Annotated in this window: 56 protein-coding genes, 2 tRNA genes and 1 pseudogene (2 of these 59 only partly in view); 36 read left to right on the plus strand and 23 right to left on the minus strand. The window is 67.9% G+C overall.

Annotation, left to right across the window (positions count from 1 at the left end; all coding sequences use genetic code 11):
* Positions 1-254: the 5' end (the start) of an endonuclease domain-containing protein gene (locus tag EII34_RS06820; protein ID WP_124844256.1), read on the minus strand. 595 nt of this gene lie to the left of the window's left edge; the window shows 254 of its 849 coding nt (coding positions 1-254); the start codon lies at positions 252-254; the stop codon falls past the left edge of the window.
* Between the two features lie 1017 nt (positions 255-1271).
* Between EII34_RS06820 and EII34_RS06825 the strand changes: the two genes are divergently transcribed.
* The 12 genes from EII34_RS06825 (at position 1272) to EII34_RS06885 (ending at position 12088) form a co-directional block, all read left to right on the plus strand.
* Positions 1272-2843: a TROVE domain-containing protein gene (locus tag EII34_RS06825; RefSeq protein WP_124844257.1), complete on the plus strand. Its 1572-nt coding sequence runs from the start codon at positions 1272-1274 to the stop codon at positions 2841-2843.
* Complete coding sequence (locus EII34_RS06830; protein WP_221620221.1) at positions 2833-3123, plus strand: hypothetical protein; 291 nt, start codon at positions 2833-2835, stop codon at positions 3121-3123. Before EII34_RS06825 ends, EII34_RS06830 begins: the two co-directional genes overlap by 11 nt.
* A 69-nt stretch (positions 3124-3192) precedes the next feature.
* A complete protein-coding gene (gene eno, locus EII34_RS06835) occupies positions 3193-4470 on the plus strand; it encodes a phosphopyruvate hydratase (protein WP_124844258.1) in 1278 nt (425 codons plus the stop codon).
* A 30-nt stretch (positions 4471-4500) separates the two neighbouring features.
* A complete protein-coding gene (locus tag EII34_RS06840) occupies positions 4501-5118 on the plus strand; it encodes an FtsB family cell division protein (RefSeq protein ID WP_124844259.1) in 618 nt (205 codons plus the stop codon).
* Complete coding sequence (locus EII34_RS06845) at positions 5115-5609, plus strand: DUF501 domain-containing protein (RefSeq protein ID WP_124844260.1); 495 nt, start codon at positions 5115-5117, stop codon at positions 5607-5609. The genes EII34_RS06840 and EII34_RS06845 overlap by 4 nt, the downstream gene beginning before the upstream one ends.
* Positions 5606-6526: a Ppx/GppA phosphatase family protein gene (locus EII34_RS06850; RefSeq protein ID WP_124844261.1), complete on the plus strand. Its 921-nt coding sequence runs from the start codon at positions 5606-5608 to the stop codon at positions 6524-6526. The genes EII34_RS06845 and EII34_RS06850 overlap by 4 nt, the downstream gene beginning before the upstream one ends.
* Positions 6517-6590 (plus strand) — tRNA-Leu (locus EII34_RS06855). The genes EII34_RS06850 and EII34_RS06855 overlap by 10 nt, the downstream gene beginning before the upstream one ends.
* A gap of 232 nt (positions 6591-6822) precedes the next feature.
* Positions 6823-7164 (plus strand): lactococcin 972 family bacteriocin, encoded by a 342-nt coding sequence (locus tag EII34_RS06860; protein WP_221620222.1) that lies wholly within the window; start codon positions 6823-6825, stop codon positions 7162-7164.
* Between the two features lie 85 nt (positions 7165-7249).
* Positions 7250-9226, plus strand: a complete 1977-nt coding sequence (locus EII34_RS06865) for a hypothetical protein (protein ID WP_124844262.1) — start codon at positions 7250-7252, stop codon at positions 9224-9226.
* 16 nt (positions 9227-9242) lie between these two features.
* Complete coding sequence (locus tag EII34_RS06870) at positions 9243-9890, plus strand: ATP-binding cassette domain-containing protein (RefSeq protein ID WP_124844263.1); 648 nt, start codon at positions 9243-9245, stop codon at positions 9888-9890.
* 203 nt (positions 9891-10093) lie between these two features.
* On the plus strand, positions 10094-10561 hold the full coding sequence (locus tag EII34_RS16800) for an RNA polymerase sigma factor (RefSeq protein WP_221620223.1): 468 nt from the start codon (positions 10094-10096) through the stop codon (positions 10559-10561).
* Positions 10562-11203: 642 nt separating this feature from the next.
* On the plus strand, positions 11204-12088 hold the full coding sequence (locus EII34_RS06885; protein WP_124844266.1) for a Bax inhibitor-1/YccA family protein: 885 nt from the start codon (positions 11204-11206) through the stop codon (positions 12086-12088).
* On the opposite strand, the gene EII34_RS06890 is transcribed toward EII34_RS06885, so the two are convergent.
* Positions 12070-12762: an NUDIX hydrolase gene (locus EII34_RS06890; RefSeq protein WP_124844267.1), complete on the minus strand. Its 693-nt coding sequence runs from the start codon at positions 12760-12762 to the stop codon at positions 12070-12072. The genes EII34_RS06885 and EII34_RS06890 overlap by 19 nt on opposite strands.
* Before the next feature lie 58 nt (positions 12763-12820).
* On the opposite strand from EII34_RS06890, the gene ypfJ reads away from it, so the two are divergent.
* Both ypfJ and EII34_RS06900 read left to right on the plus strand, forming a co-directional pair.
* Positions 12821-13735, plus strand: a complete 915-nt coding sequence (gene ypfJ, locus EII34_RS06895) for a KPN_02809 family neutral zinc metallopeptidase (RefSeq protein ID WP_124844269.1) — start codon at positions 12821-12823, stop codon at positions 13733-13735.
* A gap of 8 nt (positions 13736-13743) precedes the next feature.
* The gene (locus tag EII34_RS06900; RefSeq protein WP_124844271.1) at positions 13744-14970 is read left to right on the plus strand and encodes an acetyl-CoA hydrolase/transferase family protein; all 1227 of its coding nucleotides are present in this window, start codon (positions 13744-13746) and stop codon (positions 14968-14970) included.
* On the opposite strand, the gene EII34_RS06905 is transcribed toward EII34_RS06900, so the two are convergent.
* A complete protein-coding gene (locus EII34_RS06905; RefSeq protein ID WP_124844273.1) occupies positions 14963-15946 on the minus strand; it encodes a hypothetical protein in 984 nt (327 codons plus the stop codon). The two genes, EII34_RS06900 and EII34_RS06905, sit on opposite strands and share 8 nt — an antisense overlap.
* A 257-nt stretch (positions 15947-16203) precedes the next feature.
* Between EII34_RS06905 and EII34_RS06910 the strand changes: the two genes are divergently transcribed.
* Positions 16204-16878, plus strand: coding sequence for a DNA alkylation repair protein (locus EII34_RS06910; protein ID WP_124844275.1), 675 nt, complete (start codon positions 16204-16206; stop codon positions 16876-16878).
* Between the two features lie 102 nt (positions 16879-16980).
* Here EII34_RS06910 and EII34_RS06915 read toward each other — a convergent pair whose 3' ends face one another.
* The 11 genes from EII34_RS06915 to trhA form a co-directional block, all read right to left on the minus strand.
* Positions 16981-17352, minus strand: a complete 372-nt coding sequence (locus tag EII34_RS06915; protein ID WP_395858078.1) for a hypothetical protein — start codon at positions 17350-17352, stop codon at positions 16981-16983.
* A 334-nt stretch (positions 17353-17686) separates the two neighbouring features.
* Positions 17687-18772 (minus strand): FtsX-like permease family protein, encoded by a 1086-nt coding sequence (locus tag EII34_RS06920; RefSeq protein ID WP_124844279.1) that lies wholly within the window; start codon positions 18770-18772, stop codon positions 17687-17689.
* Complete coding sequence (locus EII34_RS06925; protein WP_124844281.1) at positions 18769-19410, minus strand: ABC transporter ATP-binding protein; 642 nt, start codon at positions 19408-19410, stop codon at positions 18769-18771. Before EII34_RS06925 ends, EII34_RS06920 begins: the two co-directional genes overlap by 4 nt.
* Positions 19407-20468 (minus strand): peptidoglycan-binding domain-containing protein, encoded by a 1062-nt coding sequence (locus EII34_RS06930; protein WP_124844283.1) that lies wholly within the window; start codon positions 20466-20468, stop codon positions 19407-19409. The genes EII34_RS06925 and EII34_RS06930 overlap by 4 nt, the downstream gene beginning before the upstream one ends.
* Positions 20469-21020: a hypothetical protein gene (locus tag EII34_RS06935; RefSeq protein ID WP_124844285.1), complete on the minus strand. Its 552-nt coding sequence runs from the start codon at positions 21018-21020 to the stop codon at positions 20469-20471.
* A gap of 139 nt (positions 21021-21159) precedes the next feature.
* Positions 21160-21855 carry a hypothetical protein gene (locus EII34_RS06940; protein WP_124844287.1) on the minus strand — a complete coding sequence of 232 codons (696 nt, stop codon included), beginning with the start codon at positions 21853-21855 and terminating at the stop codon, positions 21160-21162.
* Entirely contained in the window at positions 21852-22166 is a 315-nt protein-coding gene (locus EII34_RS06945) for a hypothetical protein (RefSeq protein ID WP_124844289.1), read from the minus strand. The genes EII34_RS06940 and EII34_RS06945 overlap by 4 nt, the downstream gene beginning before the upstream one ends.
* An 86-nt stretch (positions 22167-22252) precedes the next feature.
* Entirely contained in the window at positions 22253-22810 is a 558-nt protein-coding gene (locus tag EII34_RS06950) for an NUDIX hydrolase (RefSeq protein WP_124844291.1), read from the minus strand.
* Positions 22803-23456, minus strand: coding sequence for a peptide-methionine (S)-S-oxide reductase MsrA (gene msrA, locus EII34_RS06955; RefSeq protein WP_124844293.1), 654 nt, complete (start codon positions 23454-23456; stop codon positions 22803-22805). Before msrA ends, EII34_RS06950 begins: the two co-directional genes overlap by 8 nt.
* Positions 23457-23709: 253 nt before the next feature.
* Positions 23710-24381, minus strand: coding sequence for a uracil-DNA glycosylase (locus EII34_RS06960; protein ID WP_124844295.1), 672 nt, complete (start codon positions 24379-24381; stop codon positions 23710-23712).
* 18 nt (positions 24382-24399) lie between these two features.
* Entirely contained in the window at positions 24400-25071 is a 672-nt protein-coding gene (gene trhA / locus EII34_RS06965; protein WP_124844297.1) for a PAQR family membrane homeostasis protein TrhA, read from the minus strand.
* 109 nt (positions 25072-25180) lie between these two features.
* On the opposite strand from trhA, the gene EII34_RS06970 reads away from it, so the two are divergent.
* Positions 25181-25606: an SRPBCC family protein gene (locus EII34_RS06970; protein ID WP_185711215.1), complete on the plus strand. Its 426-nt coding sequence runs from the start codon at positions 25181-25183 to the stop codon at positions 25604-25606.
* On the plus strand, positions 25603-26040 hold the full coding sequence (locus tag EII34_RS06975; RefSeq protein ID WP_124844301.1) for a MarR family winged helix-turn-helix transcriptional regulator: 438 nt from the start codon (positions 25603-25605) through the stop codon (positions 26038-26040). The genes EII34_RS06970 and EII34_RS06975 overlap by 4 nt, the downstream gene beginning before the upstream one ends.
* A 28-nt stretch (positions 26041-26068) precedes the next feature.
* Here EII34_RS06975 and EII34_RS06980 read toward each other — a convergent pair whose 3' ends face one another.
* Genes EII34_RS06980 through EII34_RS06995 form a run of 4 tightly spaced genes read right to left on the minus strand, consistent with a single transcriptional unit; the run spans position 26069 to position 31590 of the window.
* The gene (locus EII34_RS06980; protein WP_124844303.1) at positions 26069-27880 is read right to left on the minus strand and encodes a vWA domain-containing protein; all 1812 of its coding nucleotides are present in this window, start codon (positions 27878-27880) and stop codon (positions 26069-26071) included.
* Complete coding sequence (locus EII34_RS06985) at positions 27877-28944, minus strand: AAA family ATPase (RefSeq protein ID WP_124844305.1); 1068 nt, start codon at positions 28942-28944, stop codon at positions 27877-27879. The genes EII34_RS06980 and EII34_RS06985 overlap by 4 nt, the downstream gene beginning before the upstream one ends.
* 2 nt (positions 28945-28946) lie before the next feature.
* A complete protein-coding gene (gene trpB, locus EII34_RS06990) occupies positions 28947-30143 on the minus strand; it encodes a tryptophan synthase subunit beta (RefSeq protein WP_124844307.1) in 1197 nt (398 codons plus the stop codon).
* A 10-nt stretch (positions 30144-30153) separates the two neighbouring features.
* A complete protein-coding gene (locus tag EII34_RS06995) occupies positions 30154-31590 on the minus strand; it encodes a uracil-xanthine permease family protein (RefSeq protein ID WP_124844309.1) in 1437 nt (478 codons plus the stop codon).
* A gap of 187 nt (positions 31591-31777) precedes the next feature.
* Here EII34_RS06995 and EII34_RS07000 point away from each other — a divergent pair, with 187 nt between their 5' ends.
* The gene (locus EII34_RS07000; RefSeq protein ID WP_124844311.1) at positions 31778-32866 is read left to right on the plus strand and encodes an FAD-dependent oxidoreductase; all 1089 of its coding nucleotides are present in this window, start codon (positions 31778-31780) and stop codon (positions 32864-32866) included.
* A 38-nt stretch (positions 32867-32904) separates the two neighbouring features.
* On the opposite strand, the gene EII34_RS07005 is transcribed toward EII34_RS07000, so the two are convergent.
* The gene (locus EII34_RS07005) at positions 32905-34581 is read right to left on the minus strand and encodes a dolichyl-phosphate-mannose--protein mannosyltransferase (RefSeq protein ID WP_395858079.1); all 1677 of its coding nucleotides are present in this window, start codon (positions 34579-34581) and stop codon (positions 32905-32907) included.
* A gap of 196 nt (positions 34582-34777) precedes the next feature.
* Here EII34_RS07005 and rsmI point away from each other — a divergent pair, with 196 nt between their 5' ends.
* Genes rsmI through EII34_RS07030 form a run of 5 tightly spaced genes read left to right on the plus strand, consistent with a single transcriptional unit; the run spans position 34778 to position 38796 of the window.
* Positions 34778-35635 (plus strand): 16S rRNA (cytidine(1402)-2'-O)-methyltransferase, encoded by an 858-nt coding sequence (rsmI, locus tag EII34_RS07010; protein ID WP_124844315.1) that lies wholly within the window; start codon positions 34778-34780, stop codon positions 35633-35635.
* The gene (locus EII34_RS07015) at positions 35632-36495 is read left to right on the plus strand and encodes a TatD family hydrolase (protein ID WP_124844317.1); all 864 of its coding nucleotides are present in this window, start codon (positions 35632-35634) and stop codon (positions 36493-36495) included. Before rsmI ends, EII34_RS07015 begins: the two co-directional genes overlap by 4 nt.
* On the plus strand, positions 36488-37342 hold the full coding sequence (gene rsmA / locus EII34_RS07020; RefSeq protein ID WP_124844319.1) for a 16S rRNA (adenine(1518)-N(6)/adenine(1519)-N(6))-dimethyltransferase RsmA: 855 nt from the start codon (positions 36488-36490) through the stop codon (positions 37340-37342). Before EII34_RS07015 ends, rsmA begins: the two co-directional genes overlap by 8 nt.
* 49 nt (positions 37343-37391) lie before the next feature.
* Entirely contained in the window at positions 37392-38288 is an 897-nt protein-coding gene (locus EII34_RS07025; protein WP_124844321.1) for a 4-(cytidine 5'-diphospho)-2-C-methyl-D-erythritol kinase, read from the plus strand.
* A gap of 22 nt (positions 38289-38310) precedes the next feature.
* Positions 38311-38796: a MarR family winged helix-turn-helix transcriptional regulator gene (locus EII34_RS07030; protein WP_124844323.1), complete on the plus strand. Its 486-nt coding sequence runs from the start codon at positions 38311-38313 to the stop codon at positions 38794-38796.
* 80 nt (positions 38797-38876) lie between these two features.
* Here the strand turns inward: EII34_RS07030 and EII34_RS07035 are convergent, their stop codons facing one another.
* Positions 38877-39494, minus strand: coding sequence for a TetR/AcrR family transcriptional regulator (locus tag EII34_RS07035; RefSeq protein WP_221620226.1), 618 nt, complete (start codon positions 39492-39494; stop codon positions 38877-38879).
* A 97-nt stretch (positions 39495-39591) separates the two neighbouring features.
* Positions 39592-40161 carry a DNA-3-methyladenine glycosylase I gene (locus EII34_RS07040; RefSeq protein ID WP_124844327.1) on the minus strand — a complete coding sequence of 190 codons (570 nt, stop codon included), beginning with the start codon at positions 40159-40161 and terminating at the stop codon, positions 39592-39594.
* Between the two features lie 159 nt (positions 40162-40320).
* Between EII34_RS07040 and EII34_RS15910 the strand changes: the two genes are divergently transcribed.
* The 5 genes from EII34_RS15910 to EII34_RS07060 all read left to right on the plus strand — a co-directional run bounded on the left by EII34_RS15910 (position 40321) and on the right by EII34_RS07060 (position 46849).
* A tRNA-Gln gene (locus EII34_RS15910) sits at positions 40321-40402 on the plus strand.
* 91 nt (positions 40403-40493) lie between these two features.
* On the plus strand, positions 40494-41978 hold the full coding sequence (gene glmU / locus EII34_RS07045) for a bifunctional UDP-N-acetylglucosamine diphosphorylase/glucosamine-1-phosphate N-acetyltransferase GlmU (RefSeq protein ID WP_260425071.1): 1485 nt from the start codon (positions 40494-40496) through the stop codon (positions 41976-41978).
* Positions 41979-42020: 42 nt separating this feature from the next.
* Positions 42021-42962: a ribose-phosphate diphosphokinase gene (locus EII34_RS07050; RefSeq protein WP_395858080.1), complete on the plus strand. Its 942-nt coding sequence runs from the start codon at positions 42021-42023 to the stop codon at positions 42960-42962.
* A gap of 1 nt (position 42963) precedes the next feature.
* Positions 42964-43914 (plus strand): L-lactate dehydrogenase, encoded by a 951-nt coding sequence (locus tag EII34_RS07055; RefSeq protein ID WP_124844333.1) that lies wholly within the window; start codon positions 42964-42966, stop codon positions 43912-43914.
* A gap of 253 nt (positions 43915-44167) precedes the next feature.
* Entirely contained in the window at positions 44168-46849 is a 2682-nt protein-coding gene (locus tag EII34_RS07060; RefSeq protein ID WP_124844335.1) for an SdrD B-like domain-containing protein, read from the plus strand.
* 48 nt (positions 46850-46897) lie between these two features.
* Here the strand turns inward: EII34_RS07060 and EII34_RS07065 are convergent, their stop codons facing one another.
* Entirely contained in the window at positions 46898-47560 is a 663-nt protein-coding gene (locus EII34_RS07065; RefSeq protein ID WP_124844337.1) for a Crp/Fnr family transcriptional regulator, read from the minus strand.
* A 221-nt stretch (positions 47561-47781) separates the two neighbouring features.
* Between EII34_RS07065 and EII34_RS07070 the strand changes: the two are divergent.
* The 8 genes and pseudogenes from EII34_RS07070 to EII34_RS07105 all read left to right on the plus strand — a co-directional run.
* Positions 47782-48501, plus strand: a pseudogene (locus tag EII34_RS07070) (ABC transporter ATP-binding protein); the annotation flags it as partial.
* Entirely contained in the window at positions 48498-50939 is a 2442-nt protein-coding gene (locus EII34_RS07075; protein WP_124844341.1) for an ABC transporter permease, read from the plus strand. The pseudogene EII34_RS07070 and the gene EII34_RS07075, both read left to right, overlap by 4 nt.
* Positions 50940-51235: 296 nt before the next feature.
* Positions 51236-51619 carry a GntR family transcriptional regulator gene (locus EII34_RS07080; RefSeq protein WP_124844343.1) on the plus strand — a complete coding sequence of 128 codons (384 nt, stop codon included), beginning with the start codon at positions 51236-51238 and terminating at the stop codon, positions 51617-51619.
* Entirely contained in the window at positions 51616-52449 is an 834-nt protein-coding gene (locus EII34_RS07085) for an ABC transporter ATP-binding protein (RefSeq protein WP_124844345.1), read from the plus strand. Before EII34_RS07080 ends, EII34_RS07085 begins: the two co-directional genes overlap by 4 nt.
* On the plus strand, positions 52442-53053 hold the full coding sequence (locus EII34_RS07090; protein WP_124844347.1) for a hypothetical protein: 612 nt from the start codon (positions 52442-52444) through the stop codon (positions 53051-53053). Before EII34_RS07085 ends, EII34_RS07090 begins: the two co-directional genes overlap by 8 nt.
* A gap of 210 nt (positions 53054-53263) precedes the next feature.
* The gene (locus EII34_RS07095) at positions 53264-53905 is read left to right on the plus strand and encodes an ABC-2 transporter permease (RefSeq protein ID WP_124844349.1); all 642 of its coding nucleotides are present in this window, start codon (positions 53264-53266) and stop codon (positions 53903-53905) included.
* Between the two features lie 9 nt (positions 53906-53914).
* Positions 53915-54565, plus strand: coding sequence for a hypothetical protein (locus EII34_RS07100; RefSeq protein ID WP_124844351.1), 651 nt, complete (start codon positions 53915-53917; stop codon positions 54563-54565).
* Between the two features lie 11 nt (positions 54566-54576).
* The gene (locus EII34_RS07105; protein ID WP_124844352.1) at positions 54577-55206 is read left to right on the plus strand and encodes a histidine phosphatase family protein; all 630 of its coding nucleotides are present in this window, start codon (positions 54577-54579) and stop codon (positions 55204-55206) included.
* A 63-nt stretch (positions 55207-55269) separates the two neighbouring features.
* Here the strand turns inward: EII34_RS07105 and EII34_RS07110 are convergent, their stop codons facing one another.
* Positions 55270-55798, minus strand: the 3' portion of a protein-coding gene (locus EII34_RS07110; RefSeq protein WP_124844354.1) for a DNA-3-methyladenine glycosylase. The gene runs 98 nt beyond the window's last position; the window shows 529 of its 627 coding nt (coding positions 99-627); its start codon lies off the right edge, out of view; it ends in the stop codon at positions 55270-55272.

The raw sequence follows: 55798 nt of genomic DNA on the forward strand, positions 1-55798 counted from the left end.
AGGTGAAGGTCGGTGTCGTTCCAGGTGTCCAGGCCGTGCAGTCGAAGAACCGAGGCGCAGGCCAACGCAGCCCCTGCCGTGACGGCCGAGACCACATCCGCCTCCGCCTCGGGAAGCGCGTAGTGGCACCGGTCCAGTCGTTTCAGGTTTCCGACGGCCACCGCGTCGTCGAACTCGCGGCGCGACATGCCCGACCTCAGTGCATCCTGGCGCGTGATGATGCCGAAACTCGAGGTGCTCTGATAGATGCTCACACACACATCAGGGGCACGCCCATCCCGGATTGGTCACGGAGGTCGCACATTGCCCCGCTCTGTGGACAACTCCGCCGTCGCGCCGCCTTTGCTGCTGAGCATGAACTGGCAGGTTGCTTGCGCGAGATGCTGATGTCAACGCTGCCAACAAAGCAAAACGGCGATTCGTGCTCGTTGGGGAGGCGGTGGGGACGGGGGAGGACGGGGGAGGACGGAGTGAGGCTGGGGGCGACGGGGGTCGAGGCGGGAGCTCGTTCCCGCGGCCGAGGGTGAGCAGTTGGTGGGGACGACGGGGTGCGCGGCTGACGGCCTCGACGGGGAGGGGCGGTTGACATGCGTCTGACAGGTGTGTACTGTTCTACACAGCTGGTCCGAACGGGCCGGAGAAGATCGGTTATCACTGATAATGGACGGGTCGCGGGTTCGAGTCCCGCCCCCCTCGGGGGTAGCTCAGCTGGTTAGAGCAGTCGGCGAAAGCCAGCCGGTCTTCACGCCATGTCCGTTCGGCCCCACAACTTCATGTTCGTTTCGCTGGGTGGGCCGAGGAGGGTCGGTTATCTCAGGGACAGGGAGGTTGCGGGTTCGAGTCCCGCCACCATCGGTGTAGCTCAACCAGGCAGAGCGCCCTGCTCCGGTCCTCGCCACCACGTCCGCCCGGCCTCATCACAACTCAACACCTGCTGCCCGGGCCGACGGTGTTCGGTTATCGGCGAATCCATATGTGGAGATGGGGTTCAAGTCCCCAACGGATCGCCACCCGGTGATCCGACAGAACGCCCCCGGGTGTTCTGACACCGGATGCCACCCCACGCCCGGGCAGCCCCCGTGCTCGGCCCGGGCGGGCCGACGAGGGTCGGTTATCCCTCTCACGGAAGAGACGCGGGTTCGAATCCCGCCCCTTCGGGGTAGTTCAGCGGTCCAGAACACTCGGGCGCAAGCCCCATCCGGCCCTCACCCCACGCCCGCCCGGCCCCAGCACCCCATGACTGCCATGGCAACCAGAAAGGAGGCGACGTCATGGATCCCCTTCGCAGCATCAGCACCCGCACCACGCCGCAGAACGAACCGGCGGACTCGCGTCAGGTCCCCAACAGCGCGGGCGGCCACACCTTCCAGCTCGACGATCGAGCACGCCTGCGTCGCTTCCTGACCCTGGGCGTCGACGGCGGCACCTACTACGCCGCCCCGCGGGAACTCGCGCTGGACAACGCCCGGGTGCTCGCCCGGATGGCCGCAGCCGACCCGGCTGGCCTCGTCGAGACCATCGTCGAGGTCTCCGAGGGTGGCATCGCGCCCAAGCAGGGTCCCGCGCTGTTCGCCCTGGCCTACGCCACCTCCGTCGCCGACGCGGCCCCGCTCGCACTGGCGGCCCTGCCCCGGGTCGCCCGGACCGGCACCCACCTGTTCACCTTCGCCCGCTACGTCGAGCAGTTCCGCGGCTGGGGCCGAGGACTCAGGCGGGCCGTCGGGAACTGGTACCTGGACAAGGAGGCCGACGCCCTGGCCTACCAGGCGGTCAAGTACCGCCAGCGTGAGGGCTGGAGCCACCGCGACCTGTTGCGGCTGTCCCACCCGGCGACGGTGGTGCCGGAGCTGCGGTCCACCTTCGAGTGGATCGTGCGCTCCAGCATCGGCGACGACACCCCGGAGCTGATCCGCGGCTTCGTCGAGGCCCAGGCGGCCACCGACGTCGCCACGTGGACCGAGCTGATCCTTAAGTATCACCTGACCTGGGAGATGCTGCCCGACCAGGCGCTCAAGGAGACCGCCGTCTGGGACGCGCTCCTGGACGTCGGCATCCCGCAGACCGCGCTGCTCAGGCAGCTGCCGCGCCTCACCCGGCTCGGGATGCTGCCGGGGCTCGGCGGCCGCACCGACGAGGTGTGCGCGCAGCTCACCGACCCGCAGCGGCTCCGTCGTGCCCGGGTCCACCCCGTCGCGGTCCTCGCGGCCGCCCGCACCTACACCGCTGGACGGTCGTTCCGTGGGGATGCGACGTGGGAGCCCACCGCCAAGGTGAGCGACGCGCTCGACGCCGCCTTCTACGCCGCCTTCGGGCAGGTCATCCCGGCGGGGAGGCGGACCCTGATCGGGCTGGACGTCTCCGGGTCGATGACCTGGAGCGGGCTCGCTGGCACGCCGCTCTCCCCGCGGGAGGCGTCGGCGGCGCTCAGCCTCGTGCAGCTCGCCACCGAGCCCGCCGTGCAGGTCATGGCGTTCCAGGACCTGTTCGTCCCCCTGGACATCTCGCCGAGGCAGCGCCTCGACGACGTGCTGCGTCGGGTGGAGGGTCTGCCGTTCGGTTCCACGGACTGCGCGCAGCCGATGCTGTACGCGGCCAAGCGGAACCTGATGGTCGACACCTTCATCGTCTACACCGACAACGAGACCTGGAGTGGGAAGATCCACCCGCACCAGGCGCTGCGCCAGTACCGCGAACGGACGGGGATCGATGCGAAGCTCATCGTGGTGGGCATGACCGCGACGAAGTTCAGCATCGCCGACCCGGAGGATCCCGGCATGCTCGACGTGGCGGGCTTCGACCTGAGCGTCCCGAACCTCATCTCGGAGTTCTCGCGTGGGCTCTGACCCGCTGAGTGGCGTCGTCCCGGCACCGACAGGTGCCAGGGGCGGCGCCACTCGCCGTGTCGGCGGGGTGTCGGACGTGACCGCGGCCCGGGCCAGGGAACTGCACGAGCAGGCGGCGCAGGCGGAGCGCCGGGCGGCGGAGCTCCGGGCGCAGCGCGACGACCTGATCCGCAGGCTGCGTGCCGAGGACGAGCAGCGGTGGTCGTACGGGGCGTTGGCGAAGGCGGTGGGGTGCAGTCGGGAATTGGTGGCGCAGGTGGTGAAGAAGGTCCGTCGCTGACCGGGAGCCCGTCGTTGATAGGCTGGCACCAGCAGACATCTTCGTCTCACTCTCACAGAAGGGCTCCCCATGGCAGCTATTGAGTTCATCGACTCCCGCGAGGTCCTCGACTCCCGCGGCAACCCCACCGTCGAGGTCGAGGTCGCCCTCGACTCCGGTGCCTTCGGTCGCGCCATCGTCCCCTCCGGTGCCTCCACCGGTGCCTTCGAAGCCGTCGAGCTGCGCGACGGCGGTGAGCGCTTCGGCGGCAAGGGCGTCCAGACCGCCGTCAAGAACGTCCTCGACGTCATCGGCGAGGAGCTGCTCGGCTTCGAGGCCAACGAGCAGCGTGCCATCGACCTGGCCATGATCGAGCTGGACGGCACCCCCAACAAGGCCAAGCTCGGTGCGAACGCCATCCTCGGTGTCTCGCTCGCCGTCGCCCACGCCGCCGCTCAGGAGGCGGAGCTGCCGCTCTACCAGTACGTCGGCGGCCCCAACGCCCACGTCCTGCCGGTCCCGATGATGAACATCCTCAACGGTGGTTCGCACGCGGACTCCAACGTCGACATCCAGGAGTTCATGATCGCTCCCATCGGTGCGGAGACCTTCGCCGAGGCCGTCGAGATGGGGGCAGGTGTCTACCACGCCCTCAAGAAGGTCCTCAAGGATCGTGGGCTGAGCACCGGACTCGGCGACGAGGGCGGGTTCGCGCCCAACCTTGAGTCCAACCGCGCGGCCCTCGACCTCATCGTCGAGGCCATCCAGAAGGCCGGCTACGAGCCCGGCAAGCAGGTGGCCCTGGCCCTCGACGTCGCCGCCAGCGAGTTCTACGGCGACGGCGGGTACAAGTTCGAGGGTGCCGTGAAGTCGGCCGCCGAGATGATCGACTACTACGCCGAGCTGGTGGAGGCCTACCCGCTGGTGTCCATCGAGGACCCGCTGAACGAGGAGGACTGGGACGGCTGGAAGGCCATGACCGAGCGCCTCGGCGACAAGGTCCAGCTCGTCGGCGACGACCTGTTCGTCACCAACGTGGAGCGCCTGCAGCGTGGTATCGACACCGACACCGCGAATGCGCTGTTGGTGAAGGTGAACCAGATCGGTTCGCTGTCGGAGACCATCGACGCGGTGGAGCTGGCGCACCGCAACGGCTACCGCACCATGATGTCGCACCGTTCCGGTGAGACCGAGGACGTCACCATCGCGGACCTCGCCGTGGCGCTCGGCTGCGGCCAGATCAAGTCCGGTGCCCCGGCCCGCACCGACCGCGTCGCCAAGTACAACCAGCTGCTGCGCATCGAGCAGAACCTGGACGACGCGGCCGTCTACGCCGGTCGTTCCGCGTTCCCGCGTTTCAAGGGCTGATCCCGGGCACGGATCGGTCACACTGGTTGCATGCCTGGAGCACCTCGCAGCAAACCGGCGAGCAGCGGTCCGGGTCGTGGTTCGCCACGGTCCCGGACCGCTGCTCGTCCTGGTGAACGTGCCGGGACGGGGAGGAGCAGGCCCCGCCCCGTCGACGTGGAGGAGACCAAGGACCTGGTCGACTCGTCACCGCGACTCCCGAACTCGGAGCGTGCCCTGTCGATGACGTGGCGGCTGCTGCTGCTCGCCGTCGTCATCGCCGCGTTGGGGGTCACCCTGGCGCAGAGCCTGAGGGTGTACTTCGCCCAGGCCCACGAGATCGCGGCGACGCGTGCCGCGATCGAGGCCCGGAAGGACCGGATCAGTGATCTCGAGGATCAGCTGGAGCGGTGGCGGGACCCGGTGTTCATCAAGGCCGAGGCCCGGGAACGGCTCGGCTGGGTGGTTCCCGGTGAGACGGGGTACCGGGTGATCGGTGCCGACGGCAAACCCATCGGTGGTGATTCGACGGTGCTGGCCCCGACCCGGCCGGAGGGCCTCTGGTGGGAGGGCATGTGGGGGTCGGTCCGGTACGCCGACAACCCCGTCGAGGGTCAGGAGGGCACCGTGCCGTCGATCCCGATGCCCAGCGAGTCGGAGACACCATGACGACGGTTTCTCCCGCTGACCTGGCCGAGCTGGAGGCACAGCTCGGCCGTGCTCCCCGCGGCGTCGTCGAGATCGCGTGGCGGTGTGCCTGCGGCAGACCGGGGGTGGTCAAGACCGCCCCGCGCCTGGAGAACGGCACCCCGTTCCCGACGGTGTACTACCTGACCGCGCCCCGGCTGGTGGCGGCCTGCTCCACCCTGGAGGCCGACGGCGTGATGGCCGAGATGACGCAGCGCCTGTCGGAGGATCAGGACCTGGCGGACCGGTACCGGGCGGCCCACGAGGCGTACCTGGCGGACCGGGCGGCGCTCGGTGAGGTGCCGGAGATCGAGGGCATCTCGGCCGGTGGGATGCCGACCCGTGTGAAGTGCCTGCACGTGCTGGTGGGGCACGCCCTGGCGGCGGGGCCGGGGGTCAATCCACTCGGGGACGAGGCCCTGGCCCTGATCCGGGAGCGGTTCGGTGAGGTGTGCTGCGGGGTGGCGGGGTGACCACCGTCGCCGCCGTCGACTGCGGCACCAACTCGATCCGGCTGCTGGTGCTGCGGCGCGACGGTGACCAGCTCGTCGAGCTGGAGCGTCAGGTGCGGTTGGCGCGGCTGGGGCAGGGGGTGGACGCCATGGGGGAGTTCCACCCGGATGCCCTGGCCAGGACCTTCGCGGTGTGTGAGGAGTACGCGGGCATCGTCGCTGACCTCGGGGTGGAGCGGCTGCGGTTCGTCGCCACCTCGGCGGCCAGGGACGTGTCCAACCGGCAGGTGTTCTTCGACGGCGTGGAGCAGCGGCTGGGGGTGGTGCCGGATGTGATCTCCGGGGACGAGGAGGCCCGGCTCTCCAGCGCCGGGGTGCTCTCCGGGCTGACGGCACCTGCCCCGGTTCTGGTGTTCGACATCGGTGGTGGCTCGACGGAGCTGGTGCTGCTGGACGGGGGCGATGAGGTCACCCGGGCGGTGTCGCTGGACGTGGGGGCGGTGCGGCTGCGGGAGCGACTGCTGCCCTCGGACCCGCCGACGGCGGCGGAACTGGTGGCGGCGCGTCGGTTCGTCGGGGAGCTGCTGGACGGCTCGGGGGTGGATTTCGGGCAGGTGCGCACCGCCGTCGGGGTGGCGGGCACGGTCACGAGTGCGACGGCGCGGGTGCTGGGGTTGAGCGAGTACTCCCGTCATGCGGTGCACCGGAGTGTGCTGAGCAGGGCTCAGGTCCAGGAGGTGGCCCGGCACTGGACGAGTGTTCCGGTCGCGGAGATCGAGCAGGAGGCGTGCATGCATCCGCTGAGGGCGGGTGTGATCGGGGCGGGGGCCGTGATCCTCGACGAGATCAGCGCGCGGATCCCGGGTGGGGAGGTGATGGTCAGCGAGACCGACATCCTGGACGGCATCGCCTTGGAACTGTTGCATCAGCCCTCGTAGCCCAACTGGCAGAGGCAGGCGGCTTAAACCCGCCCAAGTACGGGTTCGAATCCCGTCGGGGGCACTGTGCAGTCGCTGCTCGCGGACTGTGGAGGTGGCGACCAGCGGTGTGACAAAATTGTTGCGGACTTGTGTCACACTTTGGGGCAAGCCGGAAACATGAAGGGTGAGCGGGCCTGCTCACCCGGTGGACACAGCGGCCACCGGGGACAACCTGAAACCCCAGACCACAGGGGAGGTGATGGCGCTGACCAGACACCTGTCGCTGTGGTCGACAGGACGGAGAGGAGTCTGTCATGAAGTGGAGCTTGGGGAAGCGAGTCGCGGCCATGGTGGTCGCCGTGGGGCTGCTCGCAGGAGCGCAGGTCGGTGCTGCAGGCGCGTGGGAGTCGGCGGGGATGCGAACGCAGTACCCGAGCGCAGGGGGTACCTGGGAGTACGGCTACTACAACCTCTACCTGCGTTCGTACTACACGGTCAACAAGTGCCACGGCAGCACCGTGTCCAAGAAGATCCACGGAGCCTACGAGAAGGTTGCACGGAGCATCGACACACGAGGAGGTAAGAAGTCGATCGCGGAGATCTGGACGCTGAACTCACCAGGGCTCGATGGCCAGTACCACTACAGGGTCTGCTGAGCGTTCTTCGTGGGCGTGGTGCACCGGAATCCGGTGCACCACGCCCGCCAGGAAGAAGGTGAGCTGAAGGACTTCGGGAGGTTTCGTGCAGAAGAAGGTCGTTGCCGCGACGATGATCGTGCTGTTCGGCCTGTTGGGCTTCATGGCAGCGATGGTTGCTGACTTCCATGACCGGAGCTGGCCGCAGAGCCTGGGGGTGGGGGCCCAGATCACGGTTGACTTCAGCCAGACCGGAATCGCAGCTGATGCAGGTCGGGAGCTGCTCCGAAGCACCGGGGAGGAGTACGACCTCGGGTTGTACAAGGTGGCCCCCGACCTCGAGGACACCGGACGTGAGGTGTTCGTGGCCGTCAACGGGCAACCGTTGCGCAGCGTGGAATGGTTCGGGGACCAGCGGGGCTCCGAGGTGGTGGCCCTGGAGCGGCTTGCGAACTCCAAGCCTGACGGGGCCTACCTCGTGGTGGACCCAACCCGGTTGGGTGAGGCAGCTGCCGCGCTGAGGGCCGAGGGAATTGGTGTCACCGTGACCGAGGCCTCCGTGCTTGAGACGGTGCGGTCGCTGGTCTCGGTCTCACAGAACGGTTTCATGGCCCCTGTCGCGGCAGCTGCCCTGCTCGTGGCGGCGCTCACGGTGTTCTGGCTTGCCACCAAGGCCAGGTCCCGTGCGTTGCGGGTGCTGGCCGGGGGTTCGCCGTGGCGCATCCAGGCCCAGGACATCGGAGGGTATCTGCTGTTTCTGGTGGGCAGCGCTGTGCTGGTGGGGTTGCTGTGCTGCGGGTTCGTCGGGCTCACACGTGGCTGGGTCCACGTTCCGCTCTTCGCCCAGGCGTTGGTCTCCTTCGAGATCATCGCCTTCGTGCTGTGCGGGGTCGTGATCCTTCTGCTGTCGGTGGTGGCCTGGCCCAGTGCCGCACTGTTCGCCACCCGGAAGCCCGCGGTGAGGATGTTGCAGGGACCAGCGCGCATCGTCCAGGCGCTGACTCTGTTCGCCCTGGTTGCTTCTGCAGGACCGGCATGGATGGCTGCCCAGGAGGCGGAGCAGAGTGCCCGACAGCTTTCGACGTGGTATGAGTTCTCGGATCAGGTCATGTTGGGCTTCGAGATGACTTCAGAACAGCTCGATGTTGTGGCGAATCGGGTCCAGCAGGCAGTGTCCAGTGCTGAATCCGAAGGACAGGCAGTCATGTCCTACACCATCAAGGAAACGGACTGGTCCGCTGATTTCGGACCTTACTCGGCGATCTCCATCGTCAACTCCGGTTGGATCAATCTTGTCTCGACATCGGTTGGGGATGATGTGCTCGTTCCGGTTTCCCGGGAGCAGGAGATGCCGATGCTTCAACAGGAACTGGGTGATTCTTGGGTTATCTGGAACAGAAACGCAAACTCTGAAGGAGAGGTTCTGGCGGACCTCAAATTTCATGTTCCAGCCTCAGGAGTGGCATACCCGGTGGCCGATGGCGGCAGGCCGGGGCAGCTGAGTTTCTTCAATGATGTCCTGGTGATCGAGGCCCCGTCGGTTGATGTCGTGTTCGATCCGCCAAATCTCGTCAGCCTCGCCTCCACCGGAAATGTCATGCTGACAGGGGTGGCTGAGACGAACGGGTTGCTGAAGGAGGCTGGGCTGGATGAGGCCGGGCTGGCCGAGTTGGGGGTCGAGGGAGCGATCCTTCCACTGTATGCGGCGGAGCAGGGCATTCTGCGCGCACAGTTCGCAGCCCACCTGGCGCGTATCCTGACCGTTGCGGTGGTGGCCATGACAGCTGCCTTCATCGTCGCGGCCGGGGTGAACGCAGTGATCGCGGCTCTGCTCAACACCCGCCGTGACTTCCCGATGAGACTGAGCGGTGCGACATGGGAGCAGACGACCCGGCCACGTGCCCGCCGCGAGCTGATTCTTGGCGGCGTGGTGGTGGCCGTGGCCCTGCTCCTCCAGCTGGGGACCCCCGCGGCACTGCTCGCGACAGCGGTCGCAGGGATTGCAGGGCTGGCCGTGCTGAACCTCGCCCATGCCGCCGCCGCCGCGACGATCTTCACCCGCATCACGCACCGAAAGCTCTAGGAAGGAGCGGAGACCCATGCTCATCGAAGCCCATGACGTCGGAGTCAAGATCGGCCAGAAGCAGATCATTGCGGGAGAGTCCGTGCGATGTGTGCCCGGGGAGATGACCGCCCTGATCGGGCCGTCGGGGTCCGGCAAGACCACCCTGCTGCACACCCTCGGGCTGCTGCTGCCGCCCAGCAAGGGCAAGGTCACCGCTGATGGGGCGGTGATCTCAGGGGGAAGTGCGCGGGCCTGCCGTGCTTTCTGGCGAGACCACGCAGCCTTCGTTCTGCAGGACTACGGGATCATCGATGATGAGCCGGTGGCCTTCAACGTCACCCTGCGTCGGGGAGGTGAATCCGCTGAGCTGAAGGCCGTGCTGGAACACGTCGGCCTGGCGGGGCGAGAGGATGAGCTGGCCAGCCACCTCTCCGGCGGGGAGAAACAACGCCTCGCCCTGGCCCGAGCCATCCACCGTGACGCCCAGGTGCTCTTCGTGGACGAGCCGACGGCCTCGCTGGATGCGGCGAACCGTCGCCTGGTGGTGGAGCTGTTCGCCGATTTCGCAGCCAAGGGGGCCACGGTCGTCATCGCCACCCACGACGACGAGATGATCGCGGCCTGCCACCAGCATCATCAGATGAATAGGTCGCTGACTGGAAGAGGGCGAAGGGTTTCCTGAAAAGTCCAGCTCCTCCCAAGGTCTCTGGTGGTGCCTGGCCAAGGGCGTGGATGGCTCCCACGTGGCGCTTCGGGGCAAGTGCGGTCAACCAATGGCCAGATTTCTGGGTGAAGGATTGCCTGGTTGATGCTGCTACGGCATTCTTGGGATGGGTGCCGCGGGGAGATGTTTGCCGCTGTTTGTCGGCACTGGAGGGGGGGACGATGTCGTTCGAGGAAATCTACACACAGCACTATGCTTCGCTGCTGGCAACTGTTGAGCGGAGGGTCAACTCACAAGAGGACGCTGAGGAGATCGTGGCCGAGGTTTTCAGGGTTGCGTGGGGGTACCATTGCTCTGGAGGAGCTCTCGAGGTGCCTTGGCTCTTTGAGACTGCAAGAAATCTGATAGGAAACGAGTACCGAGCTCGGCGCAGGAGGGCTGCATTGCAGGCTAGGATTGCCTTGGACTGTTTAGTCCAACGGCAAGGCTGCGATGTGGTGAGCGGAGTTCGAGAAGCAGTTGATTGCTTGTGTGAGTCGTATCGAGAGGTTCTTGTGCTTGCCTATTGGCAGGGGATGAAGGCCACGGAGATTGCCTCGCTGTTGAATGTCTCTGCAGAGGCTGTGCGCGCTCGACTGGCTCGGGCAAGGAAGAGCCTGCGCATGATCTTGGAGGAGCGGCAGCTGTGACCATGCTGGGGTCTCGTGGGGAAACCTGCTCGGGCATGCGGTTTCCCCAGAAGGCGCTCGTGGTGGTCCTCGTCGAGGAAGGGGCCGTTGCCCATCCGTTTCCGGTCGATGACGTGGCCCTTGAGGTCGAGGTCCCGCAGCACCCGGGTGGCCCACTTGTGGAACTGGGTGGGGTGCTCCGAGTTGGTCCGGGCGGTGCCGAACAGCTTGGCCATCAGCCGTCGGGTCAGCCACGCCGTCTCGTCCTCGTGGCGCACCTCGATGCTTGCTCCGCCGTCCTGGCCGGTGAAGATCAAGAACTCCGCTGTGGAGCTGCGGATCAGCTGGCCCGAGGGCCGGGAGGGACCGTCGTCGTGCATGGGTCCATGCTACGGAGCAGACGACAGGCGCGGGCAAAAATCGTTGTTTTCCTCGATTTATGGGTGCGCTCGTGTCCTCCGTTTGATGTACTTTCCGGGGGTCAGTTGCACGTTTCGTCGATGACATGCCCGACAACTCGCTGAAATGACATAACGTGCGGGCTGGGTGGGGTTGACGGTCAGGTGGCGGCCGGACGGGGGCTGCTCCAGGTTCGCACTGGGAACTGTCGGTGAGGCCGTCTAGACTGGAGGGCAACAGTTAACGAATGTGAAGGGCACCAACATGGCCAACCCCGTGTTCTCCCGTAGTGAGACGTTCAACCGACCGCCTCAGCCGACCGGCTACGGCTACCCGCAGCAGGGCTACGGGCAGCCCCAGCCGGGCTATGGCTACCCCCAGCCCGGACAGGCCCCCTACGCACCGTACGGGCAGAACCCGTACGGGCAGCCGGGTGCACCGCTCGGCCACCAGCAGCCGCAGCCGCAGCACATCAGTGGTGTCATGACCATGGACGACGTCCTGGCCAAGACCGCCATCTCGCTGCTCATCGTCTTCGCCGTGGCCGCGGGTGCCTACCTCCTGGTCCCGGTGGAACTGGTGATCCCCGTCACCATCGGCGGAGCCGTCGCCTCGCTGGTGGCCTCCCTCGTCGTCGGTATGCGTGCCAGGATCAGCCCGGTGGCCCTGGCCATCTACGCCGTCCTGGAGGGCGTGTTCATCGGTGGTCTGTCGAAGTTCTTCGACATGATGTGGCCCGGCATCGTCATGTCCGCCGTGCTCGCCACCTTCGTCACCGCCGGTGCCACGCTGGCTGCGTACAAGTTCTTCAACATCCGCGTCACCGGCAAGTTCCGCAAGATGGTGACCATCGCCACCATGGCCTTCGCCGGCGTGATGCTGGTCAACTTCGCGTTGGCCATGCTCGGGTTCGACACCGGGCTGCGTGACGTCGGTTCCAGCGCGGGCCTGCTCTCCATCGGCGTCTCGATCCTCGCCGTCTGCCTCGCGGTGTTCAACCTGGTGCTGGACTTCGACTTCGTCGAGCGCGGCATCGCCGCCCAGGCCCCGGCCTCGGAGTCGTGGCGGGCCGCCTTCGGCATCACCGTCACCATGGTGTGGCTCTACATCGAGATGCTGCGGATCCTGTCCTACTTCCAGCAGGACTGAGCCAGGATGCGTTCGAGGTGCTGACTGAGCGCCTCGAACGCAGGTGACGTCCAGCGGCGCTGCCGCCACATCTTCACCGGCACCCAGCCAGCCCGCTCCGTCGACCCTCCCAGGTCGTGGAGCACGGGGTGGCTGGGTGTCTCGCATGTTGCGGCATGGATGAGCCGCAGCGCGTGGAAGTCCTCCAGCACACCGTTGACCGCCCGCCCGATCCAGTGATCGGACTGCACTGCCACCAGCTGTCCCAGCCGGATGTGCTGCCCCGTCTCCTCGAACACCTCACGTCGCACCCCGTCGGCCGGGTCCTCGCCGGGATCGAGGCCGCCACCCGGGAGAGCCCATGTCCCCGGGGCCTTGGTCAGGGAGGAGTTCACCGTCCCCAGCACCCCCCAGGGGGAGACGACGATGGCATACGCACCCACCCGTTGATGCACCACGGGCGTCTCCGTGCTGCCCGGCTCCTCGTGGTGGATGAACCGGGCCGTCGGGGCGGGGTCCTGTGGGCGGCAGCGACGCACCTCGACATCCACCTCGACCTCGCCGTCGCGGAGCCGCGTGTGCAGGGGCCGCAGCAGCACCCAGCCCTGCCGGAACAGGGTGTGGTCCGGGTGCTTCCCGTGTTCCACGACAAAACTCGTCACCAGGGAACCACGGCTGAAACCACACAAGCGCACCTGATGATCCTATGCCTGCAGGATAGAGTGGGACGACGACTTCTTCAGGAGGGCAAACGTGGACTATCGCGACAGCGCTGACCTGTCCGGCACCCGTACCCGCCGCGCCCAGGGAGGTTCCCGGTCCGGTGGTGGTCTCGGGGGAGGCCTGGGCGGTGGGCTGGGTGGCCGTGGCCGCGGGATGGCCGTGGGCGGTGGCCTCGGTGGCATCGTGGTCCTGCTGCTGGCCCTCGTCCTCGGCCCCTCACTCGGGCTCAACGTCGGTGACCTCATGGGCGGCCAGAATCCCGGCTCCGACTCCCGCCCCGGTGCCTACGAGACCCAGTGCGACGGGGTGTCGGTGCAGCAGAACCGCGACTGCCGGTGGGTCAACTACGAGGTGGCGGTGCAGAACTACTGGGCCAAGGCCAAGCCCGGCTACAAGTCGGCCGACATGCTGCTGTTCACCGGTACCACCCATACCGCGTGCGGTGTCGGCCAGAGCCAGATGGGGCCGTTCTACTGCCCCGGCGACTCCACCGTCTACATCGACGACTCCTTCGTCGGTCAGCTGCTGAAACAGCTCGGGGCCAGCGGTGGCGATGCCGCGGAGCTCTACATCATCGCCCACGAGTACGGCCACCACGTCCAGAACCTCGACGGCACGTTGCGTTCGGTCAAGCGCGACGCCGGTGACGGCTCCCAGCAGGTGCGCCTCGAGCTGCAGGCGGACTGCTACGCAGGGGTGTTCTTCCACAACACCCTCAAGGACCCGAACTCCCCGATCGCCTCGGTCTCCCGCGACGACCTGCTGCGCATCAGCGACGCGGCACGCGCCGTCGGTGACGACCACATCCAGAGCCAGCAGGGTGGTTTCGTCAATCCCGAGTCCTGGACCCACGGCAGCTCCGAGCAGCGGCAGCGCTGGGTCGGGATCGGGTTCGACAGTGGCGACCCCGCTGCCTGCAACACCTTCGACACGGCTGAGATCTGAGGACCTGGATGCGCATCATCACCCCTGAGCAGCTGGAGACAGCGCTGCCCAGCCTGCCCTCGAATCCCCGCATCGTCACCCAGGGCAGCTTCGGGACCCCTCGTGCCCTGCTTGCTCTGCTGGATGCGGCCATCGCGGAGTACCGGCTGTTCATCGTCAACGGTCTCGGCGCGCTGCCCGATCGCGACGGGGTGCGGATCGAGACCACCTTCGTCGGGTCCGGGCTGCGTGGCAACCCGCGCGTCGACTACTACCCGGCCAGGCTCTCGGTGACCCCGAAACTGTTCACCTCCACCCTGCCGCCCGACGTCGTGGCCGTCCAGACCTCCCGCGTCATCGATGGAAAGGTCAGCCTCGGCATCGAGGTGCAGGTGCTGCCCGGGGCCATCGAGGCACTCAAGGCCAGAGGAGGGCTGCTCGTCGCCCAGATCAACGAGGAGATGCCGTTCATCCAGGGCGACGGTGTGCTGGACGTCTCCGACATCGACCTCGCGGTGGAGATCACCGAACCGGTCCCCGTGGCCGGTGACATCCCCATCGACGACGAGTCCGCGGCACTCGGGGAACGTCTGGCGGCGATGATTCCCGAGGGGGCCACCCTCCAGATGGGGATCGGCGCCCTGCCCGGTGCGGTGTTGAAGGCCCTCGGCGGGGCGAGACGGTTGCGGGTGTGGACCGAACTGATGGCCGACGGCTTCCACCACCTGGCCCTGGCCGGGGTGCTGGACCCGGACCATCCCATCACCGCCACCTTCGCCTACGGCTCGGCCGAGATGTACGCCTGGGCCGACAACAACCCGCAGTTGCGGCTGCTGCGCTGCGAGACCACCAACAGTCCCGGCATGATCGCCCAGCAGCCGGCGGTGACCAGCATCAACACCGCGCTGCAGGTGGACCTGTTCGGGGCGGTCAACGCCACCCGGGTGCAGGACCGGATCATCTCCGGCACCGGCGGGCAGGCGGACTTCGTCGTGGGTGCCCTGCACTCCCCGGGCGGGCAGTCCATCATCGCGTTGAAGTCGTGGCACCCGAAGGCCGACCGGTCCACCGTCGTGGCGAAACTGAGTGAGGCGACGACGTCGCTGCAGCCCTCGTGGGTGGTGACGGAGCAGGGGGCGGCACGGATCTTCGGTGCCAGTCAACGTGATCAGGCGCTCGGGCTGATCGGTGCCGCGCACCCGAGGGCCCGGGAGCAGCTCACGGCGGAGGCCGAGCGGATGGGGCTGCTCAGTTGAGTTCGGCCTCGGTGTACTCCTGGCCGGCCAGGTCGGTCCAGGTGACGCGGCCGTCGCAGTCGTAGCGCACCGTCGGGGCGACCTTGACGAAACGCGAGTCGATCTCGACCCGGCACGGCTTGGTCTCGTCGGGTGCGTACTTCTCGATGGCCCTGGCCAGCACCAGGGCATCGATCGCCACGGGGTCGAAGGCGGGTCGGTTCGTGGTCTCGTTGCGTCGGGTGACGTAGACGGGAAGTGCGCCCATCCGGGAGCGTCGTTCCGTGACGCCGGAGGTGGGTGGAAGATCCACCCAGTAGCCCGCCTCGGGGGAGAACCCGACCTGGGTGGCGGCCCTGGCACCTGCCACCACCTCCTTCAGGCCCTGGGTGATGTCCGCGACGGAGTGGAACCCGAGTGTCCGGACCGCCTCACCCTTGCGGGTGAAGAACACGGTCTTGGTCTCCGGGCTGGTGGTGACGGTCATGTAGACCTCGCCGGGGCGGTACTCCACGACCTGGAGCACCTTCTCGCCCTTCGCGCCCAGCTCCTCCGCGGCCGCGAAGGTCGTCGCGATGTTGCCGAGGGGGAAGTCGGTGGGTTGGAAGGTGGTCTGTTCCAGGTATTTCACGTCGGAGTCGACCTGGGAGATGGTGCCCTCCCGCCAGCGCAGGGTGACGGGGTGTTCGTCGCGATCCAGCAGGGTGATGGTGAGTTCGGTCTCGGAGACGTCCAGCTTGAGGGCGGGAAGGTTGCCGTAGAGCCCGGTGATGCGTTTCAGGACCACCTCGGCACCGCCGTGGGTGAGGTCCTTGGTCAGGGACAGTTTCACCGGCAGTGAGGGGCTGGGCGACGGGGAGGCCGCAGGTGTGGAGGGTGTGGATGACGTGGGGGGAGCGGGTGTGGGAGAGTTGGAGTGCGTTGGTTCCGGGGCCTGCTGGGTGCACCCTGCGAGCAGCGCGAGCACCACGACGGTGGCGGTGCGGGACATCTTCACCCCCACATTCTAGGAGACCGCAGGGTCCTGACCTCCGGACGGCGAGGCGGTGTCGTCGTCCTTCCGGGCAGAGTAAGCCGAAGTCAGAGTGAGTTTGGAGGGTGACAAAAGGGGCCTTCCCGGTTCGGGGGCGTCCCGTGGAACGGGCGGATCGGTGTCGTTGTCGGCCGAACCGAGGATGGGTTTCCGGGTCCTGAATGAGCATCAACAGTGACCCCGACCTGAGTTCTCAAAGCCGGGTTGATTAGGATGGACGCGTGCTCCGACCTGTTCTTCCCGATGTGCTCGCCGAGTTGGAATCCCTTGCGGATCCCAAGGCATTGGCCGTCAATCGCCGTCATGGTGATGCCCATTCCGTGAACCTGACAAAGGTGCGTGGAATTGCGAAACAGCTCGGGGCTCAGCCGGAGTTGGCGCGGGCCCTGTGGGCCACGCGGCAGCCGAACGCCAGGCTGGTGGCTCTGCTCGTCGCCCGGCCGAAGCAGTTCACCGTCGCGGAGCTGGACCGATGGCTCCGGGAGGCCGCCACGAACAAGGAGACCGACTGGTTCGTCAGCTACTTGGCGGCGAAGTCGCGGCACGCCGAGGAGTTGCGCACGCGCTGGCTGGCAGACCCGGAGCCCCGCATCGCGGCGGCGGGGTGGGCGTTGACGACGGACCGGGTGGTGAAGAACCCGGAGGGTCTGGACCTGGCTGCGCTGCTGGATGTGATCGAGGCCGAGATGAAGGATGCCCCTGAGCGGTTGCAGTGGGCGATGAACACCTGTCTGGGCAACATCGGTATCGAGCACGAGTCCTACCGCGAGCGGGTGCTGGAGATCGGGGAGCGCCTCGAGGTGCTGAAGAACCATCCGACGTCGGGTGGCTGCATCTCCCCCTACGTCCCGGTCTGGGTGCCGGAGGTCGTCCAACGGCGCACCGGGAGGGCATGAAAAGACCCGACCCACGAGGAGCCGGGTGAGTTTTCATGAAGTCTATCGGGCTGTGTGGGGGGAGTCAACCTCACCTCCACGGAAGACGGTTGGGGTGTCTCCTCACCAGCCACGCGGCTTCCGCTGGTTTCCGCACGGATCAGGAAGTTGGCACGCTTGGTAGATCTGCTTCTGGATTTTCCACCACCAGTGCCTTCCCGCTCCGTCGGTGGGAGACCCCTGTAGGGCGCCAGCGGTGACCTTGTTCCGGGGGCTCACTGTGGCAACGGGGACCCGTTTGCGTGCTTGGCTGACAGGCCAGGCCAGGTCAGAGTCGTTGGAGATCACCATCGCTGCGTCAATGTTCTGCTCAAGGACGTCCAGTAGCAGGTGGGAGGCGACGTTCACGTTGCTTCCCTTCTCCTCCACATGCAGGTATTTGACGATGAAGCGTGCGTCTTCAACGAGGTTGTCGTGCGCGTCACGGACCTTCACGGGCCAGTCAGCGAGGACTGGTTGGGGTGGTCCAGCATGGTCAGAGGTTGCCAGTAAGGCAGTTTTTGTCCGAGTGACGTAACGCCCGTACTCGATCCAGTCCACCAAGCGGTGGTGTTCCAGAGCTTTGAGGTGGACGTCTTGGTCCCTGTGGGCCATGGGGTCGAGCATCAACGTGGACGCCGACTCTCATCCCGCACGTCCATGTCATCCACGGTGGGAAACGAGGCGTGGTGGAGGTAGCTCCTGCCCGCCAGCGTCACGCTTTGAACTGGGGCCGCTGTAGGCCAGTGAGGCGAATGAGTGCAGGGAACCTGTGGGTTTTCAGCGCCACTCACGCGGTGCGCATCACCGCCACCGGGTCCCGGTTCGCTGCGAGCACCGCGGGTGGGATCGCCGCCAGCAGGGTGGTCAGGCAGGCCAGCACCGCGACGGCGAGGGCGAAGTCCAGGCCCGGGACCTGACCCCACAGCGCCCCCAACCCCACCCCGAGGGTCATCCCGCCGAGCGCCCCGATCCCTGCCGGGACGGCGGTGCGCAGCGCAACCAGGGCGACGAGATCAGCGCGGGTGATGCCGAGGGTGCGCCGTCGGCCGAGGTCACGGCGTCGGATCAGGACATCGGCCAGCACCACGACAGCGACGAAGAACCCCCCGGCCCCGAGGATCAACAACAGTAGCGAGCGCCCGAACCCGGTGATCTGCCGCTCCACGAGCTGCCCGGCCGCGGCCGCAGCCAGCGGGGAGTCCACACTGAGCTTGTTCGCCCCCGCGGCCACGATGCCAAGAGCCGCATTCTGGGTGGCGGCGGTGACCTCGATGCCTGCTGAGAGGGTCTTCACCTGACGCAGCGGCTGGTCGTCGGTCACCGTGGTCACGGCCATGCTCGCCAACTCCTGAAAAGGCGCCTGAGGAGTGAACGACCCGACGATGGCCCATTGGCGGCCGTTCGGGCCGTTCAGGAAGCCGACGGGCTCGGCCAGGCCGAGCCTGCGCTGCACCTCGATGGATACCACGGCCTCCCCGGGGGTGCGGGGCAGGCGGCCACGGGTGAGGGTGACGGCACGTTCGATGTCGCCGACGAGCCCGACCAGCGCCACCTTGGGTTCCCCCACCGCGCCGTTGACCACATCGACGGGGGTGTTGCTGCCGACCACCGCCTCGACGGTGGACAGGTTACGCAGCACGGCCACGGCGGCGGGGCTCAACGTCTTGGAGCCGTTGACATCGGTCACGGTCAGGGTGCGGGCGTTCGGGCCTGCCAGGTCGCGGGCCAGATCGGCCTCAAGTGCCGCCTGGCGTCCGACGGTGACGAGGGCGACGCACGCCGTCGCCGCAACGACGAGGGCCACGAGGGCGCTGGGGACGGGGGAGCAGCGGGCGGCGGTGAAGGCCTCGCGGAGCAGATCGACGGGTCTCACAGGCTCAGCACCTCGTCGGCTCGCGCCACGACGCTGGGGTCGTGGGTGGCGACCACCACGGTACGGCCCTCCCCGGCGGCCTCGGCGAGGGCGTCGAGGACCAGCGTGGAGTTGTCCGGGTCGAGGTTTCCGGTGGGTTCGTCGGCCAGCACGATGTCGGGGGAGTTGACCAGGGCGCGGCAGATCGCCACGCGCTGTGCCTGGCCACCGGAGATCTGGCCGGGGCGGTGGTCGGCGCGCTCTGCCAGGCCGAACCGGGTGAGCAGGTCACGGGCGCGGGTGCGCAACTCATCGCGGTCGGCCCCGGCGTAGAGGCCGGGCTCGGTCACCGAGTCGAGGATGATGCGTGATGGGTCCAGCTCGGAGTCCTGGAAGACGAAGCCGATGCGGGTGGCCCGCAGCCGTGCCCGCTGGTGGTCGGGCAGGGTGGAGGCCACGTCGTCGCCGATGGTGACGGTGCCCGCGGAAGGGGTGAGCATGAGCCCGAGCACGTACAGCAGTGTGGACTTGCCGCGCCCTGATGCCCCGGTCAGCGCGGTGACCGCACCCGGGGTGAACCGGTGGCTCAGGCCGTCGAAGAGTTCGGTCTGTCCCTTGGCGTAGGCGAAGCGCAGATCATCGACGTTGAGGGTGGTCATGAGGGCGAGGCCTCCGGGGTCGGGTTGGACGACCCGAGGACCCGCACCTGCTCGCCCGGGTTCACCCCGTCGACGACGGTGAGCCCCTCGGCGACGGTGCGGATGGTGACGGTGCGTTGTTCGTCGCCGCTGCTCGTCACGACGGTGACGGTGGTGGTGGCATCCGGCTGGGTGGTGAGAGCGGCGACGGGGACGACCGGCCCGGTCTCCGGCGGGATGATCTGGACGTCGGTGAGGAGGTTGGCCTTGCCGGGTAGCGCGGCGCACTGGTCACCGCACAGCAGGGTGCCGTCCTGGGCGGTGATGGGGACGCTCACGCCCTGGTCGTTCGGGATGTGCTCGCCGGTGATTCCTTCCCAGGCGTGGTCACCGTGGCGGACCTTCACGGTGGTCTGGGGTGGTACGAGTTCGGCCTGCTGTGGGGTGAGCACCATCGCGAAGGTGGGGTCGCCGCTCATGGCGCGCACGACGACCTCACCTCCTGCCACGGGGGCGCCGGGCCACAGGATGGAGGTGTCGAGGCTGACCTGGGTGGGCAGGGTCGGTACGGCCACCAGCTCCCCCAGGTTCATGGTGCCGGTCTCGGGTTGACCGGCGGCCTTCTGCCAGGCCCGCATCGCGGCCGTGGTGGAGGAGCGCCACTGCCCGTCGGGGGCCTCGGTGGTGTGCCCGGCTACGACGAGGGCCGCCTGCACCTGAGCCACGTCAGGGCCGCTGTCGCCCTCACCCAAGGGCCGGTGGAAGGGGGTGGTGCCTGCGATGACCCGCACCGCCACCCCGTTGACGGCGTAGAGGACGTCGCCGTTGGTCACCTCGCCTCCGGGGCCAACGGAGGTGACGGTGCCGTCGAGTCGGTTGACTGCGGCCGGGGCGCTGGCGCGTTCAACGGTGGTGCTGAGGGTCAGCACCCGGCCGAGTTCCTTCTCCACCACCTCGACGGTCACCGACGAGTCGTCGGCCTGGCCGGTGGCCTGGGGCGGGGCCAGAGTGACCCGCCCGGCCCAGAAACCGGCTGCCGCTGCCAGCGCGACAGCTCCGGCAAAGATGGCCTTCTTCATTCATCCTCCATACAGGGCTTTGTCCGGTGGGAGTTCAGGGCAGGCCTCGGCAACATCTTTGGGAGGCACCGTGGTCTCGGAATAGGGCCACCAAGGGGCACTGTCCGTGCCGCTGAAGGTTGCGATGTAGACGTCGCGGGTGGGTTTGTCCTTCTCGTTGACGGGCTGGTCGTGGGCTTTCATGCAGGGGATGTAGTACTGGGTGAAGTAGTCGTAGAGTAGACCCGCTTGTTCATCAGTGTATTCGCCGTGGAAACGGGGGTCCAAGGTGTACTGTGCTTCACACACGTACCAAGCGATGTCAAGAGATTGTTCTTGCTCCTTGGGAGGGCTCCCGCTCGAGAAGGCTACTCCGAGTGTGTCTGGTTCGGCTGGAAAGCCACGCTCAGTGAGGCATTGCGCCATCGTTTCGGAGTATTCCTTGGTGCCGTTCACCCAGCGGATCAGTTGCACATCGCCTGGCGGGCCGTCGCTGGGCTCCAAGCGTTTCAGGTACTCGGTTCGGGCGGCCCAGCGTTCTTCCTCGGTGTAGGTCTTGGGGGTGATCTTCACGGTTGGTTCCCACAGGTTGGGGTCCCAGGTCTGGGGTGCGGTGGCGCTGGGGGCGCTGGCTTCTGGTGGGGGTGTGCAGCTGGTCAGGGCGAGGGTGCATGCGCCTGCGAGGAGGGCGGCGAGGTGGATCCTGGTCATGTCAGCCGCCGTAGAGTGCTTTGTCCGGCGGGAGTTCAGGACAGGCCTTTTTCACGTGTTGGGGTACCACTGCGACTGGGTAGGGCCACCAGGGGTCTGCGTCCTCGTCATTGTATGTGGCGATGTAGACGTCGCGGGTGGGTTTGTTCTTCTCGTTGACGGGCTGGTCGTGGGCTTTCATGCAGGGGATGTAGTGCTGAGTGAAGTAGTCGTAGACCACTCCTAGTTGTTCTTCATTCCAGTCGTCGTGGTAGCGGGGGTCCAAGCTGTATTCTGCTTGACAGACGTACCAAGCGATTTCGAGGGCATCATCTTGTTCTTCAGGTGATCCGCCATTCGGGAAGATGACACCTCTGGAGTCCACCTCGGCCTCGGCGGGGAAGCCTCGCTCGGTGAGGCACTGGGCAACCGTGGTCCAGTGCTCGGCAGGGCCTTCGGTCCATCGGATCAGTTCCACCCCGGGCACGGGGCTGTTCTTCGGCTCATCGTGTTTCAGCAACTCTGCGCGGAGGGCCCAGCGTTCTTCCTCGGTGTAGGTCTTGAGGGTGACCTTGACTGGCGGTTCCCATGCGTTGGGGTCCCAGGCCTGGGGTGTGGTGGCGGTGCTGCTGGGGGCAGCGGCCTGTGGGGGTGCGCAGCTGATTAGGCCGAGGCTGCACACCCCCAGCGGGAGGGTCAAGAAGGTGGATGCTCTCATTCGTAGACGATGCAGGTGCCACGAGTCTTGTGCGCCTCAAGGGTCTGCGCGCTGACCGACCAGTTGGTACTGCGGTAGTTCGACTTGACTGTCTTGGAGCGGGCGTAACCTCGGTAGAACTGGTGCCCACCGAGTTTTATGATCATGAGATCGTAGCGGCCGTATTTTGCTCCATGGACGCCAGCGGTGGTGTTGTTGTAGCAGTTGATTCGGCCTGATGTGTATGCAGCTTCAGCCGGTGTCACCGTCAGTGAGCCGAACAGCATGGCGGCTGCCGCGAGGGCGATGAGTCGCTTCTTCGTCTTCATCACCAATCACTCCTTTGGTAGTTGGGTGGCAGCAGCGTAGCAGCCCGTGACTCCCCGGGGAAGAGGTTTCGGCGAAGAAGTGCCGAAGTCTACCCGAAAGTTACGTTTTCCCGCGTTGACAAGGGTTTTTGCCCTCTGGTCTCCGGTTGGGAAGATGCCTGTCTGGTGGTGATGAGGCGGGGCTGGGCCGGTGGATCGAGCAGCTCGGTGGCGTAGAAGGCCGGGTAGGCGGGGCGGTCCTGGCCGTAGCGGCTGAGCGGTACCCAGACCGGCTGCTCCCGTCGCCCGTCCGTCGTCACTCCGCCCGGCCGGATCGGCTGTGCGGGGTCGAAGGTCATGAGGAAGTGGAAGGAGACCTCATGGCAGGCCCGGCCCACCAGCAGCGGGGAATGCTCGTCGGTGAAGAAGTTCTGGTGGATGAACAACAGCCGGTCGATACCGTAGTCAACTCCCAGCTCCTCGCGCACCTCACGGATCACGGCCTCCTCGATGGTCTCCCCGTGCTGCACCCCGCCGCCGATCGTGTACAGGTACGGATCGGTCTGGTTGCTCATCATGAGCACCGAGCCCTCGTGGAGGATGACGGCGACGGCGCGCAGCCGGAACCAGCGCGCGCCGTCGTCGAAACCGCAGTCGACCTCAGCCACACCGCACGCCCGTGGCGTGGTTCGGGCAGTACCCGCCCGGGTTCTTGTGGAGGTACTGCTGATGCTCCTCCTCCGCCGGGTAGAAGACCGCGCCCGGGGTGATCTCGGTGGTGATCCGGCCGTAGCCCGACTCCGTCATCCGGGCCTGGAAGGCGTCACGCGACGAGGTGGCGGCGGCCAGCTGGGCTTCGTCGGTGGGGAAGATGGCGGAGCGGTACTGGGTGCCGACGTCGTTGCCCTGCCGGAATCCCTGGGTGGGGTCGTGGTTCTCCCAGAACAACCTCAGCAGGTCGTCGTAGCTGATCCGCGCCGGGTCGAAGACCACCTGCACGGTCTCGGTGTGACCGGTCTGGCCCGTGCAGGTCTCCCGGTACGTCGGGTTGGGGGTGATGCCACCCATGAACCCGACGGCGGTGTTGACCACACCGTCGGTCTCCCAGAACAGCCGCTCCTCGCCCCAGTAGCAGCCCATCGCGAAGTGGGCCACCTCGCAGCCCTCGGGCACCTCGTCGAGCGGCAGACCGAGCACGGCGTGCCGGGGGATCGGGTCCAGGATCGGCTGATCGCGCCCGGGCAGGGCCTGCTCCGGGGTCACCAGCTGCGGGTTGAGCCTGCGTCGAAGAAAACCAGCCACGTCAATGTCCATGGGGACAAGAGTATGGGGCCGTACCAACAGGTGCATCCGCTGCGGGTCCTCGTCGCGACCCCCTGATGCCCCGAGCCAGGCCGATTCACCCCATCTTCACCCCATCACTCCCGGGGATTTGCCTGCCTTGGGTCAGAAATGCCTGTCTTGTTCGGAATTGCCTGCCCAACAAGACAGGCATTTCCGAACAAGACAGGCGAGCTGAAGTCAGGACAGGCGAACCGGACTCAAGGCAGGCGAAACCGGCGGGCGGTCACAGCGTCCAGTCGATGGGAGTGGCGCCCTGCGCCTCGAGGGCCGCATTGGCCCGGCTGAACGGCTTGGAGCCGAAGAAACCGTTGCGGGCCGACAGCGGCGACGGGTGGGCGCTCGCGATGACCGGGACGTCGCCGAGCAGCGGGGTCGTCGACTGGGCGTCGCGCCCCCACAGGATCGCGACCAGCGGGCCGCCGCGGGAGGCCAGCGCCGAGATGGCCGCCGTCGTGACCTCCTCCCAGCCCTTGCCCCGGTGCGATCCGGGACTGCCCGGCGCCACCGTCAGCACCCGGTTCAGCAGCAGCACGCCCTGGTCGAACCAGGCGCTCAGGTCGCCGTGCTGGGCGGGCGGGATGCCGAGGTCGTCGTTCAACTCCTTGTAGATGTTGATGAGGCTCTTCGGCAGCGGCCGCACGTCCCGGGCGACGGAGAAGGACAGCCCGACGGCGTGGCCGGGCGTGGGGTAGGGGTCCTGGCCCACGATCAGCACCCGGACATCCGCGAGGGGGCGGGTGAAGGCGCGCAACACGTTTGCGCCGTCGGGAAGATAGCTGCGCCCGGCGGTGATCTCGTCGCGCAGGAAGTCGCCCATGGCGTGGATGCGGGGTTCGACGTCGGCCAGTGCCTCGGCCCAGTCGGGGGCGATGAGGTCCTTCAACGGTTGTGCCATGGCAGCCACTCTATGGCATCAGAACACGGCCAGTCCGATGGCGACGGCGTGACAGACGGCGGCCGCGATGGTGCAGGCGTGGAACAACTCGTGGAAGCCGAAGACACGCGGCGACAACCGGGGCCACCGGGTGCCGTAGGAGATGGCCCCGATGGAGTAGATGACTCCACCCGCGGCCATCAGGATCACGACGGCGGGGCCGCCGCTGGCCCAGAACTCGCCGATCCAACCGAGAGCCACCCACCCCATCGCCACGTACAACAGCGTGTAGAGCCAGCGCGGTGCGCCGATCCAGCAGGTGCGGAACACCACACCGAGGATCGCGATGCCCCAGATCAGGCAGAGCAGCACCCAGCGGGAGGAGCCCTCCAGCAGGGTGAGGGTGAGTGGGGTGTAGGTGCCCGCGATGAAGACGAAGATGTTGGAGTGGTCGATCCGGCGGAACAGCTCCAGGGTGGCGTCGCGCCAGGTGCCGCGGTGGTAGGCGGCGCTCACGCCGAACAACTGCACCCCGCTGAGGGTCCACACGGCGACGCCGATCCGCCCCGCCAGGGTCGGCGCGAAGACGGTGAGCACCAGGCCCGCGATGAGCAGGGCAGGGGTGAAACCGAGGTGGAGCCAGCCCCTCAGCAGGGGCTTGACGCCCCGGGAGTCGAGCCGGGGCGGGGAGGCGGGGGAGTGCTGCATCATCAACCTACGTTTCAGTAACCTACGCTTCCGTAGGTTACCCCCTTGGCGTGATCGATCCAACCGGAGCCGCGCCTTGCGCACCACAATAGTATGTGCGCATACTATCGGCATGACGATGCTCAGCTCCTTCCGGGTCACCAGCCCGCTACCGCCGCGGACCATCTTCGACTGCTGGGCACGCCCACAGTCCTGGCCCGTGTGGGATCCCGAGGTGAGCGAGGTCGACTTCCGGGGCCCAGCCGCCGTGGGGGCCGTCGGGAAGCTCAAGCCCCGCAGCGGACCAAGTGCGACGTTCACCATCACGGTCCTGGAGCAGGACCGGTGTCTCGTCAACGAAACCTCATTGCCCGGGGCGCGTCTGGTGTTCCTGCACCAGGTGGAGCCCGGCGACGACGGCAGCCGCGTCGTCGTCGAGGTGTCGGTGGTGGGGGCACTCGGTTGGCTCTGGGGCAGGCTCCTGCGCCGCAGCTTCGCGAACTCCGCACAGGCCAGCGGGGAAGGGCTGCTGCGCCACCTCGAGGGCGAGCCCGCATGACCTCCCGATTCGACGACCCAGGCCGAAGCCCGGGGTTCCTGCTGTGGCGGGTCACGCTCCAGTGGCAGCGAGCCGTTCGGGCGGCGCTGGAGCCCGTGGGCCTGACCCACACCCAGTTCGTCGTGCTCGCCGCCGTGTGGTGGCTGGAGCAGGAGACCGCCGAACCGCCGTCGCAACGTCGGGTGGCCGAACTGGTCGGCATCGACCCGATGACCACGTCCCAGGTGCTCCGGGCGCTGGAGGGCAAGGGGCATCTGAGCCGCGTCGACGGACGGGCCGACGCGCGCCAGAAGCTCATCGCGCTGAGCCGCGAAGGGGTGCGTGTCGCGGAGCAGGCCGTGGCCCTCGTGGAAGAGGCGGACGGCGTGTTCTTCGCAGCCGCCGACGAGCGAGTCCTGGTGGAGCAACTGCGCTCCGTGACGGCGTCCCGGTGAGTTGGTGGCTCCTCCCGAGGTCCGCGAATCAGCTCATCTCGAAGAAGTCGCCTCTGGGGCGAAACGGCAGGTGACAGCCCTTCGGGACCAGGAAGGCGTGGTCGCGGGGGACGGTGAAGGTGTCGCAGTCGCCGTCGGTGATGATGAGGATGGGGCCGTTCTTCGGGAAGTCCGGGTCCTCGACGAGCTTCCGCACCCCCGGGGCCAGCACCGTGCCGCCCCGGCCCTTGATCTGCACCCGGCCCGCGATGTCCCCGGGGGCCAGCCAGCCGAGGTCGTAGGCGGCCGCGTCGCAGCAGATCACCCGGACGTAGGGCACCTCCTTCGCCTCCGCGTAGCTCGCGATGGATCCCAGGGCCTTGGCCAGGGTGTTGCGTTCCATCGAGCCGGAGGTGTCCAGCACCACCCCGAAGGTCCGGCCGTCGACGAGGTCCGGCTCCCGGTGCGGGCGCGGGATGTCGGGGCTGCTCGACTGGCGGCGGCTCAGCCGTTTCCACGTCCGATGTGTCTCGACGGCAGGGAAGTGGCGGTCGAACCACTGCGCCAGCTGCACCTCCCACGGGATCGGCGGCTGCAGCAGCGCCTTGATCTCCTCCACGAGCCCCAGCGGCAGGAAGCCACGCTCCTGCTGCTGGTGCAGCATCAGACCCTTGCCCAGCTGGTCGCGGCAGAACGCGTCGAGGTCGGTGAACCACGGGGTCCCCTCCATCAGCGGCCGCTCCAGCATGTCCCCCTGCTTCCCGGCCAGCGTCATGAGTTTGCGCTTCAGCCGGATGTCGGTGACGATCCGGTCGTAGACCTCCTCCGCCGAGAGCCCCCGCAGCTCCTCGTCGAACAACAACCCGTGGTCGGGGGCCTCACCGACCTCCATCTGGATCAGCCAGTCGTTGATGACGTAGTCGCAGGCCGCGTTCCACAACAACGGGTCCCGGCCCGCCCGCCTGGAATGGTGCCGCAGCGCCACGTGCAGCACCTCGTGGGCGATGACGAACTTCGTCTCCTCCACCCCCAGCCCCGCCGCCGGGTTGAGGTAGATGGTGCCGAGTTCCTCGTCGACGGCGGCGATCATCACCTTCTCCCGCTGGCACACCTCCACGTTCTCGACGAAGGTGAAGGAGGCCACCATGCTCGCCAGCAGCGGGAACGACGAGGTGAACCAGTCGCGCGCCCGCAGTGTGGTCGCCGACAGCTTGTCCTTGCGCTGCCTGAGCCCACCCTCACCGAAGTTCTCACGGAGCCCGGCGGCCATCTCGACGGCCTGGGTCACCGATTCGCTGATGGCCCGGGCGAAGATCTCCGGCCACGACAGCCACGTCGGCTCCCGCCACCAGCTGCTCCACCCCTCAGGAGAATCCATGCTGGAGACATCCGGCCCGGCCAGGGACAGCGTTGCTGCCCACCCCGGAATGCCCTGCGTGGTGAACTCCCGGTACCAGCGCTCCTCGTCCCACTGCGGCAGGTCCGCTGGCAGCTGCATCCCCTCGGGGGCGCGGCCGAACTTCAGCCCCGCGACGAACCGGGTGGTCACGACGTCGCAGGCGGCCGACCACGCCACCCAGTCTCCGTGATCGGGTCGCCACAACTCCATCGCGTGGTAGAGGCCGGCGCGACCGAGCAGGAAGGCCCACTCCTCCGGGGACGCCAGTCGCTTCGGATGCACGTGGAGGCTGTGGTTACGTCCGACGAGGATGTAACCACGCTCCGGGTGATGTCCCTGCTCGCGACGGTGCAGCGAGAACTGCTCCACCAGGTGATCGAACACCGGGTGCTGACGGACCATTCGAACCCCGTCCTCCCAGGCCTGCTGGGCGGGGGTGATCCGCGACTTGGCGCGGCTCACTGCTTCGGGTCGGGACGTTTCTCGATGAGCCGCGGCAGGTCCCGCACCACCTCGACCATGTACCACGACGGCAGCACCTCGCCGCCCTCCTCGGCCACGACGATCTGCGCCAGCTCCAGGCTGATCTGCGCCAGTTGCTTCAACAGCCCCTTCGACGTGTGGACCAGGGCCTGCACGTCGCCGCTCGCCTCGTTCTTGGCGGCAGGCAGCGTCTTCAGCAGCCGGGCCCGGAACGCCTGCGCCAGGAAGTACAGGATGTCGCGGTCCTTCGGGTCCGACGGCCACGACGCGTCGCCCTTGAGGATGGCGTCCAGCAGGTGCCGGTCGTCGGCGAGCTTCGCGAAGGCCCGGAACTGGGCGGCGTGCTGCGGGGTGAGGCAGCCCGAGGAGATCGCCTCCACCATGTGCGCCGGTGCGTCGTCGCTGAAACCGTTGAGGGCGTCGCTCAGCATGTGCCACGACCGCGGGGTGGAGAACGGCTCCTCATGGCGTGGCGGCTGGCTCCACAGGTGATCAGGACGCTGGGTGAGGTACTCGATCACCATCGGGTGGATGCCCGCCCCGACCGCCCACTCCAGCCACTGGCTGGCCGAGACCCGCATGTGGACGTGCACCATGCGGTTCATCAGCGCCGACGACATCGGTTTGACGATCGCCGAGTCCTGGGCGCGATTGCCCGCCCCGATGACGACGGACCCCTCCGGCAGCTCGTACTCGCCGATCCGGCGGTCGTGGATGAGGCTGTAGAACGCCTTCTGCACGTCCTGCGAGCACGCGTTGAGCTCGTCGAGGAACAGGCAGTACGGCTCGTCGCGGGCGATGAGCGCCGGCGGGCGGAACCGGGTGACGCCGTCGGTGATCTGGGGCACCCCGATGAGGTCCTCCGGCGCCAGCTGACTGCCGAGCAGGGAGACGCACGCCAACCCCACCGACTCGGCGAACCTCTCCACCAGCGCCGACTTCCCGATCCCGGGCGGCCCCCAGATGAACACGGGACGCACGGTGGCGACGTTGAGCAGGAACTCGCTCAGCTCGTTCGGGGTCAGGGTCGCTGCGGCCTGCACGCTCAGCGTCCCAGCTTCTCGGCCACGTAGTCAATGTCCTTGTCGCCGCGCCCTGACAGGTTGACCACGATGATCTCGTCGGCGCCCATCGTCGGCGCGATCCGGGCGGCGTGGGCCAGCGCGTGCGACGACTCCAGCGCCGGGATGATCCCCTCGGTGCGGCAGAGCAGCTGGAACGCCTCCAGGGTCTCGGCATCACTGACCGAGACGTACTCGGCCCGCCCGACCTCCTTGAGGAAGGCGTGCTGCGGGCCGACCGCCGGGTAGTCCAGGCCCGAGGCGATGGAGTGCACCGGCCAGGTCTCCCCGTCGTCGTCCTGCAGCACCAGGGTCCGCATGCCGTGGAGGGTGCCCGGGGTGCCCATCGTCATGGTGGCCGCGTGCTCGCCGACGACGTCGAGGTCTTTGCCGGCGGGCTCCACCCCGAAGATCCGGACCGAGTCGTCCTCCAGGAACGCGGTGAACAACCCGAGCGCATTCGACCCACCACCGACCGAGGCGACCAGCACATCCGGCAGACGCCCCTCCTTCGCCAGGAGCTGCGCCCGGGCCTCCCGCCCGATGATGGCCTGGAAGTCACGGATCATCGACGGGTACGGATCAGGCCCGACCACCGAGCCGATGGCGAAGAAGGTGTCGTGGTGGTCGGAGGCGAACACGGAGAAGGCCGAGTCGACGGCGTCCTTGAGACAGCGCCCTCCGGACTCCACCGGGATCACCTTTGCGCCCAGCAACTCCATCCTGACCACGTTCGGCCGCTGCTTCGCGATGTCGATCGATCCCATGTGGATCTCGCACTCCAGACCGAGCAGCGCGGCCGCCGTCGCGAGTGCCACCCCGTGCTGTCCCGCCCCGGTCTCGGCGATGAGCCTCCTCTTGCCCATCCGCCTGGCCAGCAGCCCCTCGCCCAGACAGTGGTTGATCTTGTGTGCACCCGTGTGGTTGAGGTCCTCGCGCTTGAGGTAGATCCTCGCCCCACCGAGATGCCGGGTCAGGTTCTCGGCCAGGAACAGCGGCGACGGTCGACCCACGTAGTCGGCGAGCAGGGCCTCGTACTCGGCCTGGAAGTCCGGGTCCCGGCGGGCCTCGGCCCAGGCCGCCGCGACCTCCGCGATGGGTGCCTCCAGCTGCGGGGGGAGGAAACGACCACCGTGGTTCCCGAAGAACCCGGCCTCGTCGGCATTGGTCAGCGAAGTCATGGGCCGAATGCTAGCGCTTGTCGTCCTCGGTCCCCGCGTCGTATATACCAGGGGCGTCATAGATCAGCGATGCGCCGTCGGCGGCCCTGCGCAGTTCCTTCGGGGCGATCACCCGGGCGATGTGGTAGACCGCGATGACGACGATGGTGCCGAGCGCGATCCCGCCGAGGGAGAAGTTCCCGATGGGCAGCTGCACGTCCCCGATGCCGATGATGATGCCGGCAGCGGCGGGGATGAGGTTGATGGGGTTGCCGAAGTCGATCCGGTTCTCCTTCCAGATCTTCGCGCCCAGCAGACCGATCATGCCGTAGAGCACCACGCAGATGCCGCCCAGCACAGCACCGGGGGTGGCGGAGATGACGGCCCCGAACTTCGGGGAGAACCCGAAACCGATGGCGACCAGCGCGGCGACGACGTAGGCGGCGGTGGAGTAGACCCGGGTGGCGGCCATCACACCGATGTTCTCGGCGTAGGTGGTGGTGGGCCCGGCACCCACGAGGGTGGCGAGCATGGAGCCGCCGCCGTCGGCTGCGATGGCGCGTCCCATCATCGGGTCCAGGTTCTCGCCGGTCATCTCGGCGACGGCCTTGACGTGGCCGGCGTTCTCCGCGATGAGGGCGATCACCACGGGCAGTGCGATGACGATGGCGGACAGGCTGAACTGCGGCAGGTGGAAGCCGACGACGTTGCTGGTGCTGCCCTGCACCCACGTGCTGAGGTCGGTCACCGGGGGAAGGCCGAACCAGTCGGCGGCCTGCACCGCGCTCCAGTCCACACGGGATGCGGTCACACTCTGACCCTGGTCGTCGAGGGTGGTCACGGGGCCGAGGAGGGCGTCGAAGAGGCCGGCCAGCGCGTAGCCGATCACCAGGGACAGGAAGATCGCGATGCGTCCGAGGAAGCCGCGCAGCCCGACACTGAGCGCGATCACGATGAGCATCACGATGAACGCCAGCCACGGGTCCTTCGGCCAGTACACCTTCGCCACGACGGGGGCCAGGTTGAAACCGATGAGCATCACCACGGCACCGGTGACCACCGGGGGCAGGGCGCGGTGGATCACCTGGGACCCGGCGACGTGGATGATGAGCCCCACCATGAACAGGGTGAGCCCGACGACGAACAGCGCCCCCGACAGGGTCGCGGGGTTGCCGCCCGCGTTGTACACCGCCGTCGCGACCCCCACGAACGAGGCCGACGAGCCGAGGTAGCTCGGTACCTTGTGCTTCACGACGAACAGGAAGATCAGGGTCGCGATCCCGGACATCATCACAGCGAGCTGCGGGTTGAGCCCCATGAGCAGGGGGAACACGAACGTGGCCCCGAACATCGCGACGACGTGCTGGGCGCCCAACCCGATGGTGCGGCCCCAACCGAGCCGTTCCGTCGGAGCGACGACCGCTCCGGGCTCAAGTACTCCGTCGTTGTGCAGTTTCCACCCGAGCATTGCCGTCCTTTCCTCTGGCGGGTCCGCCGGAATGTTACGCCTTCCGGGCGCTGGAGTGAGCACGAACTGGCGGGTTGCTTGACTGTGAAACGTTTCATATGGGGGTTCGTGGAAGCAGAACGGCGATTCGTGCCTGTGTGAGCGCGCGGGGTGCCGACCCGGCAGAGCGATCATCTAGGGTTGACCCATGGTGCGAGACGTCGTGGTGCTGGGGGCGACCATCGCGGGGCTGACCGCGGCCCGGAGACTCGCCGCCGAAGGGTTCGCCGTGATGGTGCTGGACCCGAACCCGGAAGCGACCTCCGCCGCCATCGGGCACGGGGTGGGGGCGGTCGCCCATGCCAGCACCTGCGCCAACATGGCGGGGGCCTACGGGGAGGAAGCGGCCGCGGAACACGTGCGACGCAACCTGGCGGGGCTGGAGGAGATCCGCAAGGTCCTGGCGACGGCGGGGATCACACCGGGTGAGACGAGACTGAACGATCATTCGCTGGGTGTGGCCCTGGTGCGTGAGCTGGACCGGGTGCGACGGATCATGGCCGGTGCCGGGGCCGAGGTGGAGATCATCGACGGGCCGAGCGGGCCGGGGCTGGGCTCCAGCGTGCTGTTGCTCGATCCCCACGAGTACGCGACGGCACTCCACGCGCAGGCCCACCAGGCAGGGGCCCGCATCACCCACGACGTGACGGTCACCCACATCCGTCGCCTCGACGGGGTCACCGAGATCACGATCCGTCGCAACCTGGCCTGGGTGCGCGACGTGGAGGTGGTCTCGGCCCACGCCGTCGTCGACACCCTCGGCGTCAGTCCCTGGGGGGCCTTGGCCGGGGCAGGTCGCGCCCAGTACGTGCCGACACTGCGCCTCGAGGCACCCTCTGAGGAGGTCCGGCTGCACGCCGGTCCGCCGGTGTGGATGCGACGTCCCGTGGCGGAGGGCACCCTGCTGCTCGGCCCGAAGTGTGCTCCTGCCCAGCTCGTCCCGGCCGCTGCGGCGCTCGCCACCTGGGCCGCCACAGAGTTCGGGGTCGAGGGGGACCGTGAGGGACAACTGGTCATCGACCCGAGTGACCACGGCCGCCCGATCGTGGGCGCCTCGGCCATCCCGGGCGGCTTCTACACGCGGGGCAACGGGCGTGGCGAGTTGATGAACGGCACCGCGTCGGGCTGCTATCTCGCGGCGTTGCTGCTCGGGGTCGACGTGGCGCGCAACGTCGGCCTGCCCTGGGCCTCGAAACTCAGGGCCGTCGCCACGAGAACTCTGTTCCGCAGGACCTAGTCCGCCTCCGACGGGATCCGGGGCCACCCGCCGGTGGGTCAGATCCAGGTGCCGAACCACATCCGCATCAGCCACTGGCCCCGGGTGAGCAGGGTGTCGGTGAGGATCGGGTGGATGAAGGCGAAGTTGAGGACCACCAGGGCGATCGCCACACCGATGAACATGGCGTTGCGTTGCCGGTTGGGGCCGTTGGCCGGGCCGAGCAGTCTGCCCATCGCCATCGCCAGTCCCGTGACGTAGAACGGCAGCAGCACGATGGCGTAGAAGAAGAACAGGGGGCGTCCCGCGTACTGGAACCACGGCAGCCACACCGCCAGCACCCCCAGGACGGGGACGGCGAAGCGCCAGTCGCGGCGCCCCAGCCACCACCACAGGCTGGCGACCAACGCGGCGCAGGCCATCCACCACAGCAGCGGTGTCCCGATACCGGAGATCACCCTGAGACAGGTGTCGCCCACGGCCTCGCAGCCCTGTTCGCCGCGTTTGATGTCGTTGACCGCATCGATGCCGATGGGACGCACCGTCAGCAACCAGCCGAGCGGATGGGCCTCGTAGGTGTGGGTGGCGTTGACCATCATCCCCTCACCGACGTGGAACTCGTAGGCCGAGACGTGGTACTTCCACAGCGACCCCAGCGGGGCGCCGAGGAGTTTCACGACCGGGTCGTCGGGATTCTGCTCCCCCCAGTTGCGGAAGTACCCTCCCGAGGTGAACAGCCAGCCACTCCAGCTGGCGATGTAGACGGGGATCGCCAGCACCACCGTCGAGACGAAGGCCATCGGGGCGTCGATCACCAGTGACCGCAGCATCCCCACGACGTGGGCGTAGAGCACCAGAGCGGTGACGGCGGCCACCAGCAGACCCGCCAACACGTACCCCAACCTGCCGCCCAGCACCGCCGTCGCCGCACCACTGAGGATGACGGCCACCGTCCAGCTGCGCCAGGTCAGCACGTGTAGCGTCCCGCCCCCGGCCAGGGACCGGGCCCCCAGGTCCCAGGCGACGGTGACGATGCCGAAGACCGCCATCAGGTACACCGAGTTCCACTTCACCGCACACGCGGCCCCGAACATCACCCCGGCGACGATCCGCCACGGCCGAAACAGCAGCAACGGCCCGAAGGAACCGCCGAGATCGGTCAGGTCGTGGGCGCGCAGGTGTGCGGCGAGTCTGGCCCGGAACCAGTCACGGTCCACCACCAGGGCCAGCACGGCTGCGAGACAGAACACGGCCTGGAAGATGTCGAGCAACGCGATCCGGCTCATGGTGAAGGCCAGGCCGTCGAAGGTCAGCAGCACGCCCGCGATGCCACCCACCAGGGTGGAGCGGGAGACCCGGCGGGCGAGCAGCACGGTGAGGAACACCAGCAACGCCCCGAAGACGCACGCCATGAAACGCCACCCGAAGGAGTTCATGCCGAACCAGTGCTCACCCAGCGCGATGAGCCACTTGCCCAGAGGCGGATGGACCACGTAGTCGGGATCCGACAGCAAACCGCTCAGATCACCCTGGGCGATCTTGTCATTGGTCTGGAACTGCTCGTTGTTGGCCCATTTGCGCTCGTACCCGGACTGGAGCATCCCCCAGGCGTCCTTGGCGTAGTAGGTCTCGTCGAAGACGATCTTGGACGGGAACCCGAGCCCTGCGATCCGTAACCCGAAGGCCACCAGGGCGATCACCGAGGCGACGAGCCAACCCTGCCGAGAATCACGCAGCCTGCCGTCCTCAAGGGCGTCGATGGTGGTCAGCACCCGGACAGTCTATGTGCACTCGGCCCACCCATCCCGTCCACCGGACACGATCGGCTGGCTGTCGGTCGCACCGAGGGTGCCCGACTCGGTGACTCGAGCCGGGGGCCTGCGGGCTCTCGCCCCGGACCCGTCGCGGAAGGCGACCGTCTAGGCTGGTGGCATGGAGGACTCAGCCGACGGGACGCTGGTGCTGGCGGGGACGCCGATCGGCTCGCACACCCACGCCAGTCAGGCGCTGCGGGATGCCCTCGCCCTGGCCGATGTCGTCGCCGCGGAGGACACCAGGCGGTTCGCGACGCTGCTGCACCGGATCGGGGTCACCACACGGGCCAAGGTGGTGTCCTACTTCGAGGGCAACGAGGCGACCCGTACCCCGGAACTCGTCGGGGCCATCGCCTCCGGGCAGCGCGTGGTGCTGGTCACCGACGCGGGAATGCCATCGGTCAGCGATCCCGGACATCGACTGGTGGCGGCCTGCATCGAACGAGACCTGCGGGTGACGGCCGTGCCGGGGCCGTCGGCGGTGCTGACCGCCGTCGCCGTCTCCGGACTGCCCTCCGAACGGTTCTGCTTCGAGGGGTTCCTGCCCCGGAAGCAGGGCGAGCGGTTGACCCGGATGCAGGACCTGGCCGCTGAGTCCCGCACGATGGTGTTCTTCGAGGCCCCGCACCGACTCCACGACTGGTTGCAGGACGCCGCCCGGACCTGGGGGCCACGACGACGCGCCGTGGTGTGTCGGGAACTGACCAAACCCCACGAGGAGATCCGTCGCGCGGGCCTGGCGGAGTTGGCCGCATGGGCCGCTGACGGGGTCCGCGGTGAGGTGACGCTCGTCGTCGCGGGAGCCGCCCCCCGGGAGGTCGGGGTGGATGACGCACTCACGATGGTCGCCGAGAGGGTGACCGCGGGTGAGAAACTGTCCGGGGCGGTTCGGACCGTCGCCGACCTGCTCGGGGTACCACGCAAGAAGCTGTACGAGGCCGCCCTGGCCGCCAGAGACACGATGGGGGAGACATGACCCTGCCAGACACCCTGCCGAATGCGCCTGAGATGCTTCCTGCGCATGTCATCGACAACCACACCCACCTGCTCAGCACCTACGAGCACTCCGGTCTCGAGGCCGGTCCCGGCCTCGCTGCGGCGGCCGCCGTCGGTGTCGCCGGAGTGGTGGACGTCGGTTACGACCTCACCTCCTCGACGGCAGCCGCAGAACTCGCCGCCACCCACCCGATGGTGCGGGCCGCCGTCGCCATCCACCCCAACGACGCCGCCCGGATCGTGCAGCGCGGCGACTTCGAGCAGCTCGACCGGGAGATCGGACGGATCGCTGCCCTGCTGGGGCGCCCCGGAGTGGTCGCCGTGGGGGAGACCGGGCTCGACCACTACCGGACCAAGGACCCGGAGGGACTGGCGGGGCAGGTGCACTCCTTCCGCGAGCACATCGCCCTGGCCCGGGAGCACGACCTGACCCTGGTGATCCACGACCGTGACGCCCACGACGACATCCTGAAGGTCCTCGACGCCGAGGAACGGCCCGAGCGGGTGGTGATGCACTGCTTCTCCGGGGACCGGATCTTCGCCGCGGAATGCCTGGAGCGTGGGTTCTGGCTGTCCTTCCCGGGGGTGGTCACCTTCGGCTCGGCGGAGTCGTTGCGGGAGGCGGCCCGGACGGTGCCGCTGGAGCGGATCCTGGTGGAGACCGACGCCCCTTACCTGACCCCGAAGCCCGAGCGCGGCCGTCCCAACGCCCCCTACCTGCTGCCGCACACCGTCCGGTTCCTGGCGGAGCTGCTCGAGGTGGAGCTGGCCGAGTTCTGCCGGCAGGTGAGCGCCAACACGGAGGCCGCCTATGCCACCAGGTGGAGCACTGATGCCTGAGACCGGGCTGCTCGATCCCCACTCCATCCGGGACATCGCTGCGGAACTGGACCTTCGTCCCACGAAACAGCGGGGGCAGAACTTCGTCATCGACGCCAACACGGTGCGGCGGATCGTCGGACTGTCCGGGGTGGGAGCCGATGACGTGGTGCTGGAGATCGGTCCCGGGCTCGGGTCGCTGACCCTGGGGCTGCTGGAGGTGGCGCGGGCGGTCACCGTCGTGGAGATCGACGAGCGCCTGGCGTCACGGCTGACCCGCACGGTTGCGCAGCGGCTCGGTGAGGAGGCGGCGTCGCGGCTGGAGATCGTCACCGCTGACGCCCTGGAGGTGAGCGAGCTTCCCGGGCCGGCGCCGACCGCCGTGGTCGCCAACCTGCCGTACAACGTGTCGGTCCCGGTGCTGCTGCACCTGCTGGAGACCTTCCCCACCTGGCAGCGAGGACTGGTGATGGTGCAGCTGGAGGTCGCGGATCGGCTGGTCGCGGCACCGGGCTCGAGGACCTACGGGGTCCCGAGCGTGAAGCTCGCCTGGTGGGCCGGTGCGGAGCGGGTGGGAACCGTGCCGCCGAAGGTGTTCTGGCCGGTGCCGAACGTCGACTCCGGGTTGGTGCGGCTGCAACGCCGTGACCCGCCGTCCACGCAGGCGTCGAGGGAACAGGTCTTCGACGTGATCGATCGGGCCTTCGCCTCCCGCCGCAAGATGCTCCGGGCCTGCCTCGCGGGCAGCTTCGGTTCCGGTGCCGCGGCCTCGGCGGCCATCGCTGCGGCAGGCATCTCGCCCGAGGTGCGGGGCGAGGTGCTGGACATCGCGCAGTTCGCAGCGATCGCGGCTGAGCTCCCGGGCTGAGCACCTGCCCAGCGGGTCGACGGGATGAGGTGGGTGCTAGGTTGAGGACGTGGCTGAAGTCGTGGTCAAGGTCCCGTCCAAGGTGAACCTGGCGCTCCTGGTCGGGGAGACCGATCCCGAGGGGTATCACCGGCTCGGGACCGTCTTCCAGGCGGTGTCGCTCCACGACGAGGTGCGGGCACGTTCCGCCGAGCCGGGGTGTTTCCGGCTCACGTTCCGCGGTGAAGGGGCGAGCTTCCTGCCCGTCGACGGGACCAATCTGGTCACCCGGGCCGCCAGGCTGCTCGCTGAGACGCACCGGGTGCGTGACGCCGGGGTGGACTTCCTCGTGCACAAGCACATCCCGGTCGCAGGCGGCATGGCCGGTGGGTCGGCCGATGCCGCAGCGGCGCTGGTCGCCTGCAATGAGCTGTGGGGGCTGGGGCTGCGCACCGACGACCTCCATCCGCTCGCCGCGCAACTCGGGTCGGACGTGCCCTTCCTGCTCCACGGTGGAACCGCGATCGGCGCCGGTCGCGGCGAACAGCTCCGTCCGCTCCGGACCACGGGGACCCATCACTGGGTGCTGGCACTCAGCCACAGCGGTCTGTCGACCCCCGCGGTGTTCAAGGAGTTCGACCGGACCACCTCACCCCGGCCCACACAGGTGGCCCCCGAACTGCTCACGGCCCTGGAGCAGGGCGACGTGGCAGGTGTCGCGCAGCTGCTCACCAACGATCTCGCGGCGGCGGCCCTCAGTCTGCAACCCGACCTGGCCGAGGTGATCCGGATCGGGATGGGGGCCGGTGCCCTCGGCTCGGTGGTCTCCGGCTCTGGCCCCACCATCGCCTTCCTGTGTGACAGTGAGGCGTTGTCCCTTCAGGTGGGGGAGGCCCTGCGGGTATCCTCAAGGGTCCGTGCCGTCCGACGCGCGGTCGGCCCCGTCCCGGGGGCCCGAATCGAGTAGTGCCCACGACCAGGAGGTGCCCATGGACGAGGTGGACGAGGTCCTCGCCGCCTGGGGACGTGAACTGCCGGAGGTCGTCACCTCCCCGCTCGGCATCTGGTCACGCATCACCCGCCTGGCCGGGATCCTCGACACCGAGCGCAAGCGATGCTTCGCCGAACACGATCTGGAGATCTGGGAGTTCGACGTGCTGTCGGCGCTGCGCCGGGCCGGGCACCCCTACCGGCTCTCGCCCGGTCAGCTGCTCCAGCTCACCCATGTCACCTCCGGCACCATGACCAACCGCGTCGACCGGCTCCGTGCCCGAGATCTCGTGCTCCGGGAGTCGGATCCCAATGACGGCCGGGGTGTCGTGGTGGAGCTGACCTCCAAGGGACGCAAGGCCGTGGACCGAGCGCTGCAGGCCCTCGTGGTCATGGAGGAACGGCTCCTGGCCGCGTGGTCCCCTGAGGACCGCGACGTCCTGGCCGAGATGTTGCGCAGACTCCTGGCGGACTCCAGCGCCTGAGGGCCCCGCCGGACCGTCACTCCTTCGGGAACCCCCGGGAGGTGCTCCCCGTGGCGGCTGCGCGACCACGGGATGAACGCTCAGGACCTGCCCCCGAGCCGCTCCACCAACAGGTGCGGGTCCGCCTTGAGGTTGGCCATGCCGTTCCAGGCCAGGTTGATCAGGTGCCGGGCCACCACCAGACGATCCGGTTCCCGGGTCTCCAACCACTGCTGGCCGGTCATGGTGACCAGACCCACCAGGGCCTGCGCGTAGAGCGGTGCGAAGGCCGGGTCCAGGCCCAACCGGGCGAACTCGGAGGCGAGGATGTCCTCCACCTGCATCGCGATCTCACTCAGGATGGAGGCGAACGAGCCGTTCGGGTTGGCCAGCGACGAGTCCCGGGACAGGATGCGGAACCCATCCGGGAAGGCGTCGATGTAGTCGAGCAGCGCGAGCGCCCCGCGCTCCAGGGTCTCGCGGGCCCTGGCCCCCGGTGTGGTCAACGCGTCACGGATGGTGGCATGGAGCCGGGTGGTCTCCTGCTCCACCACCTCCTGGTACGCGCCGTCCTTGCCGCCGAAGTGCTCGTAGACCACCGGCTTGGAGACCCCGGCCCGGGCCGCGATCTCCTCCACCGAGGCACCCTCGAAGCCACGCTCGGCGAACACCGAACGGGCGATCAGGAGCAGCTGTTCGTGACGTTCCGCAGCGGACAACCTCACGCGGGTGCGTTTGGTGCGAGCGCGGGCGGACGTGGGCATGCCCTCAGTCTGGCCGATCCGGGGGCGAATCCCAAGCCGGGGCCCGTACCACTCACCCCGGTGGCGGGCCATGCCGCCACGGACACCCGGCGAGGTGGTCGTTGACCAGGCCGACGGCCTGGAGCGTGGCGTACATCGTCACCGGGCCCACGAGACGAAAGCCCAGCTCCTTGAGCCGCACGCTCAGGGCTTCCGACTCCGGTGTGCTCCCCGGGATGTCCACCGGTGACCGTGGCGGCGAGGCCCTCGGCTCGGGGGCGTGTTCACGCAGCAGGTCCCCCAGCCGCATGCCGCGCCCGTGCAGGACGACCACGGCACGCGCGTTGTTGATCGCGGCACGGATCTTGCGTTCGTTGCGGATCAGTGTGGGATCACCCATCAGCCGGGTCACGTCGTCCTCACCGTAGGCTGCGACGACACCCGGGTGGAAGTCCGCGAAGGCCCTCCGGAACGCCTCCCGTTTCCGCAGCACCGTGACCCAGCTCAGTCCCGCCTGAAAACCCTCCAGGGCGATCCGCTCGAACAACGGGGCCTCATCCGGCTCATCTGGCACGAGGCGGCCCCACTCCTCGTCGTGGTACCTCTCGTACAGCGGATCCCCCGTCCCGAAACACCGCTCCATGATGACCTCCTCGTGACTCGTCCCACTCCGGGCTGATCTCCTGTTGTCACCATCATGGGCACGCGCACCGGCGAGAAGTCATCCCGGACCAGAAATCGTCAGAACTGTGGACAACCCCCGGGAGCGCTAGAATGACCCATGGCCTGCAACACAGGTCGATCCCCGGTTGGTCTTTCGGCAGGGCCCGCCTGACTTTGAATCAGGACAAGCGAAGTAGGTTCGACTCCTACCCGGGGAGCCACCACGTGACACACCCCCTGTCTTCCGGCCACCCCCGGTATTGTTGGCCGCGTGAGGCCCGAACGGGCCAGCCTGCCAGGGAGGAGACCCAGTTGAGCGACCACCTCGTGACCACCCCAGATCCAGTCCAGGCAGTGGTGGTTCTCGCCGCAGGCGGGGGCACCCGGATGAAATCCAGACGATCGAAGTTGCTCCACGAGGTGTGTGGGCGCTCCATGCTCAGCTACGCGGTCTCCGCAGCCGCGGCACTCAACCCGATCCACCTCGTCGTGGTCGTCGGACACCAGCGCATCCAGGTGGCGGAGCACCTCGAGTCCCTCAACGAGACCGTCACCACCGCCGTCCAGGATCAACAGCTCGGTACGGGACATGCCGTCGGTTGTGGTCTGGCCGGGCTTCCCGAGTTCGACGGCGAGGTGGTCGTCACCTACGGCGACGTGCCCCTGCTGACGGGTGAGACCCTGCAACGTCTCCTCCACGCCCACCGCACCGAGGGCAACTCCGTCACGGTGCTGACCGCCGAGGTCGACGATCCCTCCGGATACGGCCGCATCATCCGGGTCGAGGGAAGGGTCGTCGGCATCGTCGAGGACCGTGACGCCGACGAGCGGCAACGCGCCATCCGTGAGATCAACTCGGGCATCTACGTCTTCGACGCCGCGACGCTGCGCACCGCTCTCGGTCAGCTCGGCACCGACAACGCCCAGGGGGAGCAGTACCTCACCGATGTCCTCCGCTTCGCCCACGACCAGGGGCGAGGGGTCGGGGCCATGGTCATCGACGACGTGTGGCAGACCGAGGGGGTCAACGACCGGGTCCAGCTGGCCCGCATGAACGAGGAGCTGAACCGTCGCATCGTCGAACGGTGGATGCGTGACGGCGTGACCGTCGTGGACCCCCGCACCACGTGGATCGACATCGACGTGGACCTGGCCCAGGACGTGACCCTGCTGCCCGGGACCATCCTCCAGGGCGCCACCACCATCGGGGTCGGCGCCACGATCGGCCCGGACACCACGCTGGCCGACGTCGAGGTCGGCGTGGATGCCGAGGTGATCCGCAGCCACGCCTCGCTGTCCATCATCGGCGACGGTGCCACCGTCGGGCCGTTCTCCTACCTGCGACCCGGCACCCAGCTCGCCGGCAACTCCAAGGTGGGTGCCTTCGTCGAGACGAAGAACACCATCCTGGGAGAGGGATCGAAGGTGCCTCACCTGTCCTACGTGGGGGATGCCGTCATCGACGAGGGCAGCAACATCGGAGCCGGCACGATCTTCGCCAACTACGACGGGGTCAACAAGTCCACCACCCACATCGGCAAGGCCTCGTTCATCGGGTCCAACTCGGTGCTGGTGGCCCCCGTCGACATCGCCGACGGATCCTTCGTCGCGGCCGGGTCCACCGTCACCGATGACGTGCCCGCCGGTGACCTGGCCGTGGCACGCGGTCGCCAGCACAACGTCGCGGGGTGGGTGGCGAAACGGCGGCCGGGTTCGAAGGCCGCCCGGGCGGCCGAGGAGAACGACGGCACCGTCCATCCGGCGGTCACCGAATCGCGCGCCAAGCAGAAGGGCTGAACCACCGAGATGACCAACCTCACGGCGAACAACAAGCACCTGATGCTGTTCAGCGGGCGCGCCTACCCGGAACTGGCCGAGGAGGTGGCGGAGACCCTCGGGGCCTCCCTGGTGCCCACCCGGGCCCTGGCCTACGCCAACTCCGAGATCTACGTCCGGTTCGAGGAGTCGGTGCGGGGCTGCGACGCCTTCGTGATCCAGAGCCACACCGCTCCGGTCAACGAGTGGATCATGGAGCAGCTCATCATGGTGGACGCGTTGAAGCGGGCCTCGGCCAAGCGCATCACCGTCGTCGCCCCGTTCTACCCGTACGCCCGGCAGGACAAGAAGCACCTCGGCCGGGAGCCCATCTCCGCCCGGCTGGTCGCGGACCTGTTCAAGGCGGCGGGGGCGGACCGGATCATGAGCGTGGACCTCCACGCCTCCCAGATCCAGGGCTTCTTCGACGGCCCGGTGGACCACCTGTGGGGGCTGCCGGTGCTGGCCGACCACGTGAAGGCCAACTACGACACCTCGGACATGACGGTGGTCTCCCCGGATGCCGGCCGGGTCCGGCTGGCCGACATGTGGACCGACAAGCTGGGCTGCCCGCTGGCCATCATCCACAAGCGCCGGGACCACGAGAAGGCCAACACCGTCGCGGTGCACGAGGTGGTGGGGGAGGTCAAGGACAAGGTCTGCATCCTCGTCGACGACATGATCGACACGGCGGGGACCATCACGCAGGCCGCGCTGGCCCTCAAGGAACGTGGTGCCCGCCAGGTGATCTGCGCGGCCACCCACGCGGTGTTCTCGGGACCGGCCGCCGAGCGGCTGAACAGCTCGGGGATGTCCGAGATCATCGTCACCAACTCCCTTCCCATCCGCACGGCGGTGCCCGTGGCGAATCTCACGGTGCTGTCGATCGCCCCGCTGCTGGCGAAGGCCATCAACGCCGTGTTCATGGATGGTTCTGTGACGTCCCTGTTCGGCGGAAAGGCATGAGATGACAGTTCGTGGGGTCAACAAGCTGTGTGTCGTGGGGGCCGGTGCGGTCGGCTCGTCGCTGGCCTATGCCAGCCTGATCAAGGGTGTCGCCCGTGAGGTGGTGCTCTACGACGTCAACGGCCCGAAGGTTCGGGCCGAGGCCCTGGACATGGCGCACGGCAGCCAGTTCATGCCCCAGGTGCGGATCACCGGTGCCGACGACCCGGAGATCACGCGTGGCTCGGACGTCGTGGTCATCACGGCCGGTGCGAAGCAGCGGCCGGGGGAGACCCGGATGGATCTGGCGGCCTCGACGGTGGGGCTGATGAAGAAGGTGGTGCCACCACTGGTGGAGCGCTCCCCGGAGGCGATCTTCCTCATGGTGACCAACCCCGTCGACGTCACCACCTATGCGGCGTTGAAGATCAGTGGGCTGCCGCGCAACCAGCTGTTCGGGTCGGGGACGGTGCTCGACTCCTCCCGGCTGCGCTACCTCGTCGCGGAGGCCTGTCAGGTGGCGGTGGGCAATGTGCACGCCTACATCGCGGGTGAGCACGGGGACTCTGAGATCCCGTTGTGGAGTTCCGCGACGATCGGTGGGGTGCCGTTGCTGGACTGGGCGCGTCAGTACGGGGTGCTCGATGAGGAGATGCGTGACACGATCGCCGATCAGGTGGTCAATGCCGCCTACGAGGTGATCGCGGGCAAGGGGGCGACGAACTACGCCATCGGCCTGGCCGGCACCCGGATCATCGAGTCGGTGCTGCGCAACGAGCACCGGGTGCTGCCGGTGTCCAGCCTCGTCGACGACTGGTACGGCATCAAGGACGTCTGCCTGTCGGTGCCGACACTGGTGGACCGCTCCGGTGCCGGGAGACAGCTGCGTCTCCCGCTGACCGACGGGGAGCTGGGCTGCATGCACGAGTCCGCCCAGGCCATCCGGTACACCCTGTCCACGCTCGGGTTCTGATGCCGTCCCGACGGCGATGTGAGCAGTCGACCTGATCGAAAGTTAAACAACTTTTCGTGGTTCGCGATGCTGTCCTGACAGGGCTGCGTCGCGTGACTGCGCGGTTTCAAGCACCCTGTCAGCCGAAAGGCCAGAAGTGATGACATGCTGTCCGCCTTTCGGTTCACCTTAACTTTCGATACTCTCCTTCCGTTGTGCAGGGAGGGCTCCTGAGGCCACCCTGACCGTTCCAGGTGAAGCTGAAGGAGTGAAGATGCAGCCGTCACTGCAGGCCAACGCGTGTCAACGCGTGGTGGCCGTGGTCACGGGACTTCTGACGGTTCTGGCGATGTTCCTCATCGCCGGACCCGCGCAGGAGGCCCGGGCCGATGACAACAAGGGAATCACCTTCTCGGAGCTGACGCTCCACGAGACCAACACCGATGGGGCCGTCATCAATGACGGCACGCTCAGCGTCGGGAGCCGCGTCAAGTTCTCACTGAGCTACGACGCCTCCCAGGCCTCGGTCAAACCGGGTGACTCGTTCACCGTCACGCCCCCGGCCTACATGCAGATCCGTGAGACGGGAACCTTCCCGATGAAGGCGGCCGACGGTTCCGAGGCCGGCTCCTGCGTGCTACGGAACATCCCCGCGCCGTCCGGGCAGCCCTGGTACAAGAACGTCCCCGAGGTCACCTGCACCTTCGGTGAGGCGATCCGTGGCATGCACGACGTGGCGGGCACCGTCGACATCGGGATGAGCATCGACGACGTCAGCGACTCCGCCACCGCCGAGATCACCATCAACGGCAGGATCGAGACCGTCCCCCTGCCCTACGGCAAACCGATCGGTCCCTCCCCCTTCACCTCCAGCAACTGGGCCGGGAAGTGGGCCTCCTCCCCCTACCGCGAGTCGACCGCCATCCAGTGGACGATCTACGCCGGTGGACCCTGGCTCGCGAAGCACTACAAGCCGGGTGAGACCGTCGTCATCACCGACCGGCTGGGTTCCGGTCACCTGCTCGCGACGAACGCCGGTGACCAGCGCGTCGGCACCCTGAGCGAGATCTGTCCCGACCCGAGTGTTCCTCACGGCTACGGTTCCAAGGAGGTCGCCCGGGTGGGCAAGGACCTGGGCAAGGGATTCACCCTGAGCATGGTCGAGAACGACGCCAGGACCGAGATGCAGGTCGAGTACTCCGGCCCCTTCAAGCAGGAGTGCAACTACAACCTGACCTACCACACCGCCTTCCCCGAGGGGGCGAAGATCACCCGTGGTCAGCGCTACGAGAACAGCGGTGAGTTCGTCGGCAGGAACCACACCGTCACCGCCGCCACCCACTACGTCCAGACCTTCGACGCCACCATCCGCTACCGCAAGGGCTTCGGCTCCTTCAAGGTGGTCAAGCTGGTCGACGGCGCCGGCTTCCCGGCGGATCAGAAGTTCGACGTGACCATCAACTACGAGCTGCCCCAGGGCAGGACCGCCGCGGACTACCCCGACTGGAAGGCACCGTCGAACCCGACGAAGTACACCGTCGCCGTCGGCATCGGGACCACCTACGAGGAGACCTTCCCCGAGGGCACGAAGGTCACCGTCACGGAGGAGGTCATCTCCGCGAACCCGGCCCCCGAGACCGGCCTGTGGGGTGACTTCCGCTTCTCCTCCTCGGAGCAGGGCGTGACCATCGCCCCGGACGGCCGTTCCGCCACCTTCGCCGTCGTCGACCAGAAGGCACTGGCCCTGGAGCTGACCAACACCTGGCTGCCGAAGGAGTTCGCCCCCTTCAAGGTCACCAAGAACGTCGTCCCGGCGGGTCTGGGGGCCGACCAGGAGTTCCCCGTCGCCTACGAGTGTGACTCGATGGGCAACCGCAACACCCCGGCCACCGGCAAGCTGACCATTCGTCCCGGCAAGGAGAGCACCGTCGGTGAGTTCCCCGTCGGCACCAGCTGCCGCATCACGAGCGAGGACGACGTGCTGATCGCCGAGCACAGCATCGTCTCGAAGGACCTGGGCGAGACCGTCACCATCGCCAAGGGTGGGGCCAACACCGTGACCGTCACCAACACCTACCGCGCCAACGAGATCCCCGTGTCCATCGGTGACCACGTGTGGCACGACGTCAACCGCGACGGCCTGCAGTCCGAGGGCGAGGCCCCGATCGCCGATGTCAAGGTGACCCTCAAGGACGCCGACGGCAAGGAGCTGCGCAGCACCACCACCAACGCCGAGGGCTACTACTACTTCGTCGACCTGGTGGCGGGGCAGAAGTACGGGCTCACCTTCACCGCACCGGAGAACGGTGTCTTCACCACCCAGGACGTGACCGGTGGGGATGACGCGAAGGACTCCGATGTCGACGCCGAGGGCAACCTCGCCTTCACCGCCCCCGCGAAGGGACGCAACGAGGCCGGGCCCGGCAAGGCGGACGACCCCACGCTGGATGCCGGGATCGTGTGGCCGAAGGTCTCCGTCGGGGATCGCGTGTGGTGGGACGACGACCGCGACGGCCAGCAGGATGAGGGCGAGAAGCCCGCTGCCGGGGTGAGCGTGGTCCTCAAGGACGGGCAGGGCGGTACCGTTGCCGAGACCACCACCGATGACAACGGCTGGTACGCCTTCCGGGACCTGCAGCCCAGCACGGAGTACCAGATGCTGTTCACCCTGCCGACCGGGGCCGCTTGGACCACGGCGAACCAGGGTGATGACGCCACCGACTCGGATGTCGATCCGAACGGGACGGTGCGGTTCACCAGCCCGGCCAGTGGCATGAACGAGGTCGCGCCCGGCAGGGCCGACGATCCGACGATCGATGCCGGCCTGGTCAGGCCGGAGCCGACCAAGGAGGTTCCGCCCACGCCGCAGCCGTCAACGCCGCAGCCGCCCAGGGAGACCCCGAACAAGCCGCAGCCCCCTGCCACCCGGCCGGGACTGCCCAAGACCGGGCACTGAGCGCCAGGACCCCCGTCGACACCGGTCGACGGGGGTCCTGCCCGCTGCTCAGGGGTGACGGCCCTCGCGTCGGAGTCGGGAGACCACCCGGTTGAGTCCGACCGCGGTCAGACCCAGGTAGTTGGCCGCCTGCCGTTGGGAGACGAGGGAGGCGGCCCGTGGGAACTCCTCCAGGAAGGCCAGGTAGCGCTGCTCGGCGTTCATGGTCAGGAACTGGTACTCGCGGTTCATGTGGAAGGTCATCAGACGCAGCACGCTGATGTTGAGCAGGGCCTGCCAGTTGGCGTGTCTGCGGGCGAAGTCGGTGATGAGTCCGAGCCCGACGCCGACCAGTCTGGCCCGCTCCAGAGCCACCCCTCGCTTCCTGGCCTGGACCAGTGGGGAGTCGTAGACCGGATGGGCCGTCGACAGTCCCAACAGTTCCCCCAGTTCCCGGGGGAAGGTGCTGATGAAGATGTCACCGGTCTCCAGGAAACCGGCGATGTGGGTGCGCTCCGCCAGGTCGAACTGTGAGCTGAGGGTGCCCTCCCACACCCACCACATCATCGGTTGGTTGCCGCCGGGCAGGGGATCCCCCCGATTCAGCGTCGCGACGACCGCCATGGCGGTGATGGCGGGAAGGTTGGGGAGCGCTCCGCCCACCGTGGTCTCCAACTGTTTGACCACCTTGTGCTCCAGTTGGCTTCCGACGAGGGGTTTCACGGCACGCATGGCCGTAGTGTAGGCCGATGGGCCGAGGCTTCGTCCCGAGATCGAACCAGAGGCCCATCGAGGTCGCACGGAAGTCGTGCCCCGGTCCATGTCGGCGGACGACTTTTCAGGCCCTGGGGGCGATGGTTTCCGGGCGCGTTGTCAATAGCGTGGTGGGTGCAGGAACACTCCGTGTTGAAAGGCGAACCATGACTTCCCAGCCAACGACCACCGTGGCCCCCGCCTGTGGGGCCCAGCACCTCACGAAGACCTTCGGTGCGGATGGTCCCCGCCCCGTCATCGCCGTCAACGACGTCTCGTTGACCATCGCCCAGGGGTCGTTCACCGCGATCATGGGACCATCCGGATCGGGAAAATCGACGCTCATGCACTGCATGGCGGGCCTGGACCGTGCCACCAGTGGGGGCGCCTTCATCGGTGAGTCCAATCTCACCGTGCTGCCGGAGAAGGAGGTGACGAGGATTCGTCGGGACCGGATCGGCTTCGTCTTCCAGGCCTTCAACCTGCTGCCCACCCTGACCGCGGAGCAGAACATCCTGCTGCCGTTGGAGCTGGCGGGGACCAGGCCGGACCGGGCCCTGTTCGACGAGATCGTCTCCTCCCTGGGGATCGCGGATCGGCTCACGCATCGTCCGAGTCAGCTCTCGGGAGGTCAGCAGCAACGCGTCGCGATCGCCCGTGCCATGGTCACCAAACCCGACGTGATCTTCGCCGATGAGCCGACCGGTGCTCTGGACTCCCGTGCCGGGACCGCCCTGCTGGCCTACCTGCAGAGCTGCTCCCGGGACCGGGGACAGACCATCATCATGGTCACCCACGACCCGAAGGCGGCGGCCTATGCGGACCGCGCCCTGGTGCTCTCCGACGGTCGCATCGTCGACGACGTGGAGCACCCGACCGCTGACCTGATGCTGTCCAGCCTCGGCCGTCTGGGGGCATGATGATCCGCGATGCCGTCAACGAGATCCGGCTGCACCCGGGTCGTTTCGTCGCCACGCTGCTGGCGGTGGCCATCAGCGTCGGTTTCATGGCCGCCATCGTGGTGGGGGTCCGTACTGAGGAGAACGCCGTCGGGCAGAAGGGCACGCTCTGGTTGTCCAAGGCCGATGTGGTGGTCAGTGGGGTGGAGGGTGAGGCCGCCGAGATCACCGAGCGCATCGCGACGGTGGACGGGGTCGACGATGTCCTGGCACTCAAGACCACCCAGGCCCCGCTCAGCAAGGGAGACCGGTCGGAGTTCTACGCCCTGTACGCGGTTCCCGCGGAGAACTTCCGCTGGTCCGGGCTCCTCGAGGGCTCCTGGCCGAGCGCACCCGATGAGATCGCCCTGTCCAAGCAGAGCGCCGAGAAGCTCGGCGCGCGGGTGGGAGATGTCGTCACGGCGGGGCTCGGCGGTGGAGAGGCCGATGAGGAGGGGACCGGTGAGGCCGAGATCAAGGTCGTCGGGTTGACCGATGACCCGGCCCCCCTGTTCGGTGGGGTCGGCTACTTCGCCCCGCAGATGGAGGCTGGTCAGACAGCGGCGATGCTGGTGCGCACCGGCACCCCCGACGCCACGATTCCCCGGATCACGGCTGAGCTGGGCCAGGACTTCGGTGCTGATCTCGAGGTGACCACCGCGGAGGCCTTCCGTGCCAGTTACCTGAAGGAGCTCACCGGTGGGTTCGAGATCTTCCGCAACATGCTGCTCGGTTTCGCCGGCATCTCGCTGATCGTCGGCATGATCATCATCGCCAACACCTTCACCATCCTGCTGACCCAGCGGCGTCGGCAGATCGGGCTGCTGCGTGCCGTCGGGGCCTCCTCGGGGCAGGTCGCGGGACGGTTGGTGATCGAGGCCTTCCTGCTGGGGCTCGTGGGCTCCCTGCTCGGGGTGGGGATCGGATACCTCGTGGCCCTGGGGGTCTCCCTCTACACAGGCTCTCTCGCCTGGGGGCTGGCCTTCCCGGCCGGTGAGCTGCTGCTCGCCGTCCTGGCCGGAGTGCTGGCCACGGTGGTCTCCGTGATCGGACCGTCGCTGAGGGCCACCCGGATCAGCCCGCTGGAGGCCCTGCAGGTGGTGCCGACGGCGGCGCAGAGCAAGCGCCTCGGCATCGTGCGCGGCGTGTTCTGCGTGCTGTTCGCACTCGGTGGGGGAGCGCTGCTGCTGCCTGCCTTCCAGGACCAGAAGGCGGGTCTGCTGTGGGCGATCGCGGGCTGTGGCCTGCTGTCCCTCGCCGTGCTGCTGGCGGCCCCGTTCTACGTCAGCTTCCTCATCCGTGTGGTGGGCGGGCTCTTCTCCGCCACCGGGCCGACGGTCCGCCTGGCGGTCGCGAACTCCGTGCGCAACCCCCGTCGGGCCTCCGCCACCGCGGTGGCACTGATGCTCGCTGTGGGGCTCGTGGTGACCCTGCAGGTCGGGGTGTCGACGATGCGCAGCTCCGCGGTGCAGGCCATCAACGAACGCTATCCGGTGGACATCCTGGTGCGCGCCGAGAAACCCCTGGAGCCTGCGCTGATCAATGAGCTCAGGGCGGCCGGGGCCGTGAGCGCGGTGGCCGAGGTGTCGTCGAGGACGATCGCGGTCACCGACAGGCAGGGCGAGCCGTTCGAGTTCATCGTCCGCAACGTCAACCCGGCCCGGGAACAGCTGGGGCTCTCCGACAAACTCGCGGCCTCGGACGGCACCATCGTGGTGGGCAGGTGGGCCACTGACTTCTTGCCGGAGACCGTCGAGGTCCCGGGTGCGGGCTCCCTCAAGGTGGTGGGCTCCGACAGTGTGGAGTCCAGCGAGGCCGCGGTGTCCTCGGCCACCTTCGAGCAGATCACCGGCACCGCCGAGATGCGCGAGGTGTGGCTGAAACTCGTGGACCGGACCTCGATGTCAGGACTGAACGAGGTGATGAAGATCCTGGAGGGGCGCGAGGGTCTGCAGACCGGGGGCAGCGCGGTGCTGGCCGGGGTCATGGAGCAGGTCATCAACGTGGTGCTCATCGTGCTGACCGGGCTGCTGGGTGTGGCCGTGGTGATCGCACTGGTGGGCGTCGGCAACACGCTCGGTCTCTCGGTGCTGGAGCGGCAACGCGAGTCGGCCCTGCTCCGGGCGCTCGGGATGCAGCGGTCCTCGCTCAGGAAGATGCTGCTGGTGGAGGCGCTCCTGCTGGGTGCGGTCGGTGTCGGGGTGGGCATCCTGGCCGGGGTGTTCTTCAGCTGGGTCGGTGTGACCACATCGCTGAACATGTTCCCGGAGGACCAGAAGATCGATGCGGTGTTCTCGGTCGACCTGCTCTACACCGGAGGTCTGATCCTGGTGTGCATCCTGGCGGCGGCGCTCGCCTCGGTGCTGCCCGGCCGTCGTGCCGCGAACGCCACCCCGACGGAGGCGCTGGCCGCCGACTGACCCCGGGCGCGAACCACAACGGAGCAACGCCCCGCCGTCACCGAGTGACGGCGGGGCGTCGCCGTGTCTCCCGCCGGGTCCCAAGACGGGCGAGGAGGTGTGCAGGAACCGCGGAGGAAAATCCGTCCGGTGTCGATGTGCGACGGGGCAGTGTCTTTCGCCAGCGGTTCGTGCTCGTCAGGGGAGCCGAGTCAGGGGCGGAAGAGAGAGGGCCGGGAGCGCCGCGGGACGGCGGACGGAGACTTGCCTCTGCTGTCTCTACTGTATATGCTGTATATATACAGAAAGGAGGTGGCGTGGACATCATCCTGTCCAACACGAGTGGGATCCCGATCTACGCGCAGATCCAGGACCAGATCAAGGCCGCCATCCTGCGTGGCGACGTGGCGGAGGGGGAGGCCCTGCCGTCGATCCGGGCCCTGGCTCGCGACCTCAGGGTCAGCGTCATCACCACCACCAGGGCCTACGCCGACCTCGTCGCCGAGGGATTCCTCGCCAACGTCCCCGGCAAGGGGTACTACGTGCAACCCCGCAACAGTGAACTCGTCCGCGAACAGGTGCTGCGGCAGATCGAGGGCCTGATCGGCGACGCGGTCGCCCAGGCCCGGCTCGCCGACATCCCCGACGCGGACCTCCGCCAGATCCTCGACCTCGCCCTCGACGCCCAGGAGAACTCATGACCCCCTCACCCTTCGTCCTCTCGGCCGTGACCAAGCACTACGACGGCTTCACCCTCGGCCCGCTCGACCTCGAGGTGCCGCGCGGCTACGTCACCGCTCTCGTCGGGCCGAACGGGGCCGGGAAGACCACCGCCATCAAACTCGGCCTCGGGGCCTGCCTGCCGACGAGCGGCCGGGTCCATCTCCTCGACAAGACCCGTGTCGGTGTGGTCCTCGACACCCCGCCGTGGCCGTCGCACTGGAAGGTGAGGGAGCTGGGCACCCTGCTCGGCCCCTTCTACCCGAACTGGGACCAGGCCCGCTTCGAGCGGCTCGCCCAGTGGGCCGGGGCGGAGATGAACAAGAAGATCGGCGAGCTGTCCCGCGGCGCGGGCATGAAGCTGCAGCTGGCCTTCGCCCTCGCCCTCGGCGCCGAACTCCTCATCCTCGACGAGCCCACCAGCGGTCTCGACCCGCTGGCCCGCACTGAGCTCCTCGACCAGGTCGCGGAGTTCATGACCGACGAGCGGCACGCCGTGCTGTTCTCCAGCCACATCACGAGCGACCTCGAACGCATCGCGGACCGTCTCGTCGTCCTGGACTCCGGACAGGTCACCCTCGCCGGGCAGCTCGACGACCTGCGGGAGCAGTGGGCGCTGGTGCGCGGCGGGGCCCGGGGCCTCACCCCTGATCTCGAGGCGCGGCTGCACGGCCTTCGGCGGCACCCGATGGGCTGGGAGGGCCTCATCGCAGCCCAGGACCTGGCGCTGTGCGGTGCCGATGTCGTCGCCGAGTCCCCCACCATCGAGCAGCTGCTGCTGCATCTCGTGAAGGAGCCGGTCCATGCGTGAGTTCACCAACGTCGTTCGCGTCGACCTCCGGGGCATCAGCGGATATCTGGTGGCCCTGGTCGCGGTACTGCTCGTCCTTGGGTTCCTGGGACACTTCGGGGTCGGGGAGGTCGTCGTGACGCCGACCGGGTCAGTGGTCTTTGCCTTCCTCTTCATCCATACGATCTTCACCTCCCGTCGTCCGGGCTACCCCCTCGGTGTCTTCGAGCTGCTCCCGGTGCGGCCCAGGACGGTCCTGCTCGCCCACTACACCGCCGCCGTCGCCCTCTTCCTCGTCGCCGTGGTCATGCATGTCGGCCTCCTGGTGGTCTTCGAGAGGCTCGGCCATGCCCTGCCGGAGCACTGGGTGGAGAGGGTGACGTGGATGTCGGGAATCGGCCTGCTTTTTCTGGGGGTGGCACTGGCGTTCCACTGCTCCGTCTCCTCGGGCCGTGCCACCTGGGTTCCCGTGGGTGCCATCTCGCTGGTTCTGCTCGTCGGGGGCGTCTTCCTGCTGATGAGGTGGGGTGTACGGGGCACGTGGGGCATGCCGGTCGCCGGGGTGCTGGGGATCATCGTCTCGTTCCTCTTCGCCCTGCCCTTCGTCGAGAAGGAGGCCCGATGATTGGGGTCCATCCCGTCGCTGGTCCGGCTGGAACCGTGGTGGGCGCTGCCGCTCGCCGGTGTCCTGTTCTCCTTCTTCAGCGCCGTGCCCGCCATCGCGAAGGAGATCCGCTGATGAGGAGCACTCCGGGACGGCTCCGGGACCGGTTCGTGGGTCCTGCCCTCCGGAGCTCGTCACCGTTCAACCCCACCGAGGTCACGGAGGACGTCCATGCGTGAACTGACGGCCATGGTGCGGTTGGACCTGCGTGGCCTGCGTGAGATGGTCCTGATGGTTCCCATCGTCATCGGGGTGTTCTGGCTCCTCAACTGGAACGCACACCCCACGTGGGTGATCAGCGCCATGATGATCCTCATCTTCATGATGACCCAGAGCCTGTTCCGGTTCGGCCTGTTCGCCGCGAAGGTGCCCCTGCTCGACGTGCTGCCGGTCCGTCGGCGCACCGTCGTGGTCTCGCACTACCTCATGATCCTCGCCAGCTCACTGATGGTCTGCCTCGTCGGGGCGGTGATCTTCCTGGTGCTCCAGGGGGTCGGGGTCGTGGTGCCGCAGGACTGGGGGATGCAGCTGCTCGCCTCCCTGGGGGCCATGCTGCTTGTCATCGGGCTCATCGTGCCTCACTGGTGGCGGCCCTGGCGGAGCTGGCGGACCGCCGTCGCACACCTGCCGTTGTTCGGGGTGGTCTGCCTGGTGGTCATCCTCATCGCGGCGCACACGACGGGAAACCTGCCCCCGGCCTGGAGCTCCTTCCTGGGGGCGCACGGCCCGTGGTTGCTCCTGGTCATCGGGGTGTCGGTCCTCGCAGGTTCCCTGCCCGTCACGCTCAGCACCGCCGAGCGTCTGGACCACTGAGAGGAAGAGATGTCCGCACTGTTGGCCGTGATGCGGGTGGAGCTGCGAGGTCTGCGACGCCATGCCGCCCTGTTCCCTCTCCTCGTCGGGGTCACCGTGGTGATCGCCGTGCTGCTGGATCGTGACCCGGCTCCCTGGCTGATCCCCGTGGTGGCGTTCCCGGTGGTTCGTCGCGTGATGGACGCGACGGATGAGAAGGCACTGATGTTCGACCTGCTGCCGGTGACACGGCGCACCGTCGAGACGGCGCTGGCCCTGTCGGCCCTGGTGGCCACGTTGTTGCTGTGTGCTGCCTTCACCGTGCTGGTGTCCCTCCTCGGGGCCGTCGGGCTGGGCCGGGTGCTCGCGATCGATCCGTCCGGCGGTTGGGGGGTCAAGGCGTCCATCTTCACCGGGACCATGCTGCTGGTGCTGGGGATCATGGAACAGCTGGTGCTGCGCTTCGGTGCCACCCGGCGACTCGTGCTCCCGGTGGTGATGTTCCTGGTGGCGTTCCTCGGGTTCTGCTGGGTGCTCCAGCAGGTCTCTGAACGCCTGCCCGTGACGGTGAACGCCTGGTTCGCCGGCTCTGCCCCGTGGCTGCCGTTCCTCCTCGGAGTCATCGGGTACCTGGCGCTCATCCCGCTGAACGTCCGGGTCCGCGAGCGCCAGGACCACTAGGCTGGGCTGTCATGACCTCTGAGAGCCGCGTCCTGCTGTGCCGCCACGGCGTCACCGACCACACCATCACCGGGATCTGGGACGGCCGAGGTGGTGGTGACCCCGCGCTCAACGAGCAGGGACGCGCCCAGGCCGACGACCTGGCGCGACGGGTCAGGGCCTTCCTCGGTGAGGTGCCGGTCAGGGTGATCTCCTCGTCGCTGGCCCGGGCCCGACAGACCGCCGCCCCGATCGCAGAGCTCTACGGGGTCCAGGTGGAGCCCGATCCGGCCTGGGATGAGCTGGGCTTCGGGGAGTGGGACGGTCTGAGAGGCGACGACCTGCGCAACCGGTTCCCCGACGAGATGCTGCGGTTCTGGGCCGACGAGACCTTCCGTCCGCCGGGTGGCGAGTCCCACATCGAGCTCCACGCCCGGGTCCGCATGGCCTTCGACCGGCTGCTCGACGATGGTGGGACCACCGTCGTCGTCGCCCACTGGGGGCCCATCATGAGCTGCCTCCAGACCGTGCTGGGGATCGACCTGTTGCCCGCGCGTCGCATCAACCTCGCGGCCACCTCCATGACCTCCTTCGTCACCAGCTGGCAGGGCCCCCTGGTCGAGTTCGTCAACGACCTCGGGGTGAGACCGAGCGCGCACTGACGTGTGGCCGGGAGGTGCAGTCCGCCACCCCGAGCGCCCCGTTCGTGGTGCCCCCGATGCGGTTCACCCCGCGCGGCGGTAGGCGGAGACCGACGGCTCGTCCGGCAGCCAGAAGCGCCACGGGAAACGTTCCCCGTCGCCGCCGGGTCCCGAGACCCCGACCCGAGGACCCGTGAGCCAGGTCGTCGGTGCGACCTCGGGCCGCCACCACGACCACTGTTCGCCCATGAGATCCGCGCCGTCGGCCTGTCTCGACGAGCCGAGGGCCTGGCCCAGGTTCCCGGGACCACGTGCCAGCTGATGATCCAGCAGACGTGTTCGACGTGGCCGGGCGCTGCGACGACCCCTGGCCAGTGCCAGCCCGTCGACCACCTCGCCCGCCCGAAGCAGACACCCGGTGCCGACACCCTCGCCGTCGCACACCACGTTGAGGTTGAAGTGCACCCCGTAGCTGAGATAGCAGTACAGGTGCCCGGGCGGACCGAACATCGTGGCGTTGCGCGGGGTCATCCCCCTGAAGGCGTGCGAGCCGGGATCATCGGCACCGGCGTAGGCCTCCACCTCCGTGATGCGCACCGCGACGGTGCCCTCG

Origin of the sequence: Arachnia propionica (assembly GCF_003859805.1) — a bacterium.
Classification (GTDB): Bacteria; Actinomycetota; Actinomycetes; order Propionibacteriales; family Propionibacteriaceae; genus Arachnia; species Arachnia propionica_C.

Coding starts and splice junctions, on each gene's coding strand:
- eno (WP_124844258.1), top strand. CDS start 3,193: ATGGCAGCTATTGAGTTCATCGACTCCCGCGAGGTCCTCGACTCCCGC.
- EII34_RS07015 (WP_124844317.1), top strand. CDS start 35,632: ATGACCCTGCCAGACACCCTGCCGAATGCGCCTGAGATGCTTCCTGCG.
- EII34_RS06940 (WP_124844287.1), bottom strand. CDS start 21,855: ATGAGAGCATCCACCTTCTTGACCCTCCCGCTGGGGGTGTGCAGCCTC.
- EII34_RS07085 (WP_124844345.1), top strand. CDS start 51,616: ATGACCCCCTCACCCTTCGTCCTCTCGGCCGTGACCAAGCACTACGAC.
- EII34_RS07050 (WP_395858080.1), top strand. CDS start 42,021: ATGCTGTTCAGCGGGCGCGCCTACCCGGAACTGGCCGAGGAGGTGGCG.
- EII34_RS07030 (WP_124844323.1), top strand. CDS start 38,311: ATGGACGAGGTGGACGAGGTCCTCGCCGCCTGGGGACGTGAACTGCCG.
- EII34_RS07060 (WP_124844335.1), top strand. CDS start 44,168: ATGCAGCCGTCACTGCAGGCCAACGCGTGTCAACGCGTGGTGGCCGTG.
- trpB (WP_124844307.1), bottom strand. CDS start 30,143: ATGACTTCGCTGACCAATGCCGACGAGGCCGGGTTCTTCGGGAACCAC.
- EII34_RS06925 (WP_124844281.1), bottom strand. CDS start 19,410: ATGACCACCCTCAACGTCGATGATCTGCGCTTCGCCTACGCCAAGGGA.
- rsmI (WP_124844315.1), top strand. CDS start 34,778: ATGGAGGACTCAGCCGACGGGACGCTGGTGCTGGCGGGGACGCCGATC.
- EII34_RS07055 (WP_124844333.1), top strand. CDS start 42,964: ATGACAGTTCGTGGGGTCAACAAGCTGTGTGTCGTGGGGGCCGGTGCG.
- EII34_RS07065 (WP_124844337.1), bottom strand. CDS start 47,560: ATGCGTGCCGTGAAACCCCTCGTCGGAAGCCAACTGGAGCACAAGGTG.
- EII34_RS06970 (WP_185711215.1), top strand. CDS start 25,181: ATGACGATGCTCAGCTCCTTCCGGGTCACCAGCCCGCTACCGCCGCGG.
- EII34_RS06860 (WP_221620222.1), top strand. CDS start 6,823: ATGAAGTGGAGCTTGGGGAAGCGAGTCGCGGCCATGGTGGTCGCCGTG.
- EII34_RS06930 (WP_124844283.1), bottom strand. CDS start 20,468: ATGAAGAAGGCCATCTTTGCCGGAGCTGTCGCGCTGGCAGCGGCAGCC.
- EII34_RS06825 (WP_124844257.1), top strand. CDS start 1,272: ATGGATCCCCTTCGCAGCATCAGCACCCGCACCACGCCGCAGAACGAA.
- EII34_RS07075 (WP_124844341.1), top strand. CDS start 48,498: ATGATGATCCGCGATGCCGTCAACGAGATCCGGCTGCACCCGGGTCGT.
- EII34_RS06845 (WP_124844260.1), top strand. CDS start 5,115: ATGACGACGGTTTCTCCCGCTGACCTGGCCGAGCTGGAGGCACAGCTC.
- EII34_RS07095 (WP_124844349.1), top strand. CDS start 53,264: ATGCGTGAACTGACGGCCATGGTGCGGTTGGACCTGCGTGGCCTGCGT.
- EII34_RS07040 (WP_124844327.1), bottom strand. CDS start 40,161: ATGGAGCGGTGTTTCGGGACGGGGGATCCGCTGTACGAGAGGTACCAC.
- EII34_RS07090 (WP_124844347.1), top strand. CDS start 52,442: ATGCGTGAGTTCACCAACGTCGTTCGCGTCGACCTCCGGGGCATCAGC.
- trhA (WP_124844297.1), bottom strand. CDS start 25,071: ATGATGCAGCACTCCCCCGCCTCCCCGCCCCGGCTCGACTCCCGGGGC.
- EII34_RS07000 (WP_124844311.1), top strand. CDS start 31,778: ATGGTGCGAGACGTCGTGGTGCTGGGGGCGACCATCGCGGGGCTGACC.
- EII34_RS06870 (WP_124844263.1), top strand. CDS start 9,243: ATGCTCATCGAAGCCCATGACGTCGGAGTCAAGATCGGCCAGAAGCAG.
- msrA (WP_124844293.1), bottom strand. CDS start 23,456: ATGGACATTGACGTGGCTGGTTTTCTTCGACGCAGGCTCAACCCGCAG.
- EII34_RS07105 (WP_124844352.1), top strand. CDS start 54,577: ATGACCTCTGAGAGCCGCGTCCTGCTGTGCCGCCACGGCGTCACCGAC.
- EII34_RS06975 (WP_124844301.1), top strand. CDS start 25,603: ATGACCTCCCGATTCGACGACCCAGGCCGAAGCCCGGGGTTCCTGCTG.
- EII34_RS06995 (WP_124844309.1), bottom strand. CDS start 31,590: ATGCTCGGGTGGAAACTGCACAACGACGGAGTACTTGAGCCCGGAGCG.
- EII34_RS07100 (WP_124844351.1), top strand. CDS start 53,915: ATGTCCGCACTGTTGGCCGTGATGCGGGTGGAGCTGCGAGGTCTGCGA.
- EII34_RS06840 (WP_124844259.1), top strand. CDS start 4,501: ATGCCTGGAGCACCTCGCAGCAAACCGGCGAGCAGCGGTCCGGGTCGT.
- EII34_RS16800 (WP_221620223.1), top strand. CDS start 10,094: ATGTCGTTCGAGGAAATCTACACACAGCACTATGCTTCGCTGCTGGCA.
- EII34_RS06960 (WP_124844295.1), bottom strand. CDS start 24,381: ATGGCACAACCGTTGAAGGACCTCATCGCCCCCGACTGGGCCGAGGCA.
- EII34_RS06885 (WP_124844266.1), top strand. CDS start 11,204: ATGGCCAACCCCGTGTTCTCCCGTAGTGAGACGTTCAACCGACCGCCT.
- rsmA (WP_124844319.1), top strand. CDS start 36,488: ATGCCTGAGACCGGGCTGCTCGATCCCCACTCCATCCGGGACATCGCT.
- EII34_RS06900 (WP_124844271.1), top strand. CDS start 13,744: ATGCGCATCATCACCCCTGAGCAGCTGGAGACAGCGCTGCCCAGCCTG.